At 61.7% G+C, this 44802-nt stretch carries 47 protein-coding genes; 23 read left to right on the forward strand and 24 right to left on the reverse strand.

What is annotated here, in order from left to right; genetic code table 11:
- Nucleotides 1–435: 435 nt before the first annotated feature.
- The 3 genes from VGI36_06605 to VGI36_06615 all read left to right on the forward strand — a co-directional run bounded on the left by VGI36_06605 (nucleotide 436) and on the right by VGI36_06615 (nucleotide 2495).
- Nucleotides 436–732 (forward strand): hypothetical protein, encoded by a 297-nt coding sequence (locus VGI36_06605; protein HEY2484800.1) that lies wholly within the window; start codon nucleotides 436–438, stop codon nucleotides 730–732.
- 225 nt (nucleotides 733–957) lie between these two features.
- A complete protein-coding gene (locus VGI36_06610; protein HEY2484801.1) occupies nucleotides 958–1158 on the forward strand; it encodes a cold-shock protein in 201 nt (66 codons plus the stop codon).
- 377 nt (nucleotides 1159–1535) lie between these two features.
- Nucleotides 1536–2495, forward strand: coding sequence for a TIGR03619 family F420-dependent LLM class oxidoreductase (locus tag VGI36_06615; GenBank protein HEY2484802.1), 960 nt, complete (start codon nucleotides 1536–1538; stop codon nucleotides 2493–2495).
- A 35-nt stretch (nucleotides 2496–2530) separates the two neighbouring features.
- Here VGI36_06615 and VGI36_06620 read toward each other — a convergent pair whose 3' ends face one another.
- From VGI36_06620 to VGI36_06645, 6 genes are read right to left on the reverse strand one after another with little or no spacing between them, the layout of a single operon-like run.
- Nucleotides 2531–4468 (reverse strand): response regulator, encoded by a 1938-nt coding sequence (locus VGI36_06620; GenBank protein HEY2484803.1) that lies wholly within the window; start codon nucleotides 4466–4468, stop codon nucleotides 2531–2533.
- Nucleotides 4461–5402 (reverse strand): ATP-binding protein, encoded by a 942-nt coding sequence (locus VGI36_06625; GenBank protein ID HEY2484804.1) that lies wholly within the window; start codon nucleotides 5400–5402, stop codon nucleotides 4461–4463. Before VGI36_06625 ends, VGI36_06620 begins: the two co-directional genes overlap by 8 nt.
- A complete protein-coding gene (locus VGI36_06630) occupies nucleotides 5395–6423 on the reverse strand; it encodes an ATP-binding SpoIIE family protein phosphatase (protein HEY2484805.1) in 1029 nt (342 codons plus the stop codon). The genes VGI36_06625 and VGI36_06630 overlap by 8 nt, the downstream gene beginning before the upstream one ends.
- A 7-nt stretch (nucleotides 6424–6430) precedes the next feature.
- Complete coding sequence (locus tag VGI36_06635; protein HEY2484806.1) at nucleotides 6431–6835, reverse strand: anti-sigma regulatory factor; 405 nt, start codon at nucleotides 6833–6835, stop codon at nucleotides 6431–6433.
- The gene (locus VGI36_06640) at nucleotides 6816–7196 is read right to left on the reverse strand and encodes an STAS domain-containing protein (protein HEY2484807.1); all 381 of its coding nucleotides are present in this window, start codon (nucleotides 7194–7196) and stop codon (nucleotides 6816–6818) included. Before VGI36_06640 ends, VGI36_06635 begins: the two co-directional genes overlap by 20 nt.
- A gap of 9 nt (nucleotides 7197–7205) precedes the next feature.
- On the reverse strand, nucleotides 7206–8060 hold the full coding sequence (locus VGI36_06645; GenBank protein HEY2484808.1) for an STAS domain-containing protein: 855 nt from the start codon (nucleotides 8058–8060) through the stop codon (nucleotides 7206–7208).
- Between the two features lie 440 nt (nucleotides 8061–8500).
- On the opposite strand from VGI36_06645, the gene pcnB reads away from it, so the two are divergent.
- The 3 genes from pcnB (at nucleotide 8501) to VGI36_06660 (ending at nucleotide 11518) form a co-directional block, all read left to right on the forward strand.
- Nucleotides 8501–9814 (forward strand): polynucleotide adenylyltransferase PcnB, encoded by a 1314-nt coding sequence (gene pcnB, locus VGI36_06650; GenBank protein HEY2484809.1) that lies wholly within the window; start codon nucleotides 8501–8503, stop codon nucleotides 9812–9814.
- A gap of 114 nt (nucleotides 9815–9928) precedes the next feature.
- A complete protein-coding gene (locus VGI36_06655) occupies nucleotides 9929–10849 on the forward strand; it encodes a branched-chain amino acid transaminase (protein ID HEY2484810.1) in 921 nt (306 codons plus the stop codon).
- A gap of 63 nt (nucleotides 10850–10912) precedes the next feature.
- Entirely contained in the window at nucleotides 10913–11518 is a 606-nt protein-coding gene (locus VGI36_06660) for a peroxiredoxin (protein ID HEY2484811.1), read from the forward strand.
- 83 nt (nucleotides 11519–11601) lie between these two features.
- On the opposite strand, the gene VGI36_06665 is transcribed toward VGI36_06660, so the two are convergent.
- From VGI36_06665 to VGI36_06695, 7 genes are all read right to left on the reverse strand, one after another.
- A complete protein-coding gene (locus tag VGI36_06665; GenBank protein ID HEY2484812.1) occupies nucleotides 11602–12312 on the reverse strand; it encodes a YkgJ family cysteine cluster protein in 711 nt (236 codons plus the stop codon).
- A gap of 102 nt (nucleotides 12313–12414) precedes the next feature.
- Nucleotides 12415–13293: an anti-sigma factor gene (locus tag VGI36_06670; GenBank protein ID HEY2484813.1), complete on the reverse strand. Its 879-nt coding sequence runs from the start codon at nucleotides 13291–13293 to the stop codon at nucleotides 12415–12417.
- Nucleotides 13294–13298: 5 nt separating this feature from the next.
- Nucleotides 13299–13808, reverse strand: coding sequence for a sigma-70 family RNA polymerase sigma factor (locus VGI36_06675; GenBank protein HEY2484814.1), 510 nt, complete (start codon nucleotides 13806–13808; stop codon nucleotides 13299–13301).
- 279 nt (nucleotides 13809–14087) lie between these two features.
- Nucleotides 14088–15305: a CoA transferase gene (locus VGI36_06680; GenBank protein ID HEY2484815.1), complete on the reverse strand. Its 1218-nt coding sequence runs from the start codon at nucleotides 15303–15305 to the stop codon at nucleotides 14088–14090.
- Nucleotides 15305–16552, reverse strand: a complete 1248-nt coding sequence (locus VGI36_06685; protein ID HEY2484816.1) for a CoA transferase — start codon at nucleotides 16550–16552, stop codon at nucleotides 15305–15307. The genes VGI36_06680 and VGI36_06685 overlap by 1 nt, the downstream gene beginning before the upstream one ends.
- A 167-nt stretch (nucleotides 16553–16719) precedes the next feature.
- Nucleotides 16720–17442 carry a molybdenum cofactor biosynthesis protein MoaE gene (locus tag VGI36_06690; GenBank protein HEY2484817.1) on the reverse strand — a complete coding sequence of 241 codons (723 nt, stop codon included), beginning with the start codon at nucleotides 17440–17442 and terminating at the stop codon, nucleotides 16720–16722.
- Entirely contained in the window at nucleotides 17439–17936 is a 498-nt protein-coding gene (locus VGI36_06695) for a MogA/MoaB family molybdenum cofactor biosynthesis protein (protein HEY2484818.1), read from the reverse strand. The genes VGI36_06690 and VGI36_06695 overlap by 4 nt, the downstream gene beginning before the upstream one ends.
- 79 nt (nucleotides 17937–18015) lie before the next feature.
- On the opposite strand from VGI36_06695, the gene VGI36_06700 reads away from it, so the two are divergent.
- Nucleotides 18016–18702, forward strand: coding sequence for a TVP38/TMEM64 family protein (locus VGI36_06700; GenBank protein HEY2484819.1), 687 nt, complete (start codon nucleotides 18016–18018; stop codon nucleotides 18700–18702).
- A 2-nt stretch (nucleotides 18703–18704) separates the two neighbouring features.
- Complete coding sequence (locus VGI36_06705; protein HEY2484820.1) at nucleotides 18705–20225, forward strand: mercuric reductase; 1521 nt, start codon at nucleotides 18705–18707, stop codon at nucleotides 20223–20225.
- Nucleotides 20226–20462: 237 nt separating this feature from the next.
- On the opposite strand, the gene VGI36_06710 is transcribed toward VGI36_06705, so the two are convergent.
- The gene (locus VGI36_06710) at nucleotides 20463–20666 is read right to left on the reverse strand and encodes a cold shock domain-containing protein (GenBank protein ID HEY2484821.1); all 204 of its coding nucleotides are present in this window, start codon (nucleotides 20664–20666) and stop codon (nucleotides 20463–20465) included.
- A 67-nt stretch (nucleotides 20667–20733) separates the two neighbouring features.
- Between VGI36_06710 and VGI36_06715 the strand changes: the two genes are divergently transcribed.
- Entirely contained in the window at nucleotides 20734–21006 is a 273-nt protein-coding gene (locus VGI36_06715) for a hypothetical protein (GenBank protein HEY2484822.1), read from the forward strand.
- On the opposite strand, the gene VGI36_06720 is transcribed toward VGI36_06715, so the two are convergent.
- Nucleotides 20951–21484 carry a biotin/lipoyl-containing protein gene (locus VGI36_06720; protein ID HEY2484823.1) on the reverse strand — a complete coding sequence of 178 codons (534 nt, stop codon included), beginning with the start codon at nucleotides 21482–21484 and terminating at the stop codon, nucleotides 20951–20953. The genes VGI36_06715 and VGI36_06720 overlap by 56 nt on opposite strands.
- Nucleotides 21481–22974 carry a biotin carboxylase N-terminal domain-containing protein gene (locus VGI36_06725; GenBank protein ID HEY2484824.1) on the reverse strand — a complete coding sequence of 498 codons (1494 nt, stop codon included), beginning with the start codon at nucleotides 22972–22974 and terminating at the stop codon, nucleotides 21481–21483. The genes VGI36_06720 and VGI36_06725 overlap by 4 nt, the downstream gene beginning before the upstream one ends.
- Before the next feature lie 160 nt (nucleotides 22975–23134).
- Between VGI36_06725 and VGI36_06730 the strand changes: the two genes are divergently transcribed.
- Complete coding sequence (locus VGI36_06730; GenBank protein HEY2484825.1) at nucleotides 23135–23581, forward strand: MaoC family dehydratase; 447 nt, start codon at nucleotides 23135–23137, stop codon at nucleotides 23579–23581.
- A gap of 5 nt (nucleotides 23582–23586) precedes the next feature.
- On the forward strand, nucleotides 23587–26370 hold the full coding sequence (locus VGI36_06735; protein HEY2484826.1) for a glycoside hydrolase family 38 C-terminal domain-containing protein: 2784 nt from the start codon (nucleotides 23587–23589) through the stop codon (nucleotides 26368–26370).
- A 97-nt stretch (nucleotides 26371–26467) separates the two neighbouring features.
- On the opposite strand, the gene VGI36_06740 is transcribed toward VGI36_06735, so the two are convergent.
- Nucleotides 26468–27322, reverse strand: coding sequence for a hypothetical protein (locus VGI36_06740; GenBank protein HEY2484827.1), 855 nt, complete (start codon nucleotides 27320–27322; stop codon nucleotides 26468–26470).
- A 92-nt stretch (nucleotides 27323–27414) separates the two neighbouring features.
- On the opposite strand from VGI36_06740, the gene VGI36_06745 reads away from it, so the two are divergent.
- Both VGI36_06745 and VGI36_06750 read left to right on the forward strand, forming a co-directional pair.
- Nucleotides 27415–28728 (forward strand): MFS transporter, encoded by a 1314-nt coding sequence (locus VGI36_06745; protein ID HEY2484828.1) that lies wholly within the window; start codon nucleotides 27415–27417, stop codon nucleotides 28726–28728.
- A 6-nt stretch (nucleotides 28729–28734) separates the two neighbouring features.
- Nucleotides 28735–29349, forward strand: a complete 615-nt coding sequence (locus VGI36_06750; GenBank protein ID HEY2484829.1) for a CDP-alcohol phosphatidyltransferase family protein — start codon at nucleotides 28735–28737, stop codon at nucleotides 29347–29349.
- Between the two features lie 85 nt (nucleotides 29350–29434).
- Here the strand turns inward: VGI36_06750 and VGI36_06755 are convergent, their stop codons facing one another.
- The 5 genes from VGI36_06755 to VGI36_06775 form a co-directional block, all read right to left on the reverse strand.
- Entirely contained in the window at nucleotides 29435–30193 is a 759-nt protein-coding gene (locus tag VGI36_06755; GenBank protein HEY2484830.1) for an anti-sigma factor, read from the reverse strand.
- Entirely contained in the window at nucleotides 30190–30792 is a 603-nt protein-coding gene (locus VGI36_06760; protein ID HEY2484831.1) for a sigma-70 family RNA polymerase sigma factor, read from the reverse strand. The genes VGI36_06755 and VGI36_06760 overlap by 4 nt, the downstream gene beginning before the upstream one ends.
- 273 nt (nucleotides 30793–31065) lie before the next feature.
- Complete coding sequence (locus VGI36_06765) at nucleotides 31066–32175, reverse strand: aldo/keto reductase (GenBank protein HEY2484832.1); 1110 nt, start codon at nucleotides 32173–32175, stop codon at nucleotides 31066–31068.
- Nucleotides 32176–32214: 39 nt separating this feature from the next.
- On the reverse strand, nucleotides 32215–32592 hold the full coding sequence (locus VGI36_06770) for a VOC family protein (protein HEY2484833.1): 378 nt from the start codon (nucleotides 32590–32592) through the stop codon (nucleotides 32215–32217).
- 14 nt (nucleotides 32593–32606) lie between these two features.
- Complete coding sequence (locus VGI36_06775) at nucleotides 32607–33248, reverse strand: methyltransferase domain-containing protein (protein HEY2484834.1); 642 nt, start codon at nucleotides 33246–33248, stop codon at nucleotides 32607–32609.
- Between the two features lie 187 nt (nucleotides 33249–33435).
- On the opposite strand from VGI36_06775, the gene VGI36_06780 reads away from it, so the two are divergent.
- From VGI36_06780 to VGI36_06815, 8 genes are all read left to right on the forward strand, one after another.
- On the forward strand, nucleotides 33436–34218 hold the full coding sequence (locus VGI36_06780) for an IclR family transcriptional regulator (protein ID HEY2484835.1): 783 nt from the start codon (nucleotides 33436–33438) through the stop codon (nucleotides 34216–34218).
- Nucleotides 34219–34436: 218 nt separating this feature from the next.
- Entirely contained in the window at nucleotides 34437–35183 is a 747-nt protein-coding gene (locus tag VGI36_06785; protein HEY2484836.1) for an electron transfer flavoprotein subunit beta/FixA family protein, read from the forward strand.
- A gap of 74 nt (nucleotides 35184–35257) precedes the next feature.
- Nucleotides 35258–36232: an electron transfer flavoprotein subunit alpha/FixB family protein gene (locus tag VGI36_06790; protein HEY2484837.1), complete on the forward strand. Its 975-nt coding sequence runs from the start codon at nucleotides 35258–35260 to the stop codon at nucleotides 36230–36232.
- A gap of 180 nt (nucleotides 36233–36412) precedes the next feature.
- Complete coding sequence (locus tag VGI36_06795; GenBank protein HEY2484838.1) at nucleotides 36413–37378, forward strand: alpha/beta hydrolase; 966 nt, start codon at nucleotides 36413–36415, stop codon at nucleotides 37376–37378.
- A gap of 15 nt (nucleotides 37379–37393) precedes the next feature.
- A complete protein-coding gene (locus VGI36_06800; GenBank protein ID HEY2484839.1) occupies nucleotides 37394–37999 on the forward strand; it encodes a histidine phosphatase family protein in 606 nt (201 codons plus the stop codon).
- Nucleotides 38000–38551, forward strand: a complete 552-nt coding sequence (locus tag VGI36_06805; GenBank protein ID HEY2484840.1) for a class I SAM-dependent methyltransferase — start codon at nucleotides 38000–38002, stop codon at nucleotides 38549–38551.
- Between the two features lie 472 nt (nucleotides 38552–39023).
- Complete coding sequence (locus VGI36_06810) at nucleotides 39024–40529, forward strand: ATP-binding cassette domain-containing protein (protein ID HEY2484841.1); 1506 nt, start codon at nucleotides 39024–39026, stop codon at nucleotides 40527–40529.
- 74 nt (nucleotides 40530–40603) lie between these two features.
- Complete coding sequence (locus VGI36_06815) at nucleotides 40604–41356, forward strand: ion channel (protein HEY2484842.1); 753 nt, start codon at nucleotides 40604–40606, stop codon at nucleotides 41354–41356.
- 184 nt (nucleotides 41357–41540) lie between these two features.
- On the opposite strand, the gene VGI36_06820 is transcribed toward VGI36_06815, so the two are convergent.
- Nucleotides 41541–42149 carry a methyltransferase domain-containing protein gene (locus tag VGI36_06820; protein ID HEY2484843.1) on the reverse strand — a complete coding sequence of 203 codons (609 nt, stop codon included), beginning with the start codon at nucleotides 42147–42149 and terminating at the stop codon, nucleotides 41541–41543.
- Between the two features lie 387 nt (nucleotides 42150–42536).
- Between VGI36_06820 and VGI36_06825 the strand changes: the two genes are divergently transcribed.
- Both VGI36_06825 and VGI36_06830 read left to right on the forward strand, forming a co-directional pair.
- Entirely contained in the window at nucleotides 42537–43571 is a 1035-nt protein-coding gene (locus VGI36_06825) for a lysylphosphatidylglycerol synthase domain-containing protein (GenBank protein HEY2484844.1), read from the forward strand.
- Between the two features lie 5 nt (nucleotides 43572–43576).
- Nucleotides 43577–44350, forward strand: a complete 774-nt coding sequence (locus VGI36_06830; GenBank protein HEY2484845.1) for a hypothetical protein — start codon at nucleotides 43577–43579, stop codon at nucleotides 44348–44350.
- Between the two features lie 202 nt (nucleotides 44351–44552).
- On the opposite strand, the gene VGI36_06835 is transcribed toward VGI36_06830, so the two are convergent.
- On the reverse strand, nucleotides 44553–44802 hold a 250-nt coding region (locus VGI36_06835; GenBank protein ID HEY2484846.1), incomplete at its 5' end, for a hypothetical protein.

Genomic DNA, 44802 nt, shown 5'->3' on the forward strand with positions numbered 1-44802 from the left:
TGGGAGGGGTATATTCATGCACAAACTTGCGATCGCCACGGCTTCGGTAATGCTTGGGGTAGCATTGTCGTTTTCGAGCGTGGTTCCTGCGGTATATGCCGCATCACAGGTTGATTGTGATGCGGTCATGCAGGCACTCGGTCAGGGCAAATCGATGAGAGATGTCGCTTCCGATATGAAAACCTCAGTCGGCAGGGTGAGGGGCTGCAAAAAGCGCGCGGCCCGCGCGGCCAAGGCTGAGACGAAAACATCCCCAGGGAACGTAGAGAGAATGAACAGATCTTCGGCGGCGCGCGCCGCCGGGTCCTCTCCGGCGGCCTCCCCTGAGGCATCTCCGGCCCCCTAGTAAGCCTGGTCATTGCGCACGCCGCGCCGCTGGCGCGGCGTGCGCTTCATTCTCAGTGCCCGACCGAGCGCCGCGCCCGGGATCCCCCGATGGCCAAATGTGAACTATGCGAGTTGCGTGAGTACACGCAGCGTTATGCTCAATTCGTCAACCCTTTCAAATTCGCGATTCTCGACTGCGACTCGTGCGACACCCCGATGGTGGTGCTGGGAGATCATCGTCCCAATGCGACTGACCAAGAACGAGCGTTAATGATCGAAGCACTATCGGTAATCGCGCGCGCTAAATACGGCGAAGACAAATTCGTGATCGACGGAGTCATGCGCCAGATTCCGGATCACTGCCATATTCATGCCCGCCCGATCGTACGTTGGGGGCAGAGCTAAAACTCACAGTTCCGAGCACCGTTTTCTAATCGTGCCTTGCTGGGCTCGGTTTCGGCTGCCCTATGCCAAAACCCGTCTTGAGGAGCCTCCTATCGTCCGTTTGGTAAGTGGCGCGCCATATGGTATATGCGGCGCCGGTACGTAGCGCCGCTGGGGACGCGGCGCTTCCTTCCGGTAATGGGCGGGGCCCTATTCCCGGCGGGTTTGTCAGGAGGTACGGGGGACATGGCTAACGGTACGGTTAAGTGGTTTAGCCCGAAAAAGGGCTACGGCTTCATCACGATGGAGGATGGGCAAGAAGTTTTCGTCCATTACAGCGCCATCGATGGCAACGGCTTCCGCTCCCTCGAACAGGGTGAGAAAGTCCAGTTCGAAGTCGCGCAAGGACCCAAGGGGCTGCAGGCCTCAGCTGTGAGTCGCGCCTAGCGCGCCTCAGACTGCCACACAAAGGGGGTCTCCTGAACCGGTCTTCGCTCCGGTGACGCGGAAGATTGCGCCCAGCAGTTGGCGTCGACGAAATCATTTGCGACCGTCATGGTGGAAAGCCCTCCGGTCTCGCATTCCGAAGCCGCCCGCGGTCGCCATCGTTGCTGGTCAGCGGGTGAGACTCCGGCGCATTACCCGCCAACCCAGACAAAAATCGTTCAGCGCCCAGCGCGAATCATCCCCGTGAGCGACTGGTCCTGGACGAGGATGGAAGAACAAGAGTTGAGGTGGACTGGTGTTCGCGTTTGACATACCTCGCGGGGACGCTATTCCATGTCGTTTGAGCGGACGATCTCCGAGAGAAGGGACGCGCAAATATGAGCGAAGCGTTGCCACTGGCAAAGCGAATCAGATTTGGGGTGATGGCAGCTGCGCCGGATCGCGAGCACGCCAAAAGTGCGGTGGATGCGATCGCTGCATGGGGCTACGAAGTAATCTGGACGGGAGACCACGTCGCGTTTACCGGGCCCATAAGCGATCCGCTGCTGCAACTCACCTACATGGCTGCCCTCCGACCCGAACTTACCTACGGAACCAGCATCTACCTGCTGCCGCTACGTCATCCGACCCCGGTCGCCAAGATGGTAGCAACGCTGGATCGCCTGATGGGCGCGGGGCAGTTTATTTTTGGAATCGGCGTGGGCGGGGAATTTCCACCCGAGTTCGAAGCCTGCGGAGTGCCCGTGAAACAGCGCGGCGGGCGGGCGACCGAGGCGATCCAGGTCATCAGGCGACTGTGGTCCGAGCCCACGGTGGAGCATCACGGGCGTTACTTCAGTTTCGGCCCAATAAAAATGGAACCCAAGCCGGCGACTCCCGGCGGACCGCCGATCTGGATCGGGGGGCGTGCGGAGGCGGCGCTCAAGCGCGCGGCTCATCACGGCGACGGATGGATGCCGTACGTGCTGACGCCCAAGCGAATCGCAGATGGGCTCGAGTTCATCGCGCGCGAGGCCACCAAGGCGGGGCGCAAAATCGAGAGCTTTGGAACCTCGTTCCACGCGTTCGTCACGCTCGGCAAATCCTACGAGACGGCCCTCGAGGTTGCCGGGGAACAGTTAAGCAAACGCTACGCGATGGATTTTCGCGAACCCGCCAGACGGTACAGCGTGCTCGGTACTCCGGCGGACGCGGCCGAAAAGATCGCAGAATTGATCGGGGCGGGCGTCCGTGACATCGGCGTTGATGCGATCTGTCATCCGCGCGATCGGGACGCGCAGCTCGAGCAATTCGCCAAGGAAGTGATCCCGCTGGTGCGGACGCAGGGGAGCTTCTAGGCTGTCCTTCCTCCCGACCGGAAGGCGCGTTCTGTTCAACCGCGTTGTTCGGTCCGACCCAACAAAGCTGCGATGGCGGTGGTCAACTCGCTCGCATCGATCGGCTTCGCCATATGCATCTGGTACCCCGCCAGTAGCGCGCGGCGGCGATCTTCGGGACGGGCCAGAGCAGTTAGTGCGATCGCGGGCAACGCTTGGTAGCTGTAGCCGCGCGCGCGCACTTCACGAATCAACGCGTAGCCGTCCAGCTCTGGCATTCCGATATCACTGACCAGCACCTGCGGGGTACTCCGTTCGAACTGCGCCAGCGCCGATTTGACATTGAAGGCGGTCTTCACTATCGCACCGGTTTCCTCCAGGATGCGCGACAGCACAGCGCAAGTGTCAGTGTCATCGTCAACGACCAGGACGCGAACCCCTTCCAGACGTGCAAACTCGGGCGCCCTTGGCGACTCCGCGTTGAGAGGATCGCGAAAGGTTGCGGCTACCGGTAGTGTCACAGTGAATTTCGCGCCCTGCCCTATGCCCGCGCTCGACGCACTCACGGTTCCGCCGTGCATCTCCACCAGGTGTTTGACGATGGCAAGTCCGAGTCCCAGCCCGCCGTGACCGTGGTTGCTCTTGGTGTCACCTTGACGGAAGCGATCGAACAGGTATGGGAGCAACTCGGGCCTGATTCCCTGACCATTGTCGGCGACGTTGATCTCGACGTGAGATTCCACGCGTTCGAGTCTGAGGTCGATATTTCCCCCGCTAGGCGTGAACTTGATCGCGTTGTTCACCAGGTTCCAGACCACTTGCTGGAGCCGTCCCGCATCGCCGGAGATCAGGCCGGCATTGACGTCGAACCAGCTCTGCAGCTTGAGTTGTTTCGCATCGATGGCGGGTGACAGTCCCTCCAGGGCGCCCTTCATCATGGCGGCTAGGTCGACCGGTCTGATCTCGAGCCGCAGTTTACCGGAGACGATGGCAGATACATCGAGCAAATCCGAAATTAGCTGCGCCTGGACTTTGGTATTGCGTTCGATTGCGGACAAGCCGCGCTCGATCTGCACCCGGTCATCAGTGTCGTGCTGCAGCCGTTGGGTCCAAAGCAGGATCGAGTTCAGCGGGGTGCGCAATTCGTGGGACAGGGTGCTCAGGAATTCATCCTTGAGGTAGTTGGCGCGCTCGGCTTCGGCGCGGGCGCTGCGCTCGCTGGCAAGCAGGTCATTGCGTTCGCTTTCAAACCGCATGCGGTCGGAGATGTCGGTAATGACGGCCAGCCTGACCCCGCGCAACGAATGCGCCGAAATGTGCCATTCCAGATGGATCAGCTGGCCGTCGGGCCCTGCCATCGCAAAGGTTCCGCGCCAGGTTCCGGTCTCTTCCAGCGAGCGTTGGATTTCGTGCGAATCGGAGGGCCCTCCCGGCGGAATGAACGAGAGCAAGGGAAAGCCGATGATCTCCTCGCGCTTACGGCCTAACACCCCGCACATTGCAGGGTTCACCTCCAGGTAGTTCAGGCGCTCATCGAGCAACACGATCCCGATGAAGGCATTCTCGAAAACGGTCCTGAATTTCGCTTCGCTCTTGTGCATCTCCTCCTCCGCGCGACGCGCGCGGAGAAATGCCTTGATCGTCGCGATCAACACCGAGGGCTCGATTGGATGCGTGAGGTAACCATCAGCGCCGGAGTCCAGTCCGTGCGCTTTGTCCAAATCGGTTACGAAGGTGGCCGAGACGTGGATGATCGGTATTCGCGCCGACCGCGGATCCTGCCGCAGGCGGCGGCAGACTTCAAACCCATGGAGGTCGGGCAGGTTCACATCGAGCAGCATTAAGTCGATATCTTCAAGCGCCAGGTCGAACGCTTCCTCGCCGCTGGTTCCTTCAGCGACGTCAAACCCCGCCGCACGCAGCACCCGCGAAGTCGAATAAAGGGTGGCGTGGTTGTCGTCCACCACCGCCACGCGTGGGGTTGGATCAGACATCTTTGACCCTCGCCCCCCTCGCAGTTTCGCTTACCGTTTGCGAAGAATCGCCTGAAGTAAATTGAATCGGAAGGGTGACGTAAAAAATCGACCCCTGGCCGAGTTCGCTTTCGACCCCTACACTCCCACCGAGGAGTTCCGCCAGCCGTTTGCTGAGCGCCAAACCGAGGCCTACGCCCTGCACGCGACGCTGGATTCGGGAATCGACCTGTACGAAATCGCGAAACAATGCGCCCAGATGCTCTCGCGCAATGCCGATGCCGGTATCCGCGACCGCGAATTTCACCCAGCCTGGAGCGTGGCTCTCCGCTGATACTCGCACCTCACCCCGGCGGGTGAACTTAAGCGCGTTGGAAATGAAGTTGCGCAGAATTTGCCCGATTTTTTTGTCATCCGAGAAGGCTCGCGGGAGACCAACCGGCTCCTCGAACACCAGCCCGACCTGAGGATTGTTGAGCATCGGCTTGAACATTCCGCGAAGCGCGGCGAACAGGTCGACCAGCTCAAACCATGCCGGCGAAATCGAAATCCGCCCTGCCTCGATCTTGGCTAGGTCGAGCAAATCGTTCACCATCTCGCTCAGTTCCTGGGCGGAACTTTGGATGAAACCGATCTGTTTCTCCTGCTCGGGGGTCAGCGGTCCATCGAGCCGATCGAGGAGGATTCGGGTCAAGCTGCGGATCGAGCCAAGCGGAGTACGAAACTCGTGGCTCATATACGATAGGAAGCGGCTTTTTAAATCCGAGGCTTCCCGCAACTGCTGCGCCTTATCGTCTAGTTCCGCATAGAGCGCGACGACCCCGCTGTTGGTCTCCGCGAGTTCGCGGCTCAGGGACTCGACTTGCTCAACTCGCTGGGCCAACTCGGCTTTCAACGCATCATGCTCGGCGCGCATGGGCTCGCTCTCTTTTACGCTCAGTTCGTCGTCACACATGTGCATCAAACAGGCTCGCGGTCAGGCGTCCCGCCAGGACGGTTGCATCGTCACGGGTGCGCTTCGCGTCGCGGTACACTATGCCGGCGATGACCGCGACATCGGTCCGCGCCAGTCCCGGATAGTTCCCAAGGTTCCAACGTTCGTTCAAGCCGTCCGAATGCATCACCAGGAGATCACCCTCCTGCCATCGGTAGTCAAATTGTTGCACCTTGCGCAGACCCGCGCCCACAATTCCGCCATGTGAAACCAGCGACTGCTGCCGGTTCGCGGCGAGATTTACGATCCGCGCCGCAATGTTGCCCACTCCTGCGTAATGAAGCTCTCGCGCGCCAAGATCAATCTCCGCAATCGCCAGCGCCGCGCCCCGCGTCGAGCGCATTGCCGCATCTGCCGCCGCTAGATAGTCGGCAGGGGTCGGAAACCAGTGTTCGCTGAAAACCTCTAAAGCTTGCCCGGCGGCAGCCGCCGCGAGCGGACCGTGCCCCAGTCCATCGACGACAATTGCGGCGAGTTTGTTGCCCACCTGGCGCAAGCTCCACGCATCTCCGCACTCGGTCTCGCCCGGTGCCGGAACGCTGATCGCAGAAAATTCACAGGGACCCGGGTGAGGTCCGCCGCCCCGAACGCGCGACATTACCACGCTTCCCGCGGGCTGCCTTGAGTTGATATCGAAGTCGGTGGACAGACGGCGTACTGCGCCCAGTCCACATCCCCGCGTCCCGCCCCGCGAGTAGCCGTCCGCAAGGCAGACGCTCACATCGTCGATTCCCGGGCCTCGATCGAGAGCGATTATCTCAAGACCCGGTGCGGTTTCGTCCGGAAGCAAGCGCAACACAATTTCGCCACCCTGGGCATGCGCGAGCAGATTGGTCGCAAGTTCGGTGACGATCAGCGGGACCTTGCCCAATTCGGCTGGCGGGAGCTTTGCGCGCTCGGCCATTTGCGTGGAAATGCGCCGCGCTTCACCGACCGAGCTACGGTCATGAATCTCGATAGATCGATGCTGATGAACCGCCATCAATGGATCATTTCCATCGGGTTATAATCACTGTAGTCCCAACCCCCGGTTTGGAGACCAGTTCGAATTCATTGACCAGTCGTTTCGCGCCCGGCAAGCCCAAACCCAGTCCGCTGCCGGTCGTCCAACCATCCTTCATGGCGAGCTTGGTATCTTCGATTCCGGGACCGCTGTCGTTAAAGGTGAGCCGCAAGCCCTGACGTCCGTTTTCGGCCACCGTTTCCCACACCATGGTTCCTCCGCCGCCATGGACGAGAGCATTGCGGGCCAACTCGCTCGCCGCCGTCACCAGCTTGGTCTGATCGACGATGGTGAAGCCTAGTCCGCGAGCGGCGGAGCGGATCGCCTGCCGCGCGAGGACGACATCTTGCTCACGGACCAGCGGCAATGCTTCACTTTTTGACGGGACCATTTCTGGAATCCTGTGACGCGTTTAGCATCGCCATTCCGCGCTCCACGTCGAGCGCGGTCATCACACCCTGGAGCGTGAGTCCCAGCTCGACCAGAGTTATCGCGACCGCGGGTTGCATTCCGACCACCACGGTACCGGCGTCGAGAATCCGTGACATTGCGGAGATATTGCTGATCGTCCTGCCTATGAAAGAGTCCACGATCTCGAGCGCTGATATATCGATCAGCACACCGTGCGCGTGGGTTTTCTCGATCATCCCGGTCAGGTCTTCCTGAAGCTGAATCGCGACTCGATCGTCCATCTCCACCTGAATGGTAACCAGCAGAAACGGACCCATACGAATAATTGGAATTCTTTCCATGCTTGGCCATCAATGCTGGGTGTTAACGATCGACAGTCCGGATAGTTTGAGGGCGAGCCCGAGCGCATCTGCCAGCGTCGCCTTGGTAGTCACTCCCTGCAGGTCGATGCCTAGATGAACGATGGTCTGCGCAATTTGCGGTCGAATTCCGCTGATGATGCAATCCGCACCCATCATCCGAATGGCGGTTACGGTCTTGAGCAGATGTTGGGCAGTCTGGGTATCTACCGTGGGCACTCCGGTGATGTCGATGATCGCGGTGCCCGAACCGGTCTCGACGATTCGCTGGAGCAGCGTTTCCATGACTACCTGCGTGCGCGCGCTGTCCAGCGTGCCGATGATGGGGAGCGCGAGAATTCCTTCCCACAACTTGACCACCGGCGTCGACAGTTCAAGCATTTCCTGCTGTTGGCGCCCAATAACCTCTTCGCGCGCTTTCTGGAAGGTCTTGACCGTGTGCATTCCGAGCTTGTCGATCAGCTCGGTCGTGCTCCACACTTCGTCGGCCAGCAGCTGCGCGTCTTTGCCGAGTTCTTTGCGCAGGCGCTCGAAGAGTGGTTTCTTTAAAGAAAAGATAAAGGTGGCCGTCTGGTCCGACGTAAATCCCTGCATTGCTCGCGAGCGAGAGACATCCTTCAAAAATTCCAGGATTGGCACCCAAGCCTTGCTTTCAATGCTCTCAATGCCGTCGGCCGAAGCCGCCTGCAGGAGGCCAAGAAACTCACGCGTCTGGGTTGACAACTCCGACTCGCTGATTCGGAGGTCGCCGTTGAGCCTCTTTGTCAAATCCTTCATCCACTCAGCCTGAAGGTCTACGGTGTATTTCTTGATAATTGCCGGCGCTTTAGATTTTGCGATTGCCATGATGACTCCTCCTCCGGGTTAGCACCGGCGACCAGGAACAAACTCAAACGCTGGTTAATTGCGGAAACTCAAGGCCGGGCCGCGGCCTAGCAGCTAGTTGGCACTAACCCGAAGACCACGGGCATGCAGCGGAGCAAGAGGTCGTCGCGCAGCCACTTGTTTTATTTTGCTGTGCCATCCCTCTCAGCCAGTTCGCCATTTACCAAGCGTGCTCCTCTTCGTTTTCTCCTTATCTCCGCTCGACGAGAAACCGCGTCCTCAGATCCGCACGACTGCTTGGGTGCAAACGCATCGTAACCCGGTTAGGCAGAGTTTTTCCATTAAAACTTACCGTCTGACGGGTACGGTGAAGTGCGGCGGCGGTCGTGCTAGGTTCTTGGGCCGTGGCAGTCGACCGGCGATGACGGGGGCGCCCGGTCCGATTCCCAGTAGCGGCGAAATTGGAACCACGCATAATCGAACGCGCTGACCATCCGATCTCGCGCCGCGACATCGATCCCAACGTACTGAGTGTCCTTTATCGCCTGATCAACGCGGGACACCTCGCTTACCTCGTGGGCGGCGGGGTACGCGACCTGATGCTGGGGCGCCGGCCCAAAGATTTCGATGTCGGTACCTCGGCCCATCCTCAGCAGGTTCGCGATCTCTTCCGCAACTCGCGCCTTATCGGCCGGCGGTTTCGCTTGGTCCACGTATTCTTTGGTCCCCACAATGTCGAGGTCGCGACCTTTCGCCGCCGCAGCGAAGATCTCGGCGGCCCCGACGATCCTTTGATTCGGGTCGACAACACTTTTGGCACACCGCAAGAGGACGCGTTCCGCCGCGACTTTACGGTCAACGCGCTGTTTTACGACCCTGCGACTTTCCACGTGATCGATTACCCGGGGGGCGTCGACGATCTTGGCGCCAGGTTGATCCGCACGATCGGAGATCCGGAAACCCGCATGCGCGAGGACCCGGTCCGCATGCTGCGCGCGGTGAGATTTGCGGCGAAGCTGGAGTTTGCGATAGAACCCGCCACCCGCGCGGCGATTGAACGGCACCGCCACGACCTGCTGAAAGCGGCGATGCCACGCCTGGTCGAAGAGACCTATCGCACGCTGGGACAGGCCGCGGCGGGGCGCGCGGCCTGTCTGATGGAAGAGCTGGGACTGCTTGAGCCGCTGCTGCCGTTTCTCTCGCAGCATCTGAAAGCCTCATCCGGCAGCGGCGCGCAACCATTGATGATTTCTCACATGATCGCGCTCGGACATCTCATCGATGAGGGATTTGCGGCCGATCATGCCTTCGTGCTGGGAGCCATGTTCTTCGATTTTATGCGCGCGCGTCGATCACGCGCCGAGAGCAACGAATTCGACCTGCTCACCGAATTGCGCCTGCGCGGGTTTGCCCGGGGCGATACCGAGCGGATGCGGCTGGTCACAGATGCGTTCGAGCATCTCGCCGCACCCTCGCGACGGGCCCGACGGCTGATGCACCGACCTTACTTTGCTCACGCGCGACTATTCTTCGAAATGGTGGCCCCCAGCTATGGAATCGACATCGGGCCGCTGCAGCGATTTCTCAATGACCCCGGGACGTTCTTCGCCGGGAAGCCCAGCGGCGACGACCGCGCCACCTCAGGACATCGGCGGCGCCGACGCCGACGGCGTCACCGCCGATCGCGGCACCCGCAGGGCGGGCTCAGCGCTGCGGCTGGCTCCCCAAGCAAGCAGGCTCCGATATCGACTCCAGACGCGCCTCGCCGCCAGTGAGTTGCCCGGCGCCTTGTCCGGTGATCAGCGATAGACTAGTTTCTGTTGGGCGATCGGCGCACGGCTCAATGGCGCGTGCCAATTCTTTCGCGAGCGAGGTCACTAGCCTTGGCGGTGGACAGTCTGCGTTCCGAGAAAATCTGGATGGATGGCCAGCTGGTTCCCTATGACCAGGCCAACGTCCACGTGCTCACCCATAGCCTCCACTATGGGCTTGCCGTATTCGAGGGGATGCGCTGCTACCAGGACGATGACGGGCGGTCGGCGATTTTTCGCGGGCGCGAACATATCCGGCGCCTGCTTGAATCGGCGCATATCGTGGAGATGCCGGTTCCCTACAGCCAGGAAGAGCTCCTTAAGGCGTGCGCCGACGTGGTGCGCACCAACAAGCTGGCGGAATGCTACCTGCGGCCGCTGGTGTTCTACGGCGAAGGGGAGATGGGCCTGGCGGCGCGCGGAAACAAGAGCCGGGTCGCAATCGCAGCCTGGAAATGGGGCGCATACCTTGGATCGGAAGGCTTGACCAAGGGCGTACGTCTCAAAACCTCCTCCTTCGCCCGCTTTCACCACAACTCCATGATGCCCGCGGCCAAAGCTTCGGGTCACTACGTCAATTCGATTCTCGCCGGCTACGAGGCGCGCCGCGGCGGGTACGACGAGGCGTTGCTGCTCGATACGGAAGGCTATGTCGCCGAAGGCAGCGGCGAGAACGTATTCGTGATTCGCGACGGTATCGTACGCACGCCGCCGCTCTCATCGGTTCTGCCCGGAATCACGCGCGATGCGGTGATCAGGATTCTGCGCGACGGGGGGATCGAGGTACGTGAGGAGCTGTTCGCACGCGATGCCTTCTACATCGCCGATGAAGCATTCATGACCGGCACCGCGGCCGAAGTAACGCCCGTGGTCGAACTGGATGACCGTAAGATCGCCTCCGGTACGCCAGGGCCGATCACACGCAAGGTCCAGCAGGTCTTTGAGGGTGCGCTGCACGGTCGTGAGCCGAAATACCGGGGCTGGCTCTATTACATCTAGACCGCCTATCGGTTTGGGAACCGTCGGGCGATCTCGCGAATTGAAGAGAGCGGGGAATCGCCTATGAAGATGATCGTCGCAACCATGGTCGTCATCGCGCTGGCTCTGGTTTTCGTAGCGCTGCGTCCGCGCATGGCGCGAGCCGAGCTGCTGAAAGAGGGACAGGTCGCGCCGCCCTTTTCGACTCAGATGGTGCAGGGCGACCAGGTAACTCCAATTTCCCTGACCGACCTGCACGGGCGCACGGTCATTCTTTACTTCTATCCGAAGGACGATACGCCGGGGTGCACCAAGGAGGCGTGCTCGTTTCGCGACGGGTTTGCGCGCTTTCAAGCCGCGGGCCTGGTGGTGCTGGGCTGCAGCATCGACTCCAGCCAATCCCACAAGGCATTTATCAAGAAGTACAACATCCCTTTCCCGCTCCTGCTCGATCCCGAAAAAACCATCGCGACTGAATATGGAGCCGCAAACGGAATTCCGATTCTTGGACTCGACCGGCGCATCACGTACGTGATCAATCAGGACGGGATTATCGAGAAGGTCTACCCGAAGGTCGATCCCTCGGTGCACTCGACAGAAATCCTGGCCGACCTGAAGATACCGCAGAATCCGGCTCCGGCACCGGCCGCCGCCGCTCCAGCCGAGGAGCCATCAAGCGATCAGAACTAGCCTCCTGCATCGCAACAAGGCGAGGGTAAATCTCGGTTCGACCGCAACAGGAAGGATCGACCCCCCGGCGCGGGTCCGCGCCACTATTCCGGCTGCTGCGATGTGATCGACGGCGAGTAGCCCAGGCTCGCGGCAAGAAAGACCGCGGCCTCCGCCAGAGATTCGGCAGCATGGGTTTCCTGCGCCAATTTCGTGAGCGACTCGATATGCCTGGTAACGCTGTCGCCCGGGTCGAACAGCGCGTCGATGATCGGGTTGGGGTCGTAACCTGACTCGGCGAGCGCTTCGCGGGTCGCGCGGCGCCAGAATTCGCGCGGCTCGATTTTCTCGAAATCGACCAATTCGTTCACGCGATCGCGGAACATCGTGATCAGAGGCCGATAGCTATCATTAATCGCCAAATACTCGGGGACGCCCTGGCTTTCTAAGAAGTCCGCCACCTTCCCCCGAACCCCGTAAACCCCGGCCGACTGGGGTGCCGGATCGAGTTGTACCAGTCGTTCCACCCTACCCACAGAGTCGCGCTCGATGCCGAGCGGATAGAGCCGGCAGGCAAGCGGGCGTCCTAGATGAACACCGCATCTGGTGCCGTGCAACGCAGCGCAAGCGCCGTCTGCATTGAAGCGAAGGATCGACCCGCGCCGGATCGTGAAGCGCCGCACCGCCTCGGCGCCGGGGACTCCCGCCGCCCGCGCGATCATAAACAGGTCGTATGGCGAAAGCGTAATCACCTTGTCGCGGCAGCATTGTCCGCACGCGTTGCACAGATATGAGAATGGGCTTTGCCGATTCATCCAACCCTCGGTTTCACCGACAGGCCCGGGCGCGAGTCGGCCGCGCTGCGCAACTGCCCGGTGCACGGATGGCTGTCGTGCTTGCCGCAGAATTGCAAAAAGTCAGCGGGGCATATCGCCTTTCAAATACATAGTCCCGGTCGGCTTTTCCGTGCCGTTGGCGGGCTCAAGCGTAACCGCGGATGCGACGATTTCCTCCCCTTTAGGCGGCATGATCAGAGCGACCCTGGCGACGCCCTCGGCCGGTGCCTCGAACAGCCCTGCACGGATCGGTCCGGCCTCGCGACCAATCCACCACGCTTCGTAAATTTTGTCGGTCGGGGCGGGTGGGAGGCCGGATACCTGCATAAACGCCGTGTGACTGCTCGGACTAAATGCCACCGTCCCACTAGCCTTAGGCGCGGCAGCCAATCCCGCCAGATGGACCACGCGTGCATCGGGCGAAAACGCTGCCAGGGTCAGGTTCGAGGTGAGAGACAGTTGCGTCTTCAGGTCTGCTATCCGGGCGGACGCGATTTCCAGGCCCCGCTGAAGCTCATCTATCCGTGCCCGCAAGGCAGCTACTTCAAAGCTAGCAGTACCACGCGCCGACTGAAGTCCGCGGTACAGGCTCAGAACGTTGAAGCCGAGCGCGATCAAAGCGAGCGCCGCAATCGCAATCGCCGCGAACGAGACCATGTGGATTCGGTCCCGCGGACGCATCGCGCGATCCCGGTCCCGCATACCCGCGCGGCTTCCCGGGGACAAGGTCTGGTCTGCGTCGAGCCTGGCTTCGACCAGCTGCCATATACGCTCGTTGCTTGCGCCCTCCCGGTCCGCGGTCAGCGCGAGCGCTCCCAAAGCCTCACGAAACGATGCGAGTTCGCGCTCGCATTCAGGGCAGCCCCCGGCCAGATGCGTCGTTACGGCACGGTCCTCGTCGGACTCGAGCCGGTCGAGCGCCCTCAGCGGCAGCAGGTCTTTGACCTCTTCGTGATTCATCTTGGCTAGTCGACTCTACCAGCCAGGTTGTCGCGGAGTTTGATCAACGCCGTGCGCATGCGGGTCTTAACCGTCCCGAGCGGTAGCCCGGTCCGTTCCGCAATTTCTGCTTGCGACAGATCGGAAAAGTATGCGAGTTCGAGCACCTCACGCTCCCCGTCCTTGAGTTCCGCCAATATCCTGGATACCTGCTGCTTTCGTTCCGCGCTAAAAATCGCCTGCGACGGATCGTCCTCGTGGCCAATCAGGCCGGGGTCCTCGGCAGACCGCTCCCGCGACTTGCGGGAACGCAGGCGATCGATTGCGCGACTACGCGCCAGCATCATCAGCCACGCTCCCACCGAGCCGCGACTGCGATCGAATCGCGACGCATCCCGCCAGGCCTGCCACAAGACATCTGCGGCGACTTCTTCGGCATCGGCTCGGCTGGCCAGGATTCGTTCTGCGACGACCGCGATCGCATTGCCATAGCGCTGGTTGAAGGCGCGCAGAGCTTCCTGCCTACCGGAAGCCATCGCAGCCACCAACTCCAGGTCGGTCATGCGACTTGCAGTGCCCTCGACCACGACCCCCCCGCGTTATATACGCCCGCACGGTGGCGGCGGATTGAAAATTTTACCCCCGGCGCGAGGGCTGCTTGCCCGGCTCAGCGGAAGCACTAGGGAATAAAACCGCATTTCATTGTCGCGGCGCAGACTCGCCAGCCGCCGCCCTTCCTAGGAGTCTTGGTGACAAGAGATTCCTCGTCTCCGGCCCACAATCAAACGCGCGTCTGAAACGTCTGATCTCCCCCCTCAGCCGAACACTCCCGCCGCGACCAGCGCGGTAATCCGTTCTTCGCCATAGCCCAGGATCTTCTCGAGTACATGCGGATTGTGCTCTCCGAGCGAAGGCCCCGCAGCCTGCACACGGGCCGGGGTACGCGAGAGATGCGCGCGCGGTCCTTCGACGATCGTCTTGCCAAGCGTCGAGTGATTTACTTCGACGAAATGCGCGCTGTGGGCCATCTGCGGATCGCGCGCAGCCTGCGCGCTGTTCTGCACCTGGTGTGCTGGTACGCCACGCGACTGGAGATGCGCCTCTGCCGCTCCGGCACCCATCCCGATCGTCCAGGTTGATATTGCAGCGTCTATTTCGGCAGCGTTGTCGCGCCGTCCCTTGGCGGTGGCCAGACGCGGATCGCTCGCCAGGTCTCGGCGGTTTATCACCGAACACAGTCCTCGCCATTGGGCGTCGGTTTCGCACACGATCGCGATCCAGCGATCTTCGCCCGCCGCCGGATATACCCCGTGTGGTGCGTACTCGCGATCCGAGTTACCCACCCGGCCCTGGATGCGTCCGTTCGCCGTGTAATCGAGAATCGCCGGGGCAAGGAAATGCAGCGAGGCCTCCGCCTGCGACTGGTCGATGTATTGACCCTGTCCGGTGCGCCGATGGTGATCGAGTGCGGCCAGAATCGCCATCGCGGTGAAACGTGGTGATACATAATCCGTATACGCGCCGAATGGACCGGCCGGCGGCCGATCGGGCCATCCGGTGAGGTTGTGAAATCCGGATATCGCGGCGGCCATGTTACCGAAACCCGCGATTCGCGAAAGCGGCCCGCTCTGGCCCATCAGGCAGGTACTCAGCATGATGATGTCGGGCTTGAGCTTGCGCAGCGATTCGTAGTCAAAGCCCCACGCACGCATCGCCTTGGGCGAAAACGACTCGGTCACCACCTGCGCCCATTGCAAAAGATCGTGCACCACTTCGCCTGAGCGCGGGTTCCCCAGATCGAGCGAGATACCGAACTTGCCGGCGTTGCAGTTGTTAAACAACCCTGACGAGTCCGGGCCCGCGGTGTTGTTGTGAAACGGTTGCAGCGTGCGCGCCGTATCCACCCGGGTGGGAGACTCGATCCTGATAACCGTCGCGCCGTAGTCCGCGAGGATGCGCGTCGACGCCGGACCCGCCATCACCCACATGAAGTCGAGGATTCGCACGTCGGCCAGAGGGAGTGTTTCAGCCATCACACGATTCCTTTTTCGACGAGAGCGACGAACTCGGCGGCACTGAGCCCCAGTTCGCCGCAATAGACTTCGCGATTGTGCTCACCGACGGTCGGCGGCCGATGACGATACGCGATCGGCGTAGCGCTGAATTTTGCGAACGGCCCAGGGTACAGGATCCTGCGACCCAGCTCCGGATGCTCGATCGACTGCCAGTACGCGCGCGACTCAAGCTGCGGGCTTTTCACAACTTCTTCAATCGTCGTGATCGGCGTCATCAAGAACCCGCGTTCCAGCGCGAATTGCAATAACTCGGCCTTGGTGTGGCTGCGCGTGAAGCTTCTGACGATTTCGACGACACGCTCGAATTCGCTTATCGGTTCCGCGCCGCTGGCGAGCTGATCGCCCAGCGCGATCCAGTCTTTGTCGCGGGTCGCTTGGTCGCAAAACCCGCGCTCGCAGAGGTAGTGCATCAGCTTTCGACTGAAGACTCCCAGCGCGTTTCCGAACAGAAAAGTTAGCGCGATGTATCCGTCCTTCGCCGGCCACACCAGCGGAATGTCCAGCTCGCCAATTTTGACTCCGCCGGACATCCGCCGAATCTCGACCGATCCGAGCGGCGCCGCCAGCACCCACGACTGGGTCGCCATGGCTACCGATTTCTGAGCTGCCACGTCAACCCGCTGTCCGCGGCCCGAGCGCACCGACTCGTGATGGGCAGCCAGCGCACCGACCGCCGCATCGGCGCTCGCATGTAGATATGCCTGCGGCACGCTCAGGCGCACCGGTGGCCGGTCATCGTCGCCGGTGAGCATCAGCGGTCCGCCCGCCGCCATGATTATCAAGTCGGCGTCGGCATAGCTGGCCTTGGGGCCCTCCTGACCGAACGCGCTAATCGAAACGTAGACCAGAGCGGGATTGAGGGCGGCCAGGTCGTCGTACCCAAGCCCGCGCGCTGCCATGTCGCCGGGATTGAACGATTCGATGAGAAAATCCGCGCCACTCGCCATCCGCCTGAACAGCGCGCGGCCCTCGGGGCGATCGATGTCGAGCGTAACGCTGCGTTTGTTGCGGTTGTATGCCCACCAGTAAAGCGATCGATCGGGATGAGACTCGTCGTCGAGGAAGGGACCGAGCCGGCGCGCCGGTGCTCCACCGGGCGGCTCGATCTTGATCACGTCGGCGCCCAGATCGCCGAGGACTTGTCCACACAGAAGCCCGCGCTCGGTGGTCAGATCAAGAACGCGATACGGTGAAAGCATGTGCATCGTCAGCCAACCCGCTCCACCCTTACCACCACCGAAGGGCAGGCGGTCAAGCGCATCTCGCGACTCTCCTTATCGAAGAGCGCCGATCCTGGCGCCCGGGGGTTTTAAAGCGGCCCCCAGCGCACGCGGGAAAGAAACTGAGCAATGTCGGGACGCGATCGCTGCCGCTAGTGGCGAGGCTCGACCTCAGGAGGATGCGAGGTCTGGCACCCTATCCAGATCTCCCCGCCCTCGAAATATTCTTTTTTCCAAATCGGAACGGTTTCTTTCAGGCGATCGATCGCGAAGCGGCATGCCTCAAACGCCGCTCCTCGATGCGCCGCCGAAACTGCGATCGCGACCGAGGTCTCGCCGATTTCCACCGCCCCGATCCGGTGGGTGATCGCGATGCGCACGATGGGCCAGCGTTGCCCAGCTTCGCGCGCCAGCTTGCGCATTTCCGAGAGCGCCATCGGTTCGTATGCTTCATACTCCAGCCGAGTCACCTTGCGGCCCACGTTGTCGCGGCGCGTGGTTCCGGCGAAGGTCACGATCGCCCCGGCGGCAGGATCGCCGACCTCACGCTCCATCGCCGCGACCTCGATGCGATCGCGAACAATCGCGACCGAGCCGACCCATGGCGCCGGATCTTCGTTGGGGGGTGCGCCGCCACTCACCGGCGGGATAAAGGCGACTTCGTCATCGTTGCGCGGACGATAGTTGCCCTCGACGTATTCCTGATTGACCGCGAACCCGACCGAATCGCGATGGCCGGCGAGCGCCGGAAATTCGCCTTTCAGAGCCTTCCAGATTTCCGCGACCGTTATTCCGTCGGGAAATTCGCGCTCTAGTTCCGCGGCGCGCGCACGTTCGCGCAGGGTGGCAAACAGCTTGAGGTGCAGTCGGTTCATTGGGCAAGCAGGTAGGCGATGTGCCCGATTTGCGGCAGAATCAGCTTCTCCATCGCCAGCCGGCACGCCTTGGTCGACCCCGGCAGCGCAGCGATAAATCGGCCCTGCCGTACGCCCGCCACCGCCCGGCTGACCATCGCGGCGGCGCCAACCTGTTCGAACGAGAGCATCCGGAACAGTTCCCCGAAGCCTTCGATTTCCTTGTCCAGGAGCGTGCGAACCACGTCTGCGGTTACGTCGCGCCGGGCGAGTCCGGTCCCGCCGTTGACCACGATGGCATCCAGCGCCGGCAGATGGGTGATGATCGCGTGCGCGATTTTGGCCGGCGCGTCGGGAACGATCTCGTAATAGGTGACCTGGTGTCCCGCGCCTTCGAACAGCTCGCGGATCGCCGCGCCGCTTAGGTCGTCATCCGCGGTGCGCGTGTCGCTCGAGGTTACGATGCCGACCTTCAGATGGGCGCGCACCTGTTCTTTATGTTGCTCGGCGGGCATGGTTTTTCAGGATTACATCATCCCCGCTTCCATTATAAGCTCCGCCCGCGATGCCGATGCGAGCGGCCTCCAAGTCTCTATGAAGCGATCGGCAGGACTCAAATATGTGCTGGTGGCCGCGGCCATCGTCGCGCTGCTGCTCGTGGGCCGTCGGCTCGGAGGCGAGCTGACCTCCGCGCTCAACGCGATTTCCGCGCTCGGTCCTGCGGCGCCGCTGGCTTTCATTGCGATCTACGTCATTGCCTGCGTGCTCTTCATTCCCGGGTCGATTCTCACCATTGGCGCCGGCGTGATTTTCGGCGTCCTGTGGGGCTCAATCTACGTATCGGTCGCCTCGACCGCGGGAGCCACCGCCGCATTTCTAGTCGGGCGCTACCTCGCCCGCGAGGCGGTCGCACGCCGCATCGAACGTAACGCGCGCTTCCGCTCCATCGATGATGCGGTGGCCCGCGAAGGATGGAAGATGGTGCTCCTCACCCGCCTCTCCCCGGTGTTTCCCTTCAACCTGCTCAACTACGCCTATGGCCTTACCCGCGTCAGGCTCGCCGAGTACGTGGTCGCGTCATGGATCGGGATGATGCCGGCGACAGTGATGTTCGTGTACATCGGCGCACTGAGCGGCGACATCGCGCGGGCTGCCGCCGGCACCGGCGGCGCCTCGGCTAATCTAAGGTGGGCACTCAACGTGATCGGATTTGCAGCGACCGTCGCGATCGCAGTCTATGCAACCAGGATCGGTACGCGCGCACTAAAGGAGCGAACCTGAAGGTGGCCTCGGATGCGCTCAAGATCGCGCCGCTCGATGTGCACAACCGGGCGCTCTTGGCGAGGGTGCGTCCGCCCGGATGGCGCAATCCGACGGCCGCGCCTCGCTACAACCTGGTGGTGATTGGCGCAGGCACGGCCGGCCTGGTCTCCGCGGTGGGAGCAGCCGGCCTCGGAGCAAAGGTCGCGATAGTGGAACGCGACTTCATGGGCGGAGATTGTCTCAACTTCGGATGTGTACCCTCGAAAGCGCTCATCCGATCGACGCGCGCAGTCGCGGACGCGCGCAGCGCGGGAGTGCTGGGGGTGGAGGCACCGTCGGCCCGTATCGATTTCGCAGCCGCGATGGAACGGATGCGCCGGATACGCGCGGAGCTGGCATCCAACGATTCGGCGGAGCGGCTGCGCGATCTGGGCGTGGATGTATTCATCGGCGAAGGACACTTCACCGCGCGCGACAAGGTCGAGGTCGACGGCCAATCCCTGCAGTTTCGGCGCGCGGTCATCGCAACCGGCGCGCGTGCCGCGATGCTCCCCATTACGGGGCTTAGGGAGGCGAACGGTCTCACTAACGAAACTATTTTTTCGCTGACTGAACTGCCGCGTCGCCTGGCGATAATCGGTGCGGGGCCGATCGGCTGCGAGCTGGCGCAGGTCATGCGTCGTTTCGGCTCCGAGGTCACGCTCCTCGAAGTCGAGTCACAAATACTTATCCGCGAAGACCGCGACGCAGCCGAGCGCGTAGAGCGAGCGCTAAGGCGCGACGGCCTCATGATCACAACCGGAGCCAGGATTCTTGCGGTGGAGAAGCGCGGTGCGGAGAAGGTGCTGCGCGTCGAGGTCGGTGGCGTCGAGCGGGAGATCAGCGTCGATGAAATTCTGTTGGGTGTTGGACGGGCGCCCAACGTCGATGGATTGGGCCTGGAGGCCGCAGGCGTGAAATATGATCGCAGCGCGGGTATCAAAGTAGATGACTACCTGCGCACCACGAATGCCCGCATATATGCTGCCGGCGATTGCGCGTCAGCCCTAAAGTTCACCCACCTTTCCGACGCGCATGCGCGGATCGTGCTGCGCAACGCACTCTTCTTGGGGCGCGCTCGCGTCAGCGCGCTGACCATTCCCTGGTGCACCTACACCGATCCTGAAATCGCACACGTCGGTCTCTACGAAGCCGAAGCCCTAACGCGCGGCATCAAGGTCACGACCTACGTGCAGGAAATGGCCGAGGTCGATCGCGCCGTGCTCGACGGCGAAACCGAAGGCTTCCTGAAAGTGCACGTCAAGGAGAAAACCGATCAAATCGTTGGTGCGACACTGGTCGCGAAGCACGCCGGCGAGCTGATCTCCGAGTTAACCACGGTGATTGCGGCCGGCGTCGGGTTGGGCAAGCTCGCGGAAGTTATTCACCCATACCCAACCCAGGCGGAGGTCATCCGCAAGATCGCAAATCAGTACAACCGGACGCGCCTGACCCCGTTCGCGGCAAAAATGTTCCGCCGCTGGTTTGCCTGGACGCGCTAGGGTTTTGGAAATCCCGTTATCTTCGGGCAGGTTAGCAATAAGTGGTCGAACCTGGGCGTGTCGGAACCAGGCGCAGCACGCGCGGACCGCGGAGTGGTCTCGCGGCACCCATCGCCCGGCGCATTGATTCATGGTGGTCGGTGGACGGCATCGGCATGGTGCACGGCCGGCGACCTAGAGGAACCCGGGACCTTCGGATGCCCCGAAACTCAGCGGGATCTGGGGACGCTTCCTGGTCTAGCGCAATCGCACGTTGAAAGCTTGGCGGCCTTTCTCTCCCGATCGCACTTCGAACTGGACTTCGTTACCCTCGCGCAGCTCTTCGAAATACATCTTCGGCCCCAGGCGTGAGCGATGAAAAAACACCTCGTCGCCGCCGTCGTCAGGAATGATGAAGCCGAAACCTTTGTCCTTGACTACTTTCTTGATTGTGCCGAACACGCAATGAATTCCTCCGCGGCCGATGCTTCGATGCTTGAGCTTATGCCCTTCGCTTCGTATGTAAAGAGTGTCATACACGCATAACAAGCAGGATTCCGCGAAGATGCTCAAAGCCGTCACTCTTAAGGAAATCGAAAAAATCTTCGAAGTTCTCGACGCGCTGGGAATCTCGCGCGAAGCGGTTATCATTCCGCTGCGCCCCGAGCATCCGGGCCGCGTGTCCTTGCTGAAAGATGGCAAGCTCGAAATTGTGGTCGAACGCGACGACGATTTCGCCGCATGGGTCAGGTCGCTGGAGAACCGGATTCGCGCGTTGATGGAGTCGCAGCCGGAGGAGTGAGTTCGATTAAGAGTGCGCCGTGATCGACCATCTGCCCCGGCGCCACCAGCACCCGCTTTACGACCGCGTCGCTCTCGGCCGCCAGTGCCGTTTCCATCTTCATCGCTTCCAACACCACCAGTGTCTGTCCCGCGACTACCGCGTCGCCTTCTCTGACCGGGACGCGCAGCACCTTGCCCGGCATCGGTGCGGTGATTTCCGCGGCGGCGAGTCCGCGCGCACGATGACGGCCGCCTTCTTCCGCGCGGACGAAAGAGAACGTGCGCGGTCCGACCGCTACTAAAATAGTGTCCTTTCGTCTCGCGCTGGCGATACGAAACCGACGGCCGTCGATGGACAGCGTCCCGCCCCCGCTGGCGAGCGCATCGAACTGGGCGGAAACTTCGCGTCCGTCGATACGCGCGCGAAGGTGGGTGCCCTCCCGCTCGAGTATTTCGACTTCCCGCTCGCCGCGTTCTTCGGCCGCACGCAGCCTCACTGCCGTCTCCACAGCTCGAACCCGCCGAGCTCCGCCCACGGCGATCGAGTCGATGCGGTGCGGCCGCCATTTTCTGCGCCGCGCACCGGTGCCTGAGTAGCGAGTGCCGCGGCGATCAGCGCGGCATCGCTTTCCGCCTGGTCGTCGAGCGGCGGATCGGAAAAGAGCTCGTCTATAAAGCGAGTCGACAGATCGGCACTTGCGAATCGCTCGCTGGCCACCGCGTCGCGGAGAAAGCCCGCCGTATTGGTAACACCCAGGATCGCAAACTCATCAAACGCCGCCAGCATTCTACCCCGCGCCTGTTCGCGATCGGTGCCGGAGCAGATCAGTTTGCCTAGCAGTCCATCGTAAAAGGCACCGATCTCCGCCCCCGCCACCAGATGGGTGTCAAAGCGCACCCCGGGACCTGCGGGTACCCGGAGATCCACCACGGTCCCAGTCGCGGGCCGGAAACCGTGCCGCGCATCTTCGGCATAAACCCGGCACTCGATGGCACAGCCCTGTGGCGCGCCGGGAGCTCCGACCTTCTGTCCCATCGCGATTTTGAGCTGCTCCGCGACCAGATCGCAGCCGAAACGGATTTCGGTAATCGGATGTTCGACCTGCAGCCGGGTGTTCACTTCCAGAAAATAGAACTCCTCGTTATCGACCAGAAACTCCACCGTGCCGGCGTTGACATATTGCGCGGCCCGCGCCAGCCGCAGCGCCGCATCGATCATGGCGGCCCGCGTGGACTCGGACAGTCCTGGCGCCGGCGATTCCTCGATCACCTTCTGATGACGCCGCTGAATCGAGCATTCGCGCTCACCCAACGCGACTACGTTGCCGTGCTCGTCGCCGAGAATCTGCACCTCGATGTGACGCGGGCGCGCCAGGTATCGCTCCAGAAACACCCGTCCGTCGCCGAACGCCGAGCTGGCTTCGCGCGAGGCAGCCTGTAGCGCCGCGTCGAGGTCTTCCACCGACTCGACCACCCGCATGCCGCGCCCCCCGCCGCCGGCGGCGGCTTTCACCAGCAGCGGAAGGCCGGATCGCGCGGCAAAATCGCGTGCGGCGGATGGCTCGATCGCTTCAAGGCCGGGGACGACCGGCACCTTGGCCGCGGCGGCGAGCTTGCGCGCCGCGATCTTGTCGCCGAGCTGAGCCAGTACCTTCCCGGGTGGCCCGACGAAAATGATTCCGGCCTCTTGGGCGGCCCGCGCGAACTCGGCGCGCTCGGAGAGAAAACCGTAGCCCGGATGGACCGCGTCCGCGCCAGTATCGCGCGCAGCCTCTATGATCGCGTCGATATTCAGGTAGCTCTCGGCCGCCTCCGCGGCGCCGATGAGGCGCGCCTCATCGGCCGCAGCCACGTGGGCGCTGCGCGCATCAGCCTCGGAATACACCGCCACGGTGCGAATGCCCATTACCCGCGCGCTGCGGATGATGCGGATGGCAATTTCTCCGCGATTTGCGACCAGAAGCTTGTGGATTTGCCGTTCAGGCATCGTCTCAAACTAACCTCTGACTGCCGCGCTGAAAAGCCGTTGATCGTTATCCAGCCGAGGGTCTAGTTCTCTATTGGACCGATCGTGTCTTTCTGACCGGGCCGCTGCCGGCTCGGCGGAAGCGCGATCGCTCTAGGCAAACCATTCGGGGGCACAGCACATGATCCGTTATTTCGAAGATTTCTCGCCCGGCCAGCTGTTCAAACACTGGCCCGGCCGCACCATCACCGATTTCGACAACACCTGGTTCACTCTCATGACGATGAACACCAACCCGCTGCACTTCGATGCCGCCTATGCCGCCAAGACCCAGCACGGGCGTTGCCTGGTCAATGGCCTGCTGGTGCTTGCCACGGTCGTCGGTATGAGCGTCAAGGACGTCAGCGAGAACGCGATCGCCAACCTCGAATATGAGTCCGTGCGCCACTCCGCGCCGACCTTCGGCGGCGACACGCTTTATGCCGAAACTATGGTGCTGGAGACCACGCCGTCGAAGAGCAAAGACGATCGCGGCATCATCTATGTTGAGACGCGGGGGTTCAACCAGGACGGCGACCAGGTGATGATCCTGCGACGGCGAATCCTCCAGCCGCGCCGTCCGGCTTGAACCAGATGGATCATCTGTACTTCGTCGTTCACACTCATTGGGACCGGGAATGGTACCAGCCCTTCCAGCAAATGCGCGCGCGGCTGGTTGCGATGGCGGATCGAATGATTCCGCTGGTGGAGTCGGGCGAGGTTCCATCTTTCCATTTCGACGGACAGACCATCGTGCTGGACGACTACCTGGAGGTCCGCCCCGAAATGGCGCGGCGTCTCAAAGCCTTGATTCGCGCCGGTAAAATCCAGATCGGCCCGTGGTACGTGCTCGCGGATAGCTTTCTGGTCAGCGGCGAGTCGTTGATCCGCAATCTCGAAATCGGGCGGGCGGCGGCGCGCAAGTTCGGGCGCCCGCTGGAGGTGGGCTACCTGCCGGACCAGTTCGGCCACTGCGCACAGCTTCCGCAAATTCTCACTGGGTTTGGCTTTCGCACCGCCGCGCTGTGGCGCGGGGTCGATGCCTCCATCGCGCGCAACCGCTTTGTCTGGAAAGCGCCGGATGGATCATCGGTGCTCACCGCGTACCTCCCCTACGGCTATTCAAACGGTGCGAACTTGCCCCTGGAATCGATGGAGAGTTTCCTCGCGCATGCAAGGGTGATCGCGGATCGAGAACGTGGATTCGCCGTCGACGCGCCCATCCTGGTGATGAACGGTACCGACCATGCTGCGCCCGACGCCCGCTTGATGGCGCGCGTTCGCGAGGCGCGCGAAAGCAGCGCGATGAGCTTTGAAGTTGGTCCGCTTGAAACGATCGTGGATCGTCTGGCGGGGCTGTCCCTTGAAGGAATCTCAACCCATCGCGGCGAGCTGCGCTCTCCCTATCGTGCACATCTGCTGCCCGGAGTGACCTCGGCCCGCACTTGGATCAAGCAGCGCGATTTCTACAACTGCTATGTGCTGGAACGGTTGGCGGACCCCTTGGCCGCGCTCGCGAACGCCCGTGGCGCAGGTGGCGGTCTCGCCGCGTGGCTGGAGATGGCGTGGCGCACCGTGCTGCAGAACCATCCGCACGATTCGATCTGCGGATGTTCGGTCGACCAGGTGCACGACGACATGCGCTACCGCTTCGACCAGGCCGCGATGCTCGCGGAGAACGTTGTGCGGCGCGCGTCTGCGGCAATTTTGCCGAACACCGCCAACGGCCGGACCGGGCTGGCTGTCTTCAACCCCTCTTTCTCATCACACGCCCTGGTCACCGGCGAGGTTGAGGTTACCGATCCGAGCGCGCGCTACGCGGTGGAAGGGCCCTCGGGGCGGATCGCGGTCGCAGTGGACGTCGCTGGTGCCGAGCGATCGTTTGAAGTTGAGATGGCGGCCACGGACTTAAAGCCGTTGGTGGCGGCGCTAAGCCACCCAACCATGTTGGGCCGCACGATCAATCGCTACGTCCTGCGCACTGCGGGCGGTCGCGTCGAACTTGATTTGTGGCTGAGCCGGGCCGCGCTGAGCGAGCTCGACCTCGAAGAATTTCGCGAACGGATTCGAAATGAGGTGTTGGAGGGTGGGAAAATTCTGATTCGCGCCACCAACGCCCCCCGTTGCACCATTTCGTTTGTGGCAAATGACCTCACGCCAGCCGGGTTTTCGTTTGTTCGCCTGGTCCGTGAAGATTCCGCGCCTGCAAAACCCGCAGCGGAACCCGATTCGATCGAAAATGAGTTCTTGCGGGTTCGGAGCGGTGGGCGCGGTTTCAAAATCGAGGATCGGCGCACTCACACCGAATGCGAACTGTATTTTGAAGACGACGGCGACCGCGGCGACGAATACAACTTCGATCCGGTTGCCGACGCGGCCGCGATCTGTGAGCCAGTCACCCTTACCCTCCCGCTCATCGACCGGAGCCCGCCCCGACAACGCATGCGCATCAATCTGGAATACCGGATTCCCTGCGCGATTGATGCAAACCGCCACCAGCGCCAGACGGAAACCGAGCGGTTGCAAATCGAATTGATCGCGACCCTCTATGCGGGGCTCGATCGAATCGATTTCGACGCCCACATCGTGAATCGCGCGCGGGATCATCGCCTGCGGGTCGCGCTCAAGACTCCCATCATCGCAACCAAAGCGCTGCACGACACGAGCTTTGGCGTGGTGGAGCGCGCACTGGCTTGGTCCGAACCACAGAAAGGAACCGAAGATATCTGCCCGGCGGGACCGCATCGCACCTGGAGCGCCGTGGAAGGGAACAGCGTTGCTGCGGCGATTCTTTCGCGCGGATTATATGAGGTCGAGGCGCGTGCCGAGCGAGAAGGCGCGACCACCCTGCTGCTGACCTTGCTGCGCTGTGTCGGATGGTTGTCGCGATCGGATCTTGCAACCCGCCGGGGAGGGGCAGGGCCGGAGCTGGAGACGCCGGCCGCACAGGAACTCGGCGCGCATCACTTCGAATTCGCAGTGGCGCTCTACCGCGGCAGCTATCTCCACGCCGCCATCGTGCAGCGCGCAGCAGCCTATTCCTATCCGCCGCGCGTCTTTGCGGCGAGTATGCCACCCCGGAATGAATTGAGCCTGGCGCGATGCGACAACCCGCGCATCGCGTTCTCGACCGCAAGACTTACCGCTCGCCGCGGTAGGTACCGGGTGCGCACCTACAGCGCGTCGCCGAATCCGGAGCGCGCACAATTCGCTTTTGGCGCGGGTGCAAAGGCGCGAATAGTTAATCTTGCGGGACGCAATGTGACTAGAAAGGAAGTGCGAAGAGCGCGCCGCGGCAGTCTTGAGCTGGAGCTTCGCCCGTTCGAGATCGTGACCTTCGAGGTGACCCGCAGAGGTGAAGTCGCTGAAAAGAAGTGATGCACCCGAGAACTTGTCCTGCCATGCGCGACCAGTGGATGCTGAGCGATTTGCAGGCGCGACTCCGCGCCGCTAGTCTCAGCGAGCTGGGTCCCGGTCAGGGACCAACTGATGTCGAACCTTGAGCCTCGGTCGGGGTCGCAGTCGGGGCATTTACTCGCACAGCCCCCCCGCCGCTCTTACCATCACCGGCGACTATCAGCACCTGCGGGCCCTTGTAATATCGGGCGATTGCAACGCCCTCGAGTCCCCATCCGGTTTGCGCATCGAACCACGCATTCAACTTCGGCACCCACGGCCCGATGAACGTATCGAACCAGCCGAAGTGCGGCTTCACGTCCACCTGCACCGCGTCGGTCGGCGACCAGGGCCATCCGCTAGCTTGCGATGCGACGCTGACGGTCACCGCATAGATCCCCGGCTTGGAAGTGCAGTTGAAGACATTCGTCGATAAATTCCCCTCGCCGCCGTTCTGAAGGAAGTGCTGAATGGGGATTAGCACGCTGGCGCCTGCCCAGGTGTCGGACGGAAAGTCGAGAGTCTGCGCCTGCTCGAGACCCGCGCCGGCGTCCGTGCAACTCGCGTACGCGGTGGTTAGGTCGGCGTGCGCGGCACGGGTCACGGTACCCGCGGCCGAGTAAAAGGTGTGGTCGAATTTTTCCAGCGTCGGCAGCGCGCCGGGTAAGCCGGGTGAGAGCATCTCGGTCTCGATGTCGTATTCGCCGGTGGCGTAGCGGCTCTCCCCACGCAGCGCTATGGTGTCTTTCTCGCGATCTATCACGTAGTGCCCGTAGCCCAGCACGCTGCGTCCGTCGCGGCTCATGATCGTATACGCGATTGAGCCGCCATCGAGCAGGCTGGCAGCGCGCGCCGTGCCGCAAAGTACAAACGCGAGCAGCGCGGCGAGCGTGCTGGTAAATGGGCTACTTCGCGGACGAACCAGATGCGGCAAGGCGGCTATGTTCCGTTCTCCTGCTCCGGGATCGGCTTGCTCTCGCGCAACCGATCTGAAAAGTTTGGGCGCGGTTACGGAAAATTTTCCGCGTGAACCAGCCCCGACACAACCCCGCACCTGGCCCCGCCGACTACCCGCTGGCCGAGCGCGAACGCAGCTATTTGTGGGTGCTGCTCGGACTCCTCATGTCTGTGACGGTTTTCGAAGGTTACGACGTCACCATATTCCATCTTTGTACGCCGGACATTGCGCGTACTTTTCATCTGGACGATGCAGCTGTGGGCCAGATGGCATCGCTCGTCCGCGTCGGTGGAATGGCCGCATTTTTCCTCGTGATGTACTCCGACCGCATCGGGCGCAAGCCCATCGTGTCCGCCACGGTCCTGTTCTATACCCTCTTCACTCTGTTCACCGCGCTCTCGCAGGGTCTTGGGACTTTCACGCTGTTTCAGAGCTGCGCGCAACTTTTCTTATCCGCCGAGTTCGGCATCGCGATCATCATGATCAGCGAAGAGTTTCCCGCCGGCTCACGCGGCACCGGCGTAGCGGTGCTGAACGGGGTGGGTCTGCTGGGAGTGGTCGCGGGGGGTGTGCTCTACGCGTTGGTGGTTGACTCGCGCTGGGGGTGGCGCGGGATGTACTTCATCGGGATCATTCCGCTGCTGTTGGTCGCATTCCTGCGGCGCAACCTGCGCGAGACCGCGAGGTTCGAAGCCTTGCAGGAGGAGCGCAAACGTAGCGGCATTGAGAGCACCGGAGTACTTGCGGTGCTGCGGCACGCGGTCGAGCCCCTGCGGGGTCCCTATCGCGGTCGAATTCTGCTGGTCGCGCTGCTGTGGAACAGCGTTGGCCTGGTCGGTGCGCCCGCGGTCACGTTCTTCACCCTGTATGCAAAACGCGACCATCATTGGACCTCGGCGCAAATCAGTCAGGCGGTCGTGCTCGCTTATCTGATCGGAACCTTGGGGCATCTGCTCGCCGGCTGGTCGCTGGATCGGGTTGGCCGCAAGCTGACCACCAGCCTCGCATACCTTGTGGGTGCGGTTTCGATTCTCGCTTTGTTCAAGACTGGGACACACGCGGCGATGCTCACCTCGATGGTGATTACGGTTTTTGCGTTCCAGGGAGCGCGCACCGCCACCGCGACGTACTCTTCGGAATTGTTTCCGACCGAAATCCGCGCCACCTCCTACAGCCTCACCGTGCAACTGCTCGGTCAGATTAGCGGCCTGCTCACCCCGGTCACAGTGGGCGCACTGTCGCACCACCTGGGAGGTCTGGGCAACGCAGTGGCGGTGGTTTCGATTGGCCCGGTGATTGGTGCGGGGTTGGTGTGGCTGTTCGCGCCCGAGACGCGTGGACGCACGCTCGAAGAACTTGAGACCAGCGCGGCAGCAGATTAAACGGCGATGCTGGACAAGATCCTGGGTGAAAATCCCGAGGTCCGACGGCTCCAATCCTCGACCGCGCGCTCGCTCGCTCAGATCGGTATCAGCGCCAACCTCGCGACCATGGCTGCCCTGGCGGCCGGCATCGGCGCGGGCATCGCCTTCGCCGTGAAATCACCAGGGTGGGGAATCTTGCTACTGGCAGTCAGCGCCGCGCTGGACGCACTTGACGGCACGCTGGCGCGCGAGAGCGGGCAACCGACTCTGCTCGGTGGCGTTGCCGACCTGGTCGCCGATCGGGTGGTGGAGAGCGTCGTGATCATCGGTATCGCCTGGCCGTACGCCGCTCTCTACCTCCCGGTGCTGATCCTGATCGCAAGCTGGTACGTGAACATCACGGTGTTCCTGGCGGTGGGTGCGGCGCTCGAGCGGCGCGGTCCCAAACTCATCGACTACCCTCCGGGAATTCTGGAACGCACCGAAGCATTGATATTTTTCGTGATCCTCGGAGCCATCCAATCCGTTCCGTTCCTCCGCCCTGTCGGCCCGATACTCTGCTATGCGATGGCGGCGCTGGAAGTCGCAACCGCTGCGCAAAGGTTGCGGTTCGGTTGGCGGATGCTGAAGAATCAGTAGTCTCATTCCCGTGTGTGCTCGCTGCAACTGCCTGCACGAGCCGCGCCGCTTCCTGCTCCGGTCCGAAAGGCGTTTCGGAAAAGCGCTAGCTTCTCAGAAGAGCGGCTAATCTTTCCATCTCGTCCACGCCCATGTCCGACACGATCCAATAATTCATCCCGGCGTGACTAAAATGGTCGAGGTTATAACCGCTACGGGTGAGCAGCGATGGGGCGCGCTCGGAACCATCCGATGGCCAGATGAAAACGTTGATGAGGTGTGGTCCATGCTGGTACACGAGCGCCGCCACCGGACGGTCATCCAGGTAGTCGACCCGCCCGCCGACCAGCTTGAAGGTCTTGGCCTGAAAGTCCGCGACCGGCGGAGAGAAATCGATCTTGCCCTCGAACCATGGCTTCACGGTGTGGCGATCGCTCGATGGGACGTCGGTGAGATGATCGACCTGGGTCGAGCGCACGTGTGCGGCCACCACCTCTCGTACCAGAAAGTCGCTCTGGTCCACTCGGAACATTCGCGGCATGAGCAGGAGCGCAAGCACCGCCGCGATCGCAGCGGGAATTGCAATTGCGCTGGAGCGTGGCAACCACCGCCCGGTGCGAGTGACCCGGGCCGCGTCTGCCACGGGCGAACTCCCCAGCGCATTTACAATCCGGCGCCGCAGTACCTCCGGCGCACGAGCTCGCTCGCTCTCGCCCAGCGCTTTTTTGAGCGCGCGAATCGACTCCACCTCGCTTGTGCAGCGTTCGCATTCGCTTAAATGCCGGGTGACCTCGCGATCGGTGGCGACGTCGAGCTCGCGATCCACGTGCGCATCGAGCAAGGGGCGTGCCTCTTCGCAAGTCATGGCTGCCCTCCGCCGTAAGACAGCTTGTGCAGCGCCTGTTTGAGGCGACTGCGCGCGCGCGCCAGCCGGGACATGACGGTGCCGATGGGAAGGTCTGCGACTTCGGCGATTTCCTTGTAGGAGAGCCCTTCCAGATCGCGCAGCACCACGATCTCGCGAAACTCCGTGGGCAACTCTTCCATCGCCGTGCGCAGCGCTCGCGAATCCGCCCTGCGAATCAGCTCGACATCTACCGGCACCGCCTCATCCGGATGTTGTTCTTCGTCGAAGGGCATTGGCGGATCGGCGCTCCGGTTGCGGCTAAGCCAGGTGTATGCGGTATTTCGCACGATGGTGAGGAGCCAGGCGCGCGGGTCGCCGCCGCGAAACGTCCCGCAGAAACGCAGCGCGCGCAGATACGCCTCCTGGACGACGTCCTGAGCGTCGGCTTCGTTTTTCAGCACCCATCGCGCCAGGTTGTACGCAGCATCCAGGTGCGGCAGAAATGTGCGCTGAAAATCGTCGCGATTTTCTGGTCCGGTCAAGTGCTTCCCGCGCGCGCCGGCCGTTGCCGTCGAGCCGTTGCCTGCGGGCACCAGCCGCAAGCCTGGCTTGACCATGGTCCTCATCCGGGAGAGGACTGCCGGCGGCGCGATTTTATTCCCCGCGAGCTGCAAGACTCAATTGCAATAGTCGGTCACTGAACTACGGTCAGCGTACACATAGATGACCCGTGAGTGATGAAAATATTCCCGGCGAATTTCGTGGACCGTTATCCGGCTCGGCAGGGCAGGCGTAGTGGGAGGCAGCGGAGCGAGGGTGAAGACTCACCAACGAGCGGCCGCGACGGCCGAAACCGAAGATTGTGGTTCGCTCGGGAGCAGGCGAGAAAACTAGGGTTTCGCGGGCTGGAAGAGTTTCATCAGCTGATCCTGGGTAGCGGGGGCGTGAGCCGCCGTCGCCAGCGTGTCCGCGACGTGGGCCGCGGATTTCATTCCCACCAACGCGACGTTGATTCCCGGCGTCGAGCGGACAAATTGAATCGATCGCTGAGCATCGGAGCCGAACCCATCAAGCGCTTCGCGCAAAATCGGCGGCAGCCCTTTCGCCAGCCGGCCCTGCAACAACGATGCGCTGGCGCAAACTCCGATGCCCATGGCGCTGGCGACCGCCAGCATAGTGGCGCGCTGTTGATTGACCGGTTGATTCGCCAGCGTCACCGCCTCCGGCATCGCAAGATTGTACGGGAGCTGCAGCGCCCGAAAATGATGGTGCTCGCCGCCGACCTCGCCCGCGACCCGCCACAACTCCTCGAGCGAGAGCCAGGCGCGCTCGGTCGCGGCCACCCGGTAGCCGTTCCAGGTCGCTGTGCCGTAAACCCCGATTTTGCCATCCGCGACCGCGCGCTCGAGCATTTCGAATGCCGCGCGGATCCGACTTAAAAATTCCGCACGCGACACCGCGTTGAGCTGCGTCTCGGGATTGTGCAGGTAGTAGATGTCGATGGTTTCCAGCCCCAGGTTCGCGCGCGACAGCTCGAGCATCGCGCTGAGCCACTTGGGCGTCATGCAATGTGAGCCTTCGACCATGTCGTTGGGTCCCACGATCCCGGTCCGCACGAAGTGTTGTTCAAACCACGCTCGCGGATTCGGCGGAACTTCGCCATCAAAGGTAATGTAACCGCCCTTGGTTGCGACGATCAGTTCTTCGCGGCGTACTTCGCCGCGGTTGGTGAGCTCGGCGATCACTTTGCCGATCGTCCGCTCACCGCGCTGAAAACGATAGTTCACCGCGGTATCGATCAGATTTATTCCGCCGCGCACGGCGGCTGCCGTTGCGACCTCGTACGCGCGATCGGTTTCCTCGTCGGGCTCTCCCAGGTAGGTGCCGATTCCGATCGACGAAACCTCAAAACCGATCATCGGGCGAAAATTTCCCGGCAACTGGGGAAATCGCGATGCGTATGCGCGGGTGCCTTCTGCCGTAGCTCGGCCTTTCAGCATGGTTTCCTCCGGGACCGTGAGCGGCTAACCCGGTCGGGCTCAGGACCCGACGCGCAGTGGACTGATGTTGGGTTCGTAGAGAACCTGGATGACATTGCCATCAGGGTCGCGCAGATAGAACGAAACCGACCCGTCGCGATGACGTTTCAACGGATGCACGATATCCAGCTGTTCAGTCTGCGCCCAAGACCAGGCCGATTCGAGATCTGCGATCGTCGATGAGATGAAACCCAGGTGATCGAGACGCTGCGCCGATGGATCGCCACCATTGCCGCGATGCAGCGCCAAGTTATCGCAGCCCGAACTCAAATAGGCGTTCTCGGGATCTGGCTGCCAGACAATCTTCATGCCGAACACCTGCTGGTAAAAAGCGCTGGCGCGCTCGACATCGCTAACCGTCAGCGCCAGATGGCGCATTCCGTTGTGCCGGATCACCGCTGACCCTCGCGCTTTCGATACCCGACCACCGCCCAAATCGGATCAGACGGAGGTTCGGTTGGCGCACTCATGTCGACGACTTCCATATTCTCAAAGTTGCCTGACTCCTGAAAGTAGCGCGACACCAGCCGCACGCGATCGAACTCGCCGAGCGAGTGCCAAATCGCGACCGCCTTGGTCGGAAACATTCGGTTGGAAAACGAAACGATAAATGGCGCGCCGGGCCTGAGTACCTTCGCCACGCCACGGAATATTTCGATAGGGCGCGTCATGTACTGAATGGAGACCGTTACCACGGCGCCATCAAATTCGCCCTCGGCGAATGGAAGTACCGGATTTTGATTGAGATTGTGTATGACAATCTCGGTTAGCGCCGAATTGTCCTCCATTTCGGGCCGATTCATCCCTAGACCTACCAACCGCCCAAGACGCATCTCTTCCGGCACGTGGGAGCGCCAGCTGCTCATTAGATCGAGAATAGCGCCGCCCTGTGGCAGAAGCCGTGCAAAGATCTGTCCGACCTTTTTGATTGCACCTTCGTCGATATGTACGACCAGCCGCGGCTGGCTATAGAACAGCTCATCGTCGGATTCATCGATGCGACGAAAAAATTCTGGGGGGAAAGTTTCAGCCATTTAGGGAGTCCTCTGCCTGCCTGAGACTGGAGATAAAAAATCCTTTATTATCAGTATATTAGGACAATTTTTTGGCGGCTCTCGGCTTCTCGTTGACATGATTCGGACACACTGTCTAAATTAAAACACTTTTACAAAGGCGCCTGCTCCGGCTTGGGTCTTGTCGCCGCCAAGCGTCCGAAACCCGATGGTCCGACGCGACAAAACCAACTACGTCATCCAGTCCGTCGCACACGCACTGGACGTGCTGGAACAGTTTTTTGGTGATGTCGACGAACTGGGAGTCACCGAGTTATCCAAGCGTCTCAAGCTGCACAAAAATAACGTCTTTCGCCTCCTGGCGACGCTAGAAGCCCGCAGTTATATCGAACAAAACAAGGCAACCGAAAACTATCGACTCGGAATCAAATGCCTGCTGCTCGGTCGCCGCTACATCCATCATATGGGACTAGTGCGCCAAGCTCGTCCCATCCTCTCAGGTCTCGCACGAAAATGCCGCGAAAGCGCATATGTCGCAATCCTGCGCCGTGACGGGGTGGTTCCGCTCGAAGCGGCCGAACCGGAAGATCGCGCGGTACGAATCATGCCCCCGGTGGGACTGACGCTCCCGCTGCACTGCACGGCGGCTGGCAAAGTCCATCTCGCGTTCGATCCCGAAGAGCAGCTGCGCTCCACGCTGCCCGAACATCAGAAGCGTTTCACCGATCGCACGATCGTCGACCGCATCCAACTGGTTGATCAATTGCAAGCGGTTGCCCGCGACGGCTATGCCGTCGATACCGGAGAATTTGTCGAGGAAGTTAATTCGGTCGCAGTGCCGATTCGTGACTACACGCGCCTGGTAGTTGGATCGCTCGCCATCGCGGGACCGGCCTACCGCCTGGCGCCTGAGCGCATAAGCACCGAACTCATTCCCGCGCTGCTCGAAGCGGGCGGGGACGTCTCACGCCGCCTAGGCTTCAACGAGTAAGAAAATCAGAAGTCCGGCAACTTCGTCGATTTCCGCGGCTTGGCAAACCCGCACCCGCTTGACCGCGGAAATCAGCTTAATCTGCCGCCTTGCGCTCATCCCTAGAAGTTTGACTGAAATAAAGGCCGCTGTTAGTTTCGTTGCGTTTATCGCTCCCCTCCCGAGCATTCTGTGAGATTCTCATAGCCGCATGACCGTATGCGTGGAGTAATACTACCGTGAAAATCCTCGTCCCCATCAAACGCGTGCCGGATCCGGCAACTACCATCCGCGTGCTGCCCGATGGTTCCGGAATCGCAACCGACAACGTCAAATGGGTCATCAACCCCTTCGACGAAATAGCCATCGAAGAAGCGCTCCGAATCAAGGAGAAGCTGTCGGGCGAGGTGGTGCTCGCTACCGTCGGTCAATCCGCCTGGCAGGAGCAGCTTCGTACCGGGCTTGCGATGGGCGCCGACCGCGCCATTCTGGTCAAACACGACGGCGCGCTGGATTCGCTTGCGATAGCGCGAATTCTTGCCAAGGTAATCAGCGACGAAAAGCCGGAGCTGGTGCTGCTCGGCAAGCAGGCGATTGATGACGACTCGAACCAGGTCGGCCAGATGCTGGCCGAGAAGCTCGGATGGCCGCAGGCAACCTTCGCCTCCAAGGTCGAGTTCGCCGACCAGAAGGTCACCGTCACGCGTGAAGTCGATGGCGGCCTGGAAGCGATCGCGTTCAACCTCCCCGCCGTGATTACTACCGACCTGCGCCTCAACGAACCGCGCTATGCGTCGCTGCCGGGAATCATGAAGGCGCGCAAAAAAGAACTCAAGGAAGTTCCCGCAGAGAGCCTCGGTGTTGACCTCGCGGCGAAGCTCAAGGTGAAGACCCTGGCGGCGCCACCAAAGCGGCAGGCCGGAAAGAAAGTGGGCTCGGTGCAGGAATTGGTGCAGGTCCTTCATACCGAGGCCAAGGTGATCTGAAAATCGCGACGAGTTTTCTAATCGTCCGCACGCGACCCTCGCGCGGCGCGCAGCGGGCAGCGGAGTGAATACCAATGGGTGACGTGCTTATTTTCGCGGAACATCAGGGGAGCCATTTCCCCAAGACAACTTTGACCGCCGTGCACGCGGGTCTCGAACTGGCGAGGAAGCGCGGCGGACAAGCGATCGCCGTGGTTGCCGGCGACGCGCCGGAAGCTCTGGCCGCCGAAATCGCCAAGTACGGCGTCGCCAAGGCGATCGCGCTGACCCACGCGAATCTGAAAAACTACCTCGCCGATGCACACGCGGCGGCGCTCGCCGCTCTGATCAAGCAAACCGGTGCGGAATTCCTGCTCGCAACCGCGACCGCGATGGGCAAAGATCTGCTACCCCGACTCGCGGCGCGTCTCGACGCGCCCATGGCTTCGGAAATCACCGCGATCAACGACGATGGCACCTATGTGCGCCCGATGTACGCGGGAAACGCGATGGCCACCATCGAGCTCGACGGCCCGGTTAAAGTCATTACGGTTCGTGGCACAGCCTTCGATGCAGCCAAGCCGGGCTCGAGCCCGGCCCCGGTCGAGAAGGTCGATGCGGAAATCGACGCGGCCGCGGCCAAGACCCAATTCGTTTCCTTCAATCAGACCAAAAGCGATCGTCCGCAGCTTACCGAAGCTCGCATTGTCGTGTCTGGCGGCCGCGGGCTTAAGTCCGGCGACAATTTCAAGACCGTACTCGAACCGCTGGTCGATGAGATGGGCGCCGCGATGGGCGCATCGCGCGCCGCCGTGGACGCGGGCTTTGTGCCCAACGATCTGCAGGTAGGGCAGACCGGCAAGGTAGTCGCGCCGGAGTTGTATGTCGCGGTCGGAATCTCCGGGGCAATTCAGCATCTGGCCGGGATGAAGGACTCCAAGATAATCGTTGCCATCAACAAGGACGAAGAAGCCCCCATCTTCAATGTCGCCGACTATGGCCTGGTCGCGGACCTGTTCAAGGCGGTCCCTGAAATGGCCGAAGAAATGAAAAAACTGAAGCACTCGTAGGCGTCAGTGCGCGATAATTCCCTTTGACCCTTGCCGGGGTATGGGGAGACAGACGGGTTCCGAAAAAGGGACGACCCCCTCGGCGGCGAATTTCTCCACTTCGTGCGACCGTGGCTCGATTATCGGCGGCTTGCCACGCTTGGCGCGCGGTAGTAATCCGCAGCTACCGGGAGGGCTTCCATGACCGACCTGCAACACCACTTCGTCACTACCAACGGCATCAAGCTGCACTACGTTGAGCAGGGCTCGGGTCCGCTCGTCGTGATGTGCCACGGCTGGCCCGAATCCTGGTACTCGTGGCGCCACCAGATTCCCGCGCTTGCCGCGGCGGGCTTTCGGGCGGTGGCGCCCGATCAGCGTGGTTATGGACAAACCGAAGCACCCGAGGCGATCGATTCCTACAACATCCTCAATCTGGTGGGCGACATTGTCGGGCTGGTCAACGGGCTCGGAGAGTCGCGGGCGATCGTCGTGGGCCACGATTGGGGCGCGCCGGTGGCGTGGTATTCGTCACTACTCCGTCCTGACATCTTTCACGCATGCGCGCTGCTCAGCGTACCGTACGTTCCGCGAAGTTCGATTCGCCCGAGTATTCAATGGAAGGCGCTCGAAGGAACCGACAAGCATTTTTATCAGAACTATTTCCAGGAGCCGGGACGAGTTGAAAAGGAACTCGATGCGGACCCGCGCCGCTCAATGGCGATGATGCTGTACGGCGCGTCTGGCGATCCGCCCCCCGAGGAGCGCTGGCAGTTCCTGTTTCCGCGCAGTAAGAAGTTCATCGAATCTGGAGTCGCGCCGAAGAAGTTGCCGCCGTGGTTAACGGAAGCGGACCTGGAGTTTTTCGCCGGGGAGTTCAAGCGCGCGGGCTTTCGCGGCGGTATCAACTGGTATCGCAACTTCGATCGCAACTGGGAGCTGACGGGATTTCTCGATGGGGCAAAGCTTCTCCAGCCCTCAGTGTTCGCGGCCGGCGAGCACGACGTGGTAATCGCGATGATGGGAGGCGACCCGAGTAAAATAATCGCGGCTTCGATGCCCAATTGCCGCAGGCAAGTGATCATTCCCGGTGCGGGCCACTGGATTCAGCAGGAGCGTCCCCAGCAGATCAACCAGCTGCTGGTGGAATTCGCCAAGGGTCTGTGACGATGGGGGTGCTGGTTGCCGCTTAACAGCCAAATCCTGCTGGTACGCCACGGGCGTCCGAATCTCGCGTGGCCACGCAGATGCCGTCATCGCGAGTTCAAGAGCTGGATGGCCGATTACGACGCGGCGGAACTCGACCCCGCCAGTCCTCCTCCGCCAAAGCTGATCGAAATTGCCAGCGGCTCAGCCCTGTTCCTCTCGAGCAATCGGCCGCGCTCCTATCAGTCGGCGTTGCGCCTTGCGCGAGGCCATCCGGTGGTGCAGCTCACGGAACTCGACGAGGTCCCGCTTCCTCATCTGCCGATCCCGATGATCGAATTGCCCACCGAAGTGTGGGTCATGCTGACTCGCATTTCCCACGTCGCCGGTTACGCCGGCAGAGCCGAATCGATTGACGAGGCCCGGGCGCGCTCGCGCCGCGCCGCCGGGCGTCTGGCCGAGTACGCATCGAGCAATCACAAGGTTGCGGTGGTCGCGCACGGCACGATCAATTGGCTAATCGGTCGCCACCTCAAGCGCCAGGGATGGCGCGTGCAGCGGCGTGGAGCGACCGGCGGCTATTGGCACTGGCGCCTGTTCGGTCTTGGCAACGGCAACGGAAAACGGCCACAGAGCGGGTGAATGCCAAATCCGGCGCGTCGTTTCTACGACCGACTCGCGCGCGATTACCATCTCATTTATGCGGACTGGAATGCGGCTATCGAATCGCAGTCGCGCGCGATCGATCGGATCGTGCGCAGCGAGGTTGCAGCGCCGCCGCTGGCCCTGCTCGATTGCGCGTGCGGAATCGGTACCCAGGCGATCGGTCTTGCCCTCCGCGGGTACCGGCTTCACGCAACCGACCTGAGCAGACCCGCCCTGCAGCGGGCGCGCCGCGAAGCACGCTCGCGAGGAGCACAACTCACCTTCGCGCAAGCGGACCTTCGCGACCTCGGCCGCAGCGTCGCTAGCACATTCGACGTCGTGATTTGCTGCGACAACTCGCTCGCACACATGATGACGGCCCGCGATCTGGCTCGCGCGGCCCGGAGCATCAGGGGGCGGCTCAAACCGAGCGGGCTATTCATCGCATCGATTCGCGACTACGACCGCATCCTGCGAGAGCACCCCACATTCACTCCCCAAGCGCTCTGCACCGCTACCGGCGACCTGCGCCTGGCATTCCAGCATTAGAATTGGCATGGGGATGGCCGGACCTACGATCAGCATTTGTTCATCGTGCGCGGGCGCGGCGACCGGTGGACGATTCGCCACTACCAGGGCCTGTCTCATGCACTCCTGCGCAGCGAGCTCAGTGAACATCTTCGCCGGGTTGGCCTGAGAAAGGTCAAGTGGCTGTTGCCAGCGCAGACTGGTTACTATCAGCCAATCGTTATCGCGCGCACCGTTGCGGGATAGAGTACCGTTCTTCGCGGTCGATCGTAGAGCCAAGTGAGGCAGGCGAGGCGCGCGCATTCCTCTCTTCCGAGCTAACCTCCTCCTAGATTGACCCTCTGCGCCCCAACGATTACCTTTTGGAATATCCATTTCCGAGAGAGGCCACCGGGTGTGCGGAAGTAACTGCTTCTAGTGTCGTTGATTGCGACGTTCGGCGCCCAGCGCCGGCGCGATGGCGCCGCTGTGCGCCTAATCCTGGAGCAGTTACATGTTCGTGCATTTGGTCGATCTTTCATTCTCGTACGCCGATTCCGTTCCGATCCTTCGTGACGTAAACATCCAGCTTGCGCCTGGATGGATTGGCGTCGTCGGCGCCAATGGGGCCGGCAAGACCACGCTGCTGCGTTTGATTACCGGCGAGGTTAGGCCGACAGCCGGCCACGTTCGTCTCGATCCGCCATCCTCATCGCTCGCGATTTGCGCGCAGACGGTCGAGACGCTTACGCGAGCGATCGAAAAGCTCGCCGCCGCGACCGATCGTGTTTCGCGCCGCGTCCATGGCGAATTGGCGCTCGATCCGGGCGCCCTTCCACGCTGGCCAACCCTCTCGCCGGGCGAGCGCAAGCGCTGGCAGGTCGGAGCCGCGCTTGCTGCGCAGCCGTCGATACTGATTCTCGACGAGCCGACCGATCATCTCGACGCCGACGCCCGCGAACTGTTGCTTGCAGCGCTGGTTCGCTTCCGTGGGATCGGAATAGTCGTCTCGCACGACCGCACCCTGCTGGAACACCTGACGACCTATACGATCAGGGTTCACGGCGGTTCGGCGCACATGGTGCGCGGTCCTTATGGTGATGCGAAGCGCGCTTGGGAAGCCGACGAGCGCGAACGTCACCATCAGTACGAGCGACTCAAGGAAAAACAAGCGACGCTGAAACGGCGCCTGGGTGACAAACGGCGATTGGCGATTTCGGCCGAGTCGCAATGGAACGCCGGTGCAGCGCAGCGGATGAAGGGGCCGCGCGATCATGACGCGACCAGCATGATGGCACGCGGGAAAGCGGAGATGGCGTCGAGTCGGCTCTCGCGCGATGCCGCCGTCCTGCGCAGGAGCATCGACCGCGTCTCGGCGAATATCGAAGCATTCAGGTTTGTGAAGGAGAAAGGGCGCGCGGTATTTGTTGACTACGGGGCCGCCCCGGCCAGCCGCCTCTTCGTTCTCGACACCGCCGCACTCTGCGCCGGTGAGGAAGCGCTGCTGACCGAAGTTCATCTGGTCGTGAATCGTGACAGTAAGATCCGCGTCGCGGGTATCAACGGCGCGGGCAAGACCACCCTGCTCAACGCGTTGGTCGCCGCCTCCCATCTGCCCGCCGATCGCATTCTCCATTTGCCGCAGGAGCTGACCCGTGAGGATGGCATCGCGATTCTGGACTCGATACGCGTTCTGCCTCCCGCGCCACGCTCGCGAGTGCTTGCCCTCGCCGCCGCTCTGGGCCTGGATCCCGCCCGCGTGCTTGCCTCGCCGTCGCCATCCCCCGGCGAAGCGCGCAAACTGGCACTGGCCGACGGGCTCGGCCGACAAGTGTGGGCGTGCGTGCTCGATGAACCGACCAACCACCTCGATATGCCGGCCATCGAACGTCTGGAGGAGGCTCTCGCTGAATATCCCGGGGCTCTGGTGATGGTGACGCACGACGAACCGCTGGCAAGACGCGTCACGCGTGAGGAATGGCGAGTGGACTCGGGCCAGGTGAGGGTCCGCTCCCACTGACGGCGGCAAAGGGGGGGCTGTGGATTATCCGCACTGCCTATCGGGCGCCGAGGGAGTAAACTCTGCGCTCAGCAATGGCCGACACCAGTGTTCACCAGCCCGAGGCGACGCCGAAACCCCACTCCAATCGGCTGTGGGAAGCGCTCGGCTTGCGCCGGCGCAATTGGCCCGGGCGCTATACGGTGCTGCTGTTCATGGTCCTGCTGATGATTGTCGGGGAGCCGATGTTCGCCGGTCACCGGCTCGCACAGGGGATCGCCACCGTGTCGCTGTCGCTGGTTCTACTGGCCGCTCTGTACACGCTGAATCTGTCGCCAGCCTACTTCACTGTGGGACTACTGGTGATGGTGCCGACGATCGTGACTCGCTGGGCACTTCATTGGTATCGCACTCCGGAACTCGAGGTCTTCGCCGCTTTGTCAGCCAGCGCATTTATCTTCATCACGGTCGTAGGCCTGGTGCGGGAACTATTCAGCGTCAAGCGCGTCACCCTGGACACGATAAGCGCGGCAATCAGCGCTTACTTGCTGATGGGGCTGGCATGGGCCTTCTTGTTCGCGGTTGTGGCGATGGAACATCCCGGTTCGTTCAGCCGGGTCTTGCTGGTCCATTCGGAGTCCACGCCGATGTTCATGTCGATGCACAATTTCTTCTACTACAGCTTCGTCTGTCTTACGACGACCGGCTTCGGCGATATTGCGCCGGCCTCCGACGCCGCGCGGGCCATTTCAATTTTGGAATCGGTGACGGGGCAAATGTACCTGGCCATCCTGATCGCGCGCCTAGTCTCGCTGCAAGTCGCCCAGTCGATGCTGGGTACTGGCTGACTGCGCGCTCAACCTTTCGCCCGCGCCACAGATTTTCCCGGTGCAACCGGTCCCACGAGGTCTCCAATTGCGGCCACCGGCTACCCCCACGTCGTCGTTGTAAATCTCGGGCCATTTTACAGCCTTGATTCATTCTAAGGGACGGAGTTGCTGAGCTGGTCGCGGGGACGCCAGTCGTCCGAAATCACGACCCACGGGCCAAGGGCTTGCGTGCGATGAAGATTGCGTCGTCCATCAGTTCGCATGGTTGCGCGCACGCCAATTCAGCCGTCGGTATCGTACGATCTTCCAGTCCCGATGCCCGCAGACGCAGTGTAAAATCGCATCCATACAGCCGCCAATGACCCTCTCGCGGGTCCGGTGCGCCGAATTCCCGGGTCCCGGCCGTTCGCCAGTCGGGCCGCGTCGGCACCATCACGACCACCTCCCCGCCCGGCGTCAAGGTGCGTGCGAACTCAGCGATCACCGCACGATCGTTTTCGATATGTTCCAGCATGTGGCTGGATACGATCATCCGAAAGGAATTCGACTGAAACGGCAGACGCGTAGCATCCGCGCGCACCATCGCACTTTCCAGCTTCAGATCGCTAGTAACGTATCGAAGGTCATTACGGCGCTTGAATACCGGCATCAGGTTTTGTTCGGCCGACAGATGGAGGATCGCGCTTCCCGCCTCAAGACGCGCCAATTGGTCGGCCAGATAGGTCCACAGCGCCCGATGGCGCGGATGGCTGCCGCAGCGCGGGCAAATGATGCCGTTCTGGCGGTGGCCCGCGTAGTCAAGGAAACGCATCCCGCTCCATCCGCAGCACGGGCACTGCCTGCGTGTCGGTCCAACCAGGTTCGCCACCCGGATAAGATTGTTCTTCTGCAACCGCCAGACGTACCGAAGCGCAGCTCGCCCGCCTTTTTTCCGATAGCGGCGAATGATCCGATGCAATCCCATCGCGGAGTTCAGCCTGCCCCCGACCCTAAAGTCAGCGATGAACTGCAGCGGAAGGTCTCGAATCGGTCGCCCTCGATCACACGAAGCGTTCTCATAGATGGAGCCAAATTGTCGCTTCCTCTAAGAGCGCATGTCAACGCGAGATGGAAGTGCTGGGTTGCGCGTGCGCTCCGACGCTGAAACAATGGCATCGCAGCGCCGCGGTTTTTCGGGTTTCGGCGCCTTGCTCGCTTGATGCGCCGCGTCGAGACCATCCTTATTGTTCTTTCGCTCGTCTTCTACGCCTGGTTCCTGGCCCACTTCGGTCCCGCGCAGATCCTCTCCTATTTGCGGCTGGCGGGATGGGGTGTTGCGCTGACCATTTCGCTCGAGGGGGTGGCGCGCGTCGTGAATACGGTCGGATGGCGCGTCACGATCTACGACTGTCCGCCTTCGCTGGGAATGGCGCAGCTCTTCTTCGCCCGCATCGCGGGAGAGGCGATTGACTACATCACCCCTCCGAGCGGTCAATTCGTGATGGCCATGATGGTCCGGCAAAGGCTCCGCATGTCCTTTGGGCTGGCCACCACGGTGGTGGCCGCGCTGGCTGAGGTGATCGGCCAGATGGGATTCATCACGCTGGCTATCCTGGTCTCCCTGAACATGGTTCCCGCGGGCGCCCGCTTGTTTTGGCCCATTGTGGGAGGCTTTGCGATCGCGCTTTCTCTGGCGACGGGCTTCTTTTTCGTCCAGCAAAAGCGTCCGTTTTCGCATCTTTGGCGGGCAGCCGCCCGCCTCCATATCGGGGGCGTTCAGAGCGAGCAAATAGGGGCCGCGGCAGACGAGGCCGACGGCCTCCTGCTGGATTTCTACGCCGAGCATCGTACGCGGTTTTTTGTTGCCACCCTGTGCTATTTGGTGGCCTGGAGTCTGGGGCCGATTGAAATTTATCTGCTCCTGTATCTGCTTCATCAACCGGACTCGCTGCGCCTCGCGTTGTTGGTGGACGGCATCGGCCTGCTGCTGGAGCGCGCAACCTTTCTGATTCCCGCCAAGCTCGTCAGCCAGGAAGGTGGCAAGGCTCTGATTCTCGCGATGTTGGGCTATCGTGCCGGAGTCGGGTTTGCCATCGGGTTTCTGCGGCGCGTGAAAGAGATGGTCTGGGTGCTGCTCGGGCTGCTGACCCTGATGATCCATCGAATCGTGGTGGAAAAAGGGCAGGACAGCACCGACGCCATCAACATCTTGGCCACAGAGGTACTGAAAATTCGCCAGGCGCAAGGAGAGTAGCAGCCATGAAAACGACCTCATTTGCCGCGGCCGCGGTGGCCGTCGCGCTATCCACACTCCCTGCCCGGGCCGGGGTGGTGATTACCCAGGAGCAAGTCGCCAACGGGCAGTTTGGCGAGCGCAAGAGTCAACAGACCATCATGATTCAGGGCAACAAGCAGAAGATGATCACCGGCGAACGCCAGATCATCACCGACCTCGACAACAAAGTCATGTATCTGATCGATCCCTCGAAGAGCAGCTACTTCCAGCTCCCGTTTCCGCCCACCGGCCCGATGGCGCAGGCGGTCGCGCATGCCGCCGGGGCGATGGACTTCAAGAGGGGCACTACCACCCGCAAGGTGCTGGGCTACGCTTGCACCGACTATTCGGGGGCTGGGCAATCGATGAGCGGCGACTACACCGTCATCGAGTGCTTCTCAACCAGCGCGCCGGGTGCCAAAGAGTTCAACGCGTTCCAAAAGGCGATGGCCGCAAAGCTCAAATCGGTGGTCCCGGAAAGCAATACTCCCGACGGCATCCCGCTCGCGTCGGACTCGACGGTTAACATGAACACCATGAGACTTCCGAACCTGCCCCCGGACCAGGCGCAGCGGCTTCAGCAGCAGCTGGCGAAGATGAAGCCGGTGACGACCAAGACCGAGGTAACCAAGCTCGAAGCCAAGAACCTGCCTGCGGAAACATTCGCGGTGCCAAAGGGCTACACCCAGCGAACCCTGGGAACGCCACCCGCGGCTGAGGTTAAAGCCCCAGGACCGGCGCCGTCTCCTGCGAAGTGACCCGGGGGCCAACTTCGGCGTGAGGGCGTTGCGGCTTTAGCCGCCCAGCCTCCGATCTACAAATCATCGAACCGTCGCCGTTCGCGCCGTCAGCAGTTCGAGCGGGTCTGCCCAAACTGTGAGCGCTGTTCGCGCAGGCTTATAAAAGCAAGCGGGACCGTTTCCGGTCCCGCTTGGAAGACTCGATGAGAGGAGAGCCCGCCTACATCGAGGCCGAGTCCTCCTTGGACTTGTTCGCCGGAGCGTTCAGCGCGGCGCACGATTCGTAGATCCATTTCGTCGAGGAGAGTTCATCCTCGGCAAACAGACGCAACGCTTCCTTGGTCCCCAGGTCCTCCTTGATGAGCGCGGCGAAATCGCAGATCGGTTTGATCGCCTCTTCGGGCTTACCCACGCGCTCGACAAACTTGAGCAGCTTCACGTTGTCCGCGATGTTTGGGTCGCCAAGATAG

The organism is Candidatus Binataceae bacterium (assembly GCA_036495685.1).
In the GTDB taxonomy this organism is placed as follows: domain Bacteria; phylum Desulfobacterota; class Binatia; order Binatales; family Binataceae; genus JAFAHS01.

Bases quoted from the DNA above. Each gene is read 5' to 3' on its own strand.
- VGI36_06605 (HEY2484800.1), top strand. From the start codon at position 436: ATGGCCAAATGTGAACTATGCGAGTTGCGTGAGTACACGCAGCGTTAT.
- VGI36_06610 (HEY2484801.1), top strand. From the start codon at position 958: ATGGCTAACGGTACGGTTAAGTGGTTTAGCCCGAAAAAGGGCTACGGC.
- VGI36_06615 (HEY2484802.1), top strand. From the start codon at position 1,536: ATGAGCGAAGCGTTGCCACTGGCAAAGCGAATCAGATTTGGGGTGATG.
- VGI36_06620 (HEY2484803.1), bottom strand. From the start codon at position 4,468: ATGTCTGATCCAACCCCACGCGTGGCGGTGGTGGACGACAACCACGCC.
- VGI36_06625 (HEY2484804.1), bottom strand. From the start codon at position 5,402: ATGTGTGACGACGAACTGAGCGTAAAAGAGAGCGAGCCCATGCGCGCC.
- VGI36_06630 (HEY2484805.1), bottom strand. From the start codon at position 6,423: ATGGCGGTTCATCAGCATCGATCTATCGAGATTCATGACCGTAGCTCG.
- VGI36_06635 (HEY2484806.1), bottom strand. From the start codon at position 6,835: ATGGTCCCGTCAAAAAGTGAAGCATTGCCGCTGGTCCGTGAGCAAGAT.
- VGI36_06640 (HEY2484807.1), bottom strand. From the start codon at position 7,196: ATGGAAAGAATTCCAATTATTCGTATGGGTCCGTTTCTGCTGGTTACC.
- VGI36_06645 (HEY2484808.1), bottom strand. From the start codon at position 8,060: ATGGCAATCGCAAAATCTAAAGCGCCGGCAATTATCAAGAAATACACC.
- VGI36_06660 (HEY2484811.1), top strand. From the start codon at position 10,913: ATGAAGATGATCGTCGCAACCATGGTCGTCATCGCGCTGGCTCTGGTT.
- VGI36_06665 (HEY2484812.1), bottom strand. From the start codon at position 12,312: ATGAATCGGCAAAGCCCATTCTCATATCTGTGCAACGCGTGCGGACAA.
- VGI36_06670 (HEY2484813.1), bottom strand. From the start codon at position 13,293: ATGAATCACGAAGAGGTCAAAGACCTGCTGCCGCTGAGGGCGCTCGAC.
- VGI36_06675 (HEY2484814.1), bottom strand. From the start codon at position 13,808: ATGGCTTCCGGTAGGCAGGAAGCTCTGCGCGCCTTCAACCAGCGCTAT.
- VGI36_06680 (HEY2484815.1), bottom strand. From the start codon at position 15,305: ATGGCTGAAACACTCCCTCTGGCCGACGTGCGAATCCTCGACTTCATG.
- VGI36_06685 (HEY2484816.1), bottom strand. From the start codon at position 16,552: ATGCACATGCTTTCACCGTATCGCGTTCTTGATCTGACCACCGAGCGC.
- VGI36_06690 (HEY2484817.1), bottom strand. From the start codon at position 17,442: ATGAACCGACTGCACCTCAAGCTGTTTGCCACCCTGCGCGAACGTGCG.
- VGI36_06695 (HEY2484818.1), bottom strand. From the start codon at position 17,936: ATGCCCGCCGAGCAACATAAAGAACAGGTGCGCGCCCATCTGAAGGTC.
- VGI36_06700 (HEY2484819.1), top strand. From the start codon at position 18,016: ATGAAGCGATCGGCAGGACTCAAATATGTGCTGGTGGCCGCGGCCATC.
- VGI36_06725 (HEY2484824.1), bottom strand. From the start codon at position 22,974: ATGCCTGAACGGCAAATCCACAAGCTTCTGGTCGCAAATCGCGGAGAA.
- VGI36_06730 (HEY2484825.1), top strand. From the start codon at position 23,135: ATGATCCGTTATTTCGAAGATTTCTCGCCCGGCCAGCTGTTCAAACAC.
- VGI36_06735 (HEY2484826.1), top strand. From the start codon at position 23,587: ATGGATCATCTGTACTTCGTCGTTCACACTCATTGGGACCGGGAATGG.
- VGI36_06750 (HEY2484829.1), top strand. From the start codon at position 28,735: ATGCTGGACAAGATCCTGGGTGAAAATCCCGAGGTCCGACGGCTCCAA.
- VGI36_06755 (HEY2484830.1), bottom strand. From the start codon at position 30,193: ATGACTTGCGAAGAGGCACGCCCCTTGCTCGATGCGCACGTGGATCGC.
- VGI36_06760 (HEY2484831.1), bottom strand. From the start codon at position 30,792: ATGGTCAAGCCAGGCTTGCGGCTGGTGCCCGCAGGCAACGGCTCGACG.
- VGI36_06765 (HEY2484832.1), bottom strand. From the start codon at position 32,175: ATGCTGAAAGGCCGAGCTACGGCAGAAGGCACCCGCGCATACGCATCG.
- VGI36_06770 (HEY2484833.1), bottom strand. From the start codon at position 32,592: ATGCGCCATCTGGCGCTGACGGTTAGCGATGTCGAGCGCGCCAGCGCT.
- VGI36_06775 (HEY2484834.1), bottom strand. From the start codon at position 33,248: ATGGCTGAAACTTTCCCCCCAGAATTTTTTCGTCGCATCGATGAATCC.
- VGI36_06780 (HEY2484835.1), top strand. From the start codon at position 33,436: ATGGTCCGACGCGACAAAACCAACTACGTCATCCAGTCCGTCGCACAC.
- VGI36_06790 (HEY2484837.1), top strand. From the start codon at position 35,258: ATGGGTGACGTGCTTATTTTCGCGGAACATCAGGGGAGCCATTTCCCC.
- VGI36_06795 (HEY2484838.1), top strand. From the start codon at position 36,413: ATGACCGACCTGCAACACCACTTCGTCACTACCAACGGCATCAAGCTG.
- VGI36_06805 (HEY2484840.1), top strand. From the start codon at position 38,000: ATGCCAAATCCGGCGCGTCGTTTCTACGACCGACTCGCGCGCGATTAC.
- VGI36_06810 (HEY2484841.1), top strand. From the start codon at position 39,024: ATGTTCGTGCATTTGGTCGATCTTTCATTCTCGTACGCCGATTCCGTT.
- VGI36_06815 (HEY2484842.1), top strand. From the start codon at position 40,604: ATGGCCGACACCAGTGTTCACCAGCCCGAGGCGACGCCGAAACCCCAC.
- VGI36_06820 (HEY2484843.1), bottom strand. From the start codon at position 42,149: ATGCGTTTCCTTGACTACGCGGGCCACCGCCAGAACGGCATCATTTGC.
- VGI36_06825 (HEY2484844.1), top strand. From the start codon at position 42,537: ATGCGCCGCGTCGAGACCATCCTTATTGTTCTTTCGCTCGTCTTCTAC.
- VGI36_06830 (HEY2484845.1), top strand. From the start codon at position 43,577: ATGAAAACGACCTCATTTGCCGCGGCCGCGGTGGCCGTCGCGCTATCC.